This is a genomic window from Stenotrophomonas sp. PS02298, from assembly GCF_029959445.1.
GTDB lineage: Bacteria > Pseudomonadota > Gammaproteobacteria > Xanthomonadales > Xanthomonadaceae > Stenotrophomonas.
Genome location: NZ_JASCOR010000018.1, coordinates 1 through 44,437, shown reverse-complemented (window position 1 = coordinate 44,437; position 44,437 = coordinate 1). Strand labels below are relative to the sequence as shown.

The window sequence follows — 44,437 nt, the reverse complement described above, 5'->3', positions numbered from 1 at the left end:
GCTCCGAAGAGCGGGCGCAACATGGCCGATTACTCGGCTGCTGCTTCTTCTGCAGCGGCGGTCTTGGCGATGACAACGGCGTCGTCATGGCCCTTGCCCAGCTTCAGAGCCGGAATTTCCACGCCAGCCGGCAGCTTCAGGCCCGACAGGTAGATGATGTCGCCAGCCTTCAGCTCGCCCAGGTCGACTTCGATCGACTCCGGCAGGTCCTTCGGCAAGCAAGCGATCGACACTTCCTTCAGTTCGTGGGTGACCAGCACGTCGGCAGCCTTGCCAGCCGGCGAGGTGTCTTCGTTGATGAAGGTCAGCGGCACCGAAGCGTGCAGCACTTCATTTTCGTTCACGCGCTGGAAATCCAGGTGCATGACCAGCTGCTTGTACGGGTGACGCTGCATGTCACGCAGCAGCACCTTGTGGATGGTGCCGTCGAGGTTCAGGTCGATGATCGACGAGTAGAACCAATCGTTGAACTGGGCCAGCCAGATTTCGTTGTGGTTGAACTGGACCTTCACCGGCTCCTTGTCACCACCGTAAACGATACCCGGGACCACGCCTTCGTGACGCAGGCGGCGGCTCGCACCCTGACCTTGCACGTCACGACGGGCGACTTTGATTTCGTGGGAATTTGCCATTGTTGACTACTCTAGGTTGTTGCATCGCCTCGCGGCGTTGCGTAAAGACTCTTCCGCGACCAGAAGAGCCCGTGATGATCCCCGGCAAGCCGGGGACCGGATGCATCAATCCACGTACATCGAGCTGACCGACTCACCGAAGGCGATGCGGCGCATCGTCTCGGCCAGCATTTCGGCCACGCTGATCTGGCGGATCTTGGGACAGACGCGGGCCACTTCGGAAAGCGGGATCGTGTCGGTCACCACCAGCTCATCGAGCTGGGAGTTGTTCAGGTTGTCCACCGCCGGGCCCGAGAGCACGGCGTGGGTGCAGTACGCGGCAACCTTGAGTGCACCGCGCGCCTTGAGGGCGGCAGCGGCAGCACACAGGGTGCCGGCGGTGTCGACGATGTCGTCGACCATCACGCAGGTCTTGCCCTCGACGTCACCAATGATGTTCATCACGGTGGCGACGTTGGCACGCGGACGGCGCTTGTCGATGATGGCCAGGTCGGCATCATCCAGGCGCTTTGCCACGGCGCGGGCGCGTACCACGCCGCCTACGTCCGGGCTGACCACGATCAGGTTGTCGGTGCCGTAGACACGCCAGATGTCGGCCAGCAGCAGCGGCGACGCATAGACGTTATCGACCGGCATGTCGAAGAAACCCTGGATCTGATCGGCGTGCAGGTCGACCGTGAGGATCTGGTCGGTATGCACGGCCGAGAACATCTTTGCAGCAACCTTCGCGGTGATCGGCACGCGCGAGGAGCGCATGCGGCGATCCTGGCGGGCGTAGCCGAAGTACGGCACCACCGCGGTGACGGATGCAGCGCTCGCGCGCTTGAGCGCGTCGATGATCACCAGCAGTTCCATCAGGTTCTCGGCGCTGGGAGCACCGGTCGGCTGAACGACGAAAACGTCCTGCTTACGCACGTTTTCCTGGATCTCGACCTGTACTTCACCGTCGGAGAACTTGGAAACCAGCGCCTTGCCCGGCCTTACCCCGAGTTCCTTGCAGATGCTCTGTGCAAGAGGTTTATTGGCATTGCCGGAAAAGACCAGCAGGTTCGGGGAATCTTGCATGACAGCTCTCTCGGGCGGGGGCGAGTAGCAAATGGAAACGTGAGTACTGCAGTGATGGCGCAGGTGTGACTGGCGCACATCCATTGCGCTTACAGCGTTGGGAGTGTGTGGCAGGGGCGGTAGGATTCGAACCTACGAATGCCAGGATCAAAACCTGGTGCCTTGGGCCTCTTGGCGACGCCCCTGCATCAAACAATTCCCGTCGTATCCAGCGCATCCAGCAGTGGCGAGCGATCAACACCCGCAGCTACCCATGCTCGCAGTTGCGGCGGCAACTCCGCCAAGGCCTGCTCTGCAGCAGCGCGCGTGGCGAACTCGACGAAACAACCGCTTCCCGACCCCGTGAGTCGTGCCCGACCAATACCTGACAAGGCCTGGAACGTCGCCTCGATGGCAGGTTCCTGGCGCCGTAGTACCGGCTCGAACGCATTTCCGAGGACGGTCCCGGAAGCGAAGTCCGCTATTTTCACGGGCTTGGCATCCCGCGTCAAATGCTGTGAACGGAAAAGTTCAGCCGTGGGCACATGAACGCCCGGATCCACCAGCAAATACCATGCTTCCGGCAATTCCATCGGCGTCAGCAATTCGCCCACACCTTCGGCCCAGGCGCTACGCCCGCGCACGAATACCGGTACATCGGCGCCTAGGCCGACACCAAGTGCGGCCAGCGCGTCCTCGTCCAGACCAGTGCCCCATAGCGCATTCAGCGCCACCAGCACGGTTGCCGCATCGGATGAGCCACCGCCAAAGCCGCCACCGGCAGGGATCCGCTTTTCGACCCGGATATCGACACCTTTGCCGCAATTGGTGGCATTTTTCAGCGCGATGGCCGCACGAACCACCAGATCATCAGCCTCGGCTACACCAGCCACCGATGGCCCGTCCCGATGCACCTGACCATCTTCACGCAGGCGCAGCCCGATGCGATCACCCCAATCCAGTAGCCGGAATACGGTCTGCAGCACGTGGTAGCCATCCGCGCGACGGCCGGTGATATGCAAAAACAGGTTCAACTTGGCCGGGGCCGGCCAGTACGACCAGCCCGCTTCGTCAACAACGGCAGTCATGGCGCGTCCGAACCCCATTCATCCACGATCAGGCGGACCTTGGCATCGCCATTGACCGCCTCGATCCGGCGCGGCAACGACGGACGCCCGGCCTCGGCCGGGTACCAGTCCAGGTAATCCACCTGCCAACCCTGCTGGCGCAGTACCCGTGGTCGCCCTTCGGCGTCGAAGCCCAGGTGTTCGGGACTGGCACCGGCGCTGGGAAGGCCGCGCACCCACTCCGCCAGCTGGGCGACCGGGATTTCCCAGCCAGTGGCCTGCAACAGCAGCTGGCCGGCGTCATCGGCCGTGCGCGGCCCGCCATCAAGTCCCTCCAGACGCACCGCCTGGCCGGGCTCACCACCACTGAGTTGCCAGCTCTGGCGAGTCACTGGTGCAGCCAGGCTGACCTGATAGGCAGGCCCCTGCTGCAGCCAGTCGATCCGGCCGTTGCCACCGTTGCGCCCCTTGCTGATCGCCACCCGGCCCTGGAACGACCAGTCCGGCTGCGCCCGCAAGGCGGTTTGCCGCTGCTGCTCCGCCGCCTGTGCCTGCGCCGACACCTGCGCTACTTCAGCCGCTACCGGCGCCGCCTGGCGCTTGGGCACCGAACCACAGGCTGCGAGCGTGCCTACCACCAGCAGCGCCAACGGCGCCCGCCACATCATTACGTTCATACACCCAACTTTTCGATCGCACGCTGCAGCGCGCGGTTATCCGGATCCAACTTGCGGGCCTCGTCGAAGTAGCGCCGGGCTTCGTCTTTCTGCCCCAGCACCCACAGCACCTCGCCCACATGCGCGGCGATTTCCGGGTCCTTGTTCAAGCTCCAGGCGCGGCGCAGATGCACCAGCGCCTCGTCGTTGCGACCCAGCCGATACAGCACCCAGCCATAGCTGTCGACGATGGCCGCATTGTCCGGCTCGGCGACGCGCGCACGGTCGATCAGCTCCAATGCCTCCTGGTAGCGCTGGGTGCGGTCGGCCAAGGTGTAGCCCAGCGCGTTCAGCGCCGCCACGTTCTCCGGCTCGGCCACCAGCACCTTGCGCAGGTCAGCCTCGGCGCGCGGCACATTGTCGTTGCGCTCCCAGGCCAGCGCGCGGGCGTACAGCAAGGCACTGTCATCCGGGAATGCAGCCAGGCCACGAGCCAGCACATCGAACTCGGCCTTGGTTTCGCCATCACGCAGCTGCAGCTCGGATTCGAGCAGATAGGCGTCACGGCGTACATCGTCGTCCAGCGAGGCATCGGCCTGGATCGACTGCACTTCCTTGGCAGCGCGCGCCTTGTCGCCCAACAGGTGCAGCGCATTGACCGCACGCAGCTGCGCCTCACCGCGATGCTCGCCACCGGGCACGCCGTGATACCAATCCACGGCTTCCTGGTAGCGCTTCAGGTATTCGGCGATCTTGCCCAGCAGCAGGCGCTGGTCGGGATCGGGCTTGCTGGCCTTGGCCGCGATGTCCTGATACAGCGCCAGCAGCGCCACATCGTCCTTCTGCTTGGCCAGCAGCGAGGCACGCATGCCCCAGCTCTGCAGATTCTGCTCACCGACCGACAGCACATGCTCGGCGGCCGCGGTTTCACCCAACGTGTCATAGGCGATGGCCAGCGCACCGCGCAGCTCTTCGTCCTTCTCGGCCTTGGGCTCGATGCCCTTGAGCAGGGCCAGCGCCTCGTCCTTCTTGCCGGCCTGGTTGAGCTGGGACGCATGCAACAGCGCCACCCGCGGCTCGTCCGGGAAGCGCCGGACCACCTCGCCGACCATGCGCCGCGACAACTCCGGTCGCTCCATGCGCAGGGCCAGCCGGCCGAACTCCTGCCAGGCCTCCAGATCATTGGGGATCGCATTGGCGTCCACCAGCATGCCCAGCACCTGTGCCGGCACCGCCGGGTCGCGGCCACCGGTAGCCAGCGCCAGCAGCGCATAGCGCCAGGCGCGCGGCTCAGGAGAGCGCAGTACCGCCAGCAACTCCTTGCGGGCCAGCCGGGCATCACCATTGCGCATGGCCAGCGCACCACGGGTGCCGCGCACCGCGACCGAACCAGGGTCACGCTGCGCCCACAGCGCCAGCGCCTGTTCGGCGCGGTCGGCATCATCGGCCAGCATGGCGATGCGGGTGGCGCGTTCAGCCAGGCCCACGTCGCCCTTGGCTTCCTGGGCGGCCTGCAGGTACCAGCGGGCGGCATCGGGCAACTTGCCAGCCTGCAGCGAGAATTCGCCGGCCAGCACCGGGGTCAGCGGCAGGCCTTCGGCCGCCAATGGCGCCTGGACCGGCGCAAGGGGGGCCGCCAGCACCGGAAAAACCGGCAGGGAAAGCAACAGAACGGTGCATATGCGATTGAATACGGGCATCTGACGCAACCGGGCCGTAAAATGGCGGCCTTCAACAGCCAGCAGCTTATCGCAAGCAACTGAACAGATGACCCTGTGGGTGCTCGGACTGAATCACCAGACTGCGCCGGTAGAACTGCGCGAACGCGCTGCCTTTGGCGGAGACGCCCTGCCGCGCGCGATGGATTCATTGCGGCAGACCCCGCAACTGGCCGAGGCGGTGCTGCTGTCCACCTGCAACCGCACCGAGCTGTATGCCGTTGCCGAGGACAGCAAGGCCTTGAGCCACTGGCTGGAGCACCACGCCGGCAGCCTGCAGGGCTACCTCTACCAGCACAGCGACGCTGAGGCCGTGCGCCACCTGTTCCGGGTCGCCACCGGCCTGGACTCGATGGTGCTCGGCGAGCCGCAGATCCTGGGCCAGGTGAAAGATGCCTGGGCGCTGGCCCACGACAGCGGCGCAATCGGGCAACAATTGGACCGGTTGTTCCAGCAGACCTTCACCGTGGCCAAGCGTGCCCGCACCGACACCCGCGTCGGCGCCAATCCAATCTCGGTGGCTTCCACCGCGGTGCGGCTGGCGCAGGACTCGTTTGCACGCATGGATGAATCCACCGTGCTGCTGGTCGGTGCCGGCGAGACCATGGAGCTGGTCGCCAAGCATCTGAGCGATGCCAAGGTGAAGCGGCTGCTCATCGCCAATCGCACCCTGGCCAATGCCCAGGACCTGGCCAGCCGGCACGGCGGCGTGGCGCTGCCCTTGACCGAGCTGGAGCGCCATCTGGGCGAAGCCGATGTGGTGTTCTCGGCCACCGCCGCGCGCGAGCCGGTGATCCTGCACCGCCAGGTCGCCAACGCGTTGCGCCTGCGCCGGCACAAGCCGATGCTGCTGTTCGACCTGGCCGTACCGCGCGACATCGAAGCCGAGGTTGGCACGCTGGCCGATGCCTACCTGTACACCGTGGATGACCTGGAACGGGCCGTGGAAGAAAACCGCCGCGGCCGCCGCGAGGCCGCCGCCGAGGCCGAATCCATCATCGACCTGCAGGTCACCCGCTACCTGGAGAACCTGCGCGCCACTCGCCTGCAGGCGCCGATCCGGCAACTGCGCGCATTCGGCGAGGCCACCCGCGCCGAATTGCTGGCCAAGGCCCGGCAACAGCTGGCGCATGGCAAACTCCCCGACGAAGTACTGGAGCAGCTGGCGCACGGCCTGACCAACCGCCTGCTGCATCCACCCACCGCCGCCCTGCGCCAAGCCGCGCAGGATGGCGATACCGATCTCACCCGCGCCGCCGAGCGCCTGTTCCCGGCCACCCCCGGGTATCACCACCCCGCTGCGAGGAATGATGACGCCGACCCTGCGCCGTAAGCTGCTGGCACTGGCCGAGCGCCGAGAAGAACTGGAACGCCTGCTTTCCGACCCCGATGTGGTCGCCGACAACGAGCGCTTCCGCAATTTTTCCCGTGAGTTCTCGCAACTGGAACCCATCGCCACTGCATTGGCGAACGAAACCCGTGCGCTGGAAGACCTGGCCTCGGCCGAAGCCATGCGCAATGACCCGGAACTGCGCGAGCTGGCCGAGGAAGAAATCAGCGCCGCGCAGGCCCGCCTGCAGGCATTGGACGAGGAACTGGCGCTGCTGTTGGTGCCACGTGACCCGCGCGACGAAGGCAACCTGTTCCTGGAAGTGCGCGCAGGCACCGGTGGCGACGAGGCGGCGATTTTTGCCGGCGACCTGTTCCGCATGTACGCCCGCTATGCCGAGCGCCAGGGCTGGAAGGTGGAAGTCGAGTCCGACAACCCCGGCGAACACGGCGGCTACAAGGAAATCGTGGCACGCGTGGTTGGCCGCGGCGCCTATTCCAGGCTGAAGTTCGAATCCGGAACGCACCGCGTGCAGCGCGTGCCAGCCACCGAATCGCAGGGCCGCATCCACACCTCTGCAGCGACGGTAGCGATCATCCCCGAAGCCGACGATGTCGAAGACGTGGTGATCAACCCGGCGGATCTGAAGGTGGACACGTTCCGTTCCTCCGGCGCCGGCGGCCAGCACGTCAACAAGACCGAGTCAGCCATCCGCATCACCCACGTCCCCACCGGCGTGGTGGTGGAATGCCAGACCGAGCGCAGCCAGCACGCCAATCGCGACAAGGCGATGAAGCGACTGAAGGCGCAGCTGCTGGATGCCGAGCGCAGCAAGCAGGCCGCAGCCCAGGCCGAGTCGCGCCGCCTGCAGGTAGGCAGTGGCGATCGCAGCCAGCGCATCCGCACCTACAGCTTCCCGCAGGGTCGCATCACCGACCACCGCGTCGAAGGCCTTACCTTGTATGACTTGCCCAACATCATCGAAGGCGGCCTCGACGACCTGATCGCACGCCTGCAGCACGAACACCAGGTGGATGAGCTGGCGCGCCTGGCTGAAGGGACGTAACCCCCTCCAGCACGCAGCACCTGCTTTGCTCCCTCCCTTATGCGAAGCATAGGGGAGGGCTGGGGAGGGGTAGCTTTGGCTTTGGCTTTGGCTTTGGCAGCTGCCTCTGGATTTGGCCTTAGTCGCCAGCCCAGAGCAAAATCAACAGCTACCCCTCCCCAACCCTCCCCTGCGCTACGCGCAAGGGAGGGAGCAAAGCAAGCACAATGACCAACGCCCTCAACGAACGCGACCAGCTCCGCCATGCCGTCACCCGCCAGCCCGGTGACTTCATCGCCTGGGTGATGCTGGCCGATGCAGAACTTGGCATCGGCGATGTGCGTGCAGGTGAAGCCGCAGCATCCAGAGCCCTGCAGCTGCGTCCACAACACCCCGAAGCCCTCGCCCGGCTCGGGCGCGCCCGTTGGATGCAAGGCAGGCATGACGAAGCCGCCGCACTGCTGCAGCAGGCCTGCCAGCTCGCTCCGCAGCACCCCGGCATGGCCTTGTGGCTGGGTCATGTATTGGAAGATGCCAACCAGCCCGAAGCCGCCGCCGATGCCTATCGACGCGCGCATGCCCTGGCACCGGACGAGGCCTATATGGCCGCACAGCGTCTGAACTGGCAGCGCCGGCTCTGCGACTGGCGCGATATCGATGCGCTCTCGCAACAAGTGCGGCGCGCGGTAGCGCAAGGCAATCCCGCCGTGGAGCCGTTCGCCTTTCTCAGCGAGGATGCCAGCGCCGCCGAACAACTGGCCTGTGCGCGGCAACGTGCCGGCGTGCTTGCCCAAGCCATTCCGCGCCTGCCTGCAACGCAGGTGCGTGCACACGGCGCGCTGCGCGTCGGCTTCCTGTCCAACGGCTTCGGTGCGCACCCGACCGGGCTGCTGACGGTCGCCCTGTTCGAGCAGCTGCGCGCGCAGCCGCAATTGCAGGTCCACCTGTTCGCACTCAACCGCGACGATGGCAGCAGCATCCGCCAACGCCTGCACGCCGCTGCGGAACAACTGCACGACGTCAGCGGCCAAGCGCATGCGGCGATAGCCCAGCGCATCCGCAACGCAGGCATCGATCTACTGTTCGACCTGCGCGGCTGGGGTGGCGGCGGCACACCCGAAGTACTGGCCATGCGCCCTGCTCCGCTGCAGTTGAACTGGCTGGCCTACCCCGGCACGTCCGGCGCGCCGTGGATCGACTACGTCGTCGCCGATGGGTTCGTGCTGCCATCGGCGCTGGAATCAGGCTTCAGCGAAAGGGTTCTGCGCCTGCCGCGCGCCTTCCAGCCCTCGGACAACACCCGCATCATTCAGTCGCCACCGTCGCGCGGCGACTGTGGCCTGCCGGAAGCCGGCGTGGTGTTCTGTTGCTTCAACAACAGCTACAAGCTCAACCCGCGCAGCGTCGAACGCCTGCTGCAGGTGCTGCTGGGCGTGCCCGGCAGCGTGCTGTGGCTGCTATCCGGCCCAGGCAAGGCGGATCAGCGCCTGCAGGACGTCGCCCGCCAGCGCGGCGTGGATCCAGCCCGCCTGGTGTTCATGCGCAAACTGCCGCATCCGCAGTATCTGGCCCGCTACCAGCATGCCGATCTGTTCCTGGACACACACCCCTACAACGCCCACACCACCGCCTCCGACGCGCTATGGGCTGGCTGCCCGGTGTTGACGGCACCCGGCAGCACGTTTGCCGCGCGGGTGGCGGGCAGCCTCAACCATCACCTCGGCATGGATGACATGAATGTCGCCGATGACCAGACCTTCATCGCCAAGGCAATTGCACTGGGCAACGATACTGCCGCCCTGCAGGCCACGCGCCAGCGGCTGGCCGAAGCCCGCGAGCGTAGCAGCGTGTTCGACATGGCCGGCGTCGCCAGTGACCTGGCCCAGCTGCTGCAGCAACTGGCCAGCGCCAACGGCTGGCGTGGTGCAGACATTGGCTGACATGCGATTGGGTTAGGCTCGGCACTCCACAAGGAGTGTCCATGGGCAAGCTCAAGCGCAAACAGTACGAAGCGTTGCTGGAACCGATGCAGCTGGAACTGGCCAACATGGCCCGCTGGGCCCAGCACTGCGGGCAACGCGTGTTGGTGTTGTTCGAAGGACGCGACACCGCCGGCAAGGGTGGCGTGATCCAGGACATCGCCAAGCACGTCAATCCGCGCCAGTGCCGGGTAGTGGCCTTGCCCAAGCCCAGCGAACGCGAAGACAGCCAGTGGTATTTCCAGCGCCATATCGCGCACCTGCCCGCCGCCGGCGAGATCGTGCTGATGGACCGCAGCTGGTACAACCGTGCGGGCGTTGAAAAGGTGATGGGCTATTGCACCGATGCACAGTACAAAGACTTCCTCAAGCAGGCTCCGGCGTTCGAGAAACTGCTGGTCGACGATGGCATCCTGCTGTTCAAGTACTGGCTGTGCGTGGACCAGGAGCAGCAGGAAAAGCGCTTTGCCGAGCGCCGCGATGATCCACTCAAGGGCTGGAAGCTGTCACCGATCGACCTGAAATCGCGGCAGGAATACAACGCCTACACGCAGGCCCGCGAAGCCATGCTGGAGGCCACCCACACCGCGCAGGCGCCATGGACACTGGTGGATTTCAATGACCAGAAGCGTGGCCGCCTGACCCTGATCCGCGACCTGCTGGATCGCCTGCCGGATACCCACATCGATGAACCGGTGGTCGAACTGCCACCGCTGCCAGGCAGACCCAAGAAGGAGAGGTACGGCGTGGTAAAGCCGATTCCCCCGTTCGTTGTGGATGAAGAAGCCGCCAAGCCATAGCGCGCCACCAGCGCCTTGTAGTGCCGAGCCATGCTCGGCAGGAGCTTTCCCGGCAATACCCCAAAGGCTGCCCTCACCCCAGTCCCTCTCGCGTGAACGGGAGAGGGGCTTGTAGTGCCGAGCCATGCTCGGCAAGGGCATTCCCAGCCATGTCGCAGGAGCTGTAGAAACGGCGTAAGCCGCGAAGTTGGCATTGCGTGGAGAGCTGAAAAGCTACCCCTCCCCAACCCTCCCCTTCGCTACGCGAAAGGGAGGGGGCTGTTCTCGGCAATCTGCCCGATAATCGCGGCGCCGCTTTTGCTCCCTCCCTTTCGCGCAGCGAAGGGGAGGGTTGGGGAGGGGTGCTCTTGGCTTCAAAGCTTTTTGCTGTGGCCTAGAAGCTACCTCCCGCGAAAAACCACCATCCCTTTAAATCGCCTTACCCCCGGCAGCCACAATCGCCTGCTCGATCTCTTGTGCATTCACCGGACCCAGGAACTGCCTGGCCACCTTGCCGTCCGGCCCGATCAGGTAGGTCATCGGCAAGCCACGCGGCGTCGCGAAGTCCTTGGGCGGACTGAAGGTGTCGATGATGGCGATCGGATAGGCCACCGGATGCTCCTTCAGGAAGGCCTGCATCTCGTCCAGTTCGATGTCCTCATAGGCCAGGCCAACCACTTCCACGTTGCTGCGCATGGCGTGCAGCGCCGACAACTCGGGCATTTCCTGCAGGCAGGGCGCGCACCAGGTAGCCCAGAAATTCACCACCACCCATTGCCCACGGTGACTGGCCAGGTCATAGCTCTTGCCATCCACGGTTGGCACCTGCAGCTGCGGTACTTCCACCGTCTGCTGCACCACGCTGGGCTGGGTCGCCTCAGGCGCGGCCGGTGTCTCGGGTGCGGCAGCCGGCACGGCGAGAGGCGCCTGCTCGGGCTTGCACGCTGCCAGGGCCAGAGCCAGCAGCGCGACGGGAACAAACTTCTTGATCATCGACTCTCTCCGCGCTCTACATAGATGTCATCCACACGGCGCTTGAGCAGTTCGCGCAACGGCAGACGTAGTTGATCCAGGGCATCGCAGGCCGCTTGCCCGAGGCTATCCTCGCGCATCGGCAGGTATTCCTCGGCGGCGGGAATACGCAGCTGCGCGCTTTCGTACAGTTCATGCAGGCTGATGCCGTCCAGGTCGCGCGCCAGCAACCACTCCCCACGCTCGTCACGGCGCAGCACGCCAATAGCTTCCATCTGCTCCAGCAACTGCTGCAGCAAGGAGTCGGTGAGCATGGGTTCCAGCAGCAACAGCTGGTCTTCATCCAGCCCCTGCCCTCGTTGCCGCGCCTCGCGGAAGCGTCCCAGCAGACGCAGCAGGCCATAGAGCTCGCAGCCCTGTGGCAGCCGCATTGCCGCCGGTTGATAGCGGAAGGCGGCGATCGATGAGGCCAGTGACGCACCCAGCAGTACCGACACCCAGCTCAGGTAGATCCACAGCAACAGGATCGGCACGAAGGCCACCGTGCCATAGAGCTTCTGATAGGACTGGAAGCTGCCCAGGTACAGGCCCATGCCCCACTTCACCAGCTCCAGCATCAGCACCGCCAGCAGCGCACCGGGAATGGCGTGGCGCCACTTCACCGTGTGGTGCGGCACCACCCGGTAGATCAGCACCACGCAGACGAATTCGATCAGCACCGGTGTCAGTCGCAGGCCAAGATCGGCCAGCCAACGGCCCTCGGTGGTGCCGAACAAGGGCAGCGACAACACTTTGGCCGAGATCGCCAGCGAGGCAGCGGCCAGCAAGGCGCCCAGCGTCAACACCGTCCAATAGACCAGGAAGCGGGTCAGCTGCGGCCGCGCCGACGCCACCCGCCAGATCCGGTTGAAGGTCTGCTCGACGCTGTTGAGGGTGATCAGCAGCGACACCACCAGGGCCAGGAAGCCGGCCGCCGTCAGCTGCCCGGCGCTGGCCGAGAACTGTTTCAGATAGCCTTCGGCCGCACGTGCCGCCGAGGGCACGAAATTGGAGAACACATAGTCGCTCAGCGCCTCGCTCCAACGATCGAACATAGGGAACGCCGACAGCACCCCGAACACGACAATCGCCAACGGCACCAGTGCGAACACCGTGGTGTAGGCCAGCGAACCGGCGGCCTGGAACAGACGGTCGTCGAGGAAGCGCTTCCACAGGAAGCGACCGAAGCTGACGTTGCGCGCCCGGTCACGCAGGCGCTCCATCCATAGGTTGAGTGAATCCAAAGGTTCCATTCGGCAAGGGTACCCGATGCAAAGCGCGGCCCGCATCGTTGATACTGCCGGTTCCTGTAAGAGTGAGCGAATGCTGCGATGGCGGAAATCCTGGTGCTTTACTACAGCCGTGGCGGTTCGGTGGCCCGGCTGGCGCGGCAGATCGCCCGCGGTATCGGCGAGGTGCCGGGCATGAGCGCCCGCCTGCGCACGGTGCCACCGGTCGCCGCCGTCACCCAGACCAGTGCCCCGCCAGTACCAGAGGACGGCGCCCCCTATGTGGACATCGCCGATCTGGCCGAATGCGATGGCATCGTGCTCGGCAGCCCTACCCGCTTCGGCAACATGGCCGCGCCGGTCAAGCACTTCCTCGACGGCCTGGGCGCGGAATGGGTGAACGGCACCCTGGCCGGCAAGCCGGCGGCGGTATTCACCTCCACCGCCTCGATGCATGGCGGCCAGGAATCGACGCTGTTGTCGATGCACCTGCCGCTGCTGCACCACGGCTGCCTGATCGTCGGCATCCCCTTCACCGAGCCGGCACTGAGTCACACCAGCAGCGGCGGCACGCCATATGGCGCCAGCCATGTGGCCGGCAGCCAGGATGATCCGCAACCCACCGACGATGAGGCGGTGCTGGCGCGGGCGTTGGGCCGACGGGTGGCCGATATCGCCCGGCGCCTGGCGCAATGAGCGGCCGCAGCCGCGACCTGATCCTGGCCTTGGCATTGGCGCTGCTGGCCGGCCTGTATGCGTGGTGGTTCCGCGCCGACCGCCACCTGCTGGCGGTGGCCTTGGTGTTCGTGGCGCCGCCGGTACTGTTGCTGCTGGGCATACTGGCACAGCGCGCGGTCGCGCGCTTCTGGGCAGGGGTATTGGCGCTGTTCTGGTTCAGCCACGGCGTGATGGGTGCCTGGAGCCACCGCGAGACCGCACTCTACGCATGGGTCGAGATCCTGCTGGCGCTGCTGATCGTGGCCCTGGTCAGCGTACCCGGCATGCGCGCCCGTTTTGCGGCCAAGAAAGCCAGATAGCCCCAGCCCGGTTGGGGCGTTACCGACCTCCCCCTGTAGAACCGAGCCATGCTCGGCTGGGGCGTTACCGACAATCCACAGTTTGTGGGAGCGGCGTCAGCCGCGAAGCTGACATTCCTGAAACTGCAGGCAAGCTGCTGATCTGGCGGGCCGCCGGTTTCGCGGCTTACGCCGCTCCTACGAGTTGCCGATGAATCCCAGGGTACGCCCCAGCCGAGCATGGCTCGGCTCTACCTATGTGACCTGACGTGGCCCGGCGCAGCCTGCGGCATTATCATTCGCAGCATCGCGGCCCGTGCCGCTGGCAGTCACCGCAAGGATTTACCGCAATGATGGAAGAACTCCTGATCGTCACCACCGGTGGCACGATCGACAAGATCTACTTCGACGACAAGTCCGATTACCAGATCGGCGATCCGCAGATCGGCATGATCCTGCGCGAGCTGGGCGTGACCTTCCGTTTCAATGTGATCCCGATCCTGCGCAAGGACTCGCTGCACATCAGCGACGACGACCGCGAACTGATCCGCGCCACCATCGCCGCGCAGCCAACCCGTCACGTACTGGTCACCCACGGCACCGACTCGATGGTGGCCACCGGCAAGGTGCTGGCCACCATCCCCGGCAAGACCATCGTGATGACCGGCGCGCTCAGCCCGGCACGTTTCCGTGGTTCCGATGCCGAGTTCAACATCGGCTGCGCGATCGGCGCGGTGCAGTCGCTGCCGGAAGGCGTCTACATCGCCATGAACGGCCGCATCTGGAACCCGGAGAAGGTCCGCAAGAACGTCGACGCCAACCGCTTCGAATCGCTGTAAGTGGCAAAAAGCACCCGCGCTACGGCCGCATTGGACAAGGCAGGCATCGCCCATGGCGTGCATGCCTATGACTATTCGGCCGATGTCGACAGCAAAGGGCTGGCGGCAGCGCAGGCGCTGGGCATTGCCCCGCAGCGCATGTTCAAGACGCTGATGGCGTGGGTGGACAAGCAGCCACTGATCGCGGTGATTCCCTCCGATCAGCGCCTGTCCCTGAAGAAGCTTGCCGCCCACTGCGGCGGCAAGCACGCGCAGATGATGGAAATCCCCGAAGCCGAGAAGCGCAGCGGCTACAAGGTCGGCGGCATCAGTCCCTTTGCACAGCAGCGGCCGGCCAAGGTGGTGTTCGCCGCCAGCGCCGCGCAGCACGACACGCTGTACATCAACGCCGGCCAACGCGGCCTGCTGCTGGATATCGCCCCGGCCGACGCCTTCCAGGTTCTGCAGGCCAGTTGCGCCGATATCTGCGAGGACTGAGTGCCCTCACCGGCATGCGTCCGGCGACAGCACCGGGCCCATCCGCGCTGACGGGCGTTGCCTTGCACTAGAAGGTGATCGACCAGCCATTCAGACGCCCGGTATCACCACTGGCCTTGTCGTTGACGCGCAGCGTCCAAGTGCCATTCAAGGCCTCCTTGGAAAGATCGACCTCGAAGGTCTGCTTGATGTCATCGGCGCTGCCTCCTTCGTAGTTGCTCAGCAAATAGGCGCGGCCGCCAGGCGCGAGCAGCTCCACCTTCAGGTCGCCCCGCCAGCTATGGCTGATATCCACCGTTACCGGGGTGGCTGCCGGTGCGTTGGCGGTACGCCCGGATACGTTTATCGCACTCTCCACTGTGCCGTTGTCGAGGATGTCCATCCCCTCGCCGGCACGATAGGTCTGCGAGGGGACCAAGCCCCAACTTGCCTTCAGGCTCACCCCTGAATACGCCCTGTAACCCGTCAACATGACGTAATAAGTACCTGCAGCAGGCGCAGGAATGCTGCAGCTTTCGCCATTGCCTGCGCGGAACGGGCGGCAGTCGTAGGCCGAGCTGGTAGGTCGGTTTCCAGCACGTACATACAGATCCGCATCACCACTGCCGCCTGCGATACTGACAAGCAGGTTCGATGCTCCGGCAGGCAATTGCACGCTGTAATAGCGGTTGCTGCCCTTGCTGGCAGCCAGGTCGGTCAACGGCAACGCGTTGACCAGCTCAACCACCGGCTCGGGTTCGGGGTCTGGCGGCAATGTGCCACCCATCGCCACTGCAACTGCCGCCGCGGCGTTGACAATGCCTGCACCGATCTCCCGGTCCGGTGCTACCGGGAAAGGCGTTGCGGTTGCCTTGATCAGGGATTCGACCTGCGCCGGAGTCCATGCTGGATTGGATACCTGCTGTATCAGTGCCACCACCCCGGACACATGCGGTGCCGCCATCGAAGTGCCGCCACGGAAGGCGTAGTCCTCCTCCCTCGGCTGCGTGCTGCCACTGTTCAACGTTGAAATGATGAAGCTGCCCGGCCCCGCAAGATCCACCAATGGACCATGATTCGATTGCTGGCTGCGGCCCCACACCGAGCGCTTTCCATCACGATCGCTGGCCGCCACTGCGATGACGTTCGCGCAACTCGCGGGCGAAGCATTGGCTGCATTGGTGTTGCCGTTGCCGGCAGCAATGACCAATGTCGAGCCCTTTGCCACGGCCCTGTTGATCGCATTCTGCATGGTGGTACTGCAGCCCCCACCCGCGCTCAAACTGAGATTGATGACTTCAGCTGGATTCGCATTCTCCGGCACACCCTGCACCTCGTCACCCGCTGCCCAGACGATGGCATCGGCGATATCCGACATGTATCCGCCACACTGCCCCAGCACGCGCACCGGCAGGATCCTGGCGTCAGGCGCAACGCCAGCAACCCCCTTGCCGTTATTGGTCACCGCCGCGATGGTGCCTGCCACATGTGTACCATGCCAACTGGACTCCTCCGGCCCATGAAGGCCACCACATTGATTGGCAGCCACCCAGTCGCCCGGATCACTTGCATCGCCGTCACGACCATCCCCGTCGTTGGACACCGCCGTGTCGTCAATGAAGTCGAAGCCGGGTAAAACACTCGCGCTCAGGTCGCTGTGCTGGGCAATGCCTGTATCCAGCACAGCCACTACCACGCCGGAACCTGTCGCGTTGTCCCAAGCCTGCGTGGCATTGATGCCATAGCTGTCGAACAGCCCCCACTGCAAATTGAAATGCGTGTCGTCCGATACGGCAGCGATGGTATGGCGTCGATCAACTTCGACGTAGTCGACATTGCGATCGGCAGCCAAACGATGCATCAGTGCTTGTGCCTCGATGCGATCCAGCGGGGTGTCAACCTGCACCACATCCGCACCTACCGCCAGCCGCCGCAGGTGCCGCAGCGTGCCTGGCCTGCCTGCGCGCACAGGCAGCGCCCGTGCGGCAGAGGTCAAGGCGTTAGCCAGCGCGACCTTGCTCTCAATGCGAGTTGCGTCCTGGCGAAGCTTGACGATGAAGCGTTGATGCGCAGGTGCAGAGTCCAGGCCTGCCAGTTGTACTTCACCGGCCAAGGCCGGCTTGCAGAGCAGCAGGGGAAACAGCGAAGCAGTGCCAACTGCCACGAACCCACGGCGAAGCGTACGGCGCGAAATGGATGACATTGTTGAATCCTTCTGCATGGAGGTTGCCGCATGCGCGGCGCCGGTCCTGCCCGATGTGCCCAGCGTGCTCAGCACGCCCATACCCGGGTAGAACACTCCGGACCGGCCCCCTTCGCCAATCCGCCAGCAGACAGTAGGCAGGCGGATTGCGCGCTCCCATCGGCGCACTACTGAAACCACTGTCCCCATCGCCGTCATAACTCCCCGATCAATCAGTCAGGGAAGCGTGCACCGCGTGCTTCAACGCATCTTCGCCAATATCGATGCTGACAACCCTTACTCATCACATGCCTCAGCTCAAGCACCCGGCACACCCCCGAAGCGCTGCTTGCACGCCCATATTCCGTGTCGGTAATACATCGGCAAAAGCATCCTGGTCAGCACGCTGTCTCAAACGGAAACGCGGGAACGTCGTGCAGGCAGCGCGCGGCCTGTAGCCCGGGTAAGCGCAGCGCACCCGGGGCTGTTGACGGAGAGCCTGAAAGTTCGCCGGGGCATTGTTCCCGGGGGCGCTGCGCTCACCCGGGCTACAGGACTGCGGCGAAGGAGGCATCCAGCCAATCAGAACGCCATGGGAAACGTGTGCACTGGAGTCCATCAAGCAACAAACAAAAGGCCCCGGCGAAACCGCTGGGGCCGGATCACATCGCAGCTGAGCGACAGCATCAACAATCAGCGATCAACTGCCGCTTGAACTACAAACAACTCAGAACCTGATCGACCAACTGTTGATACGGCCGGTATCGCCACTGGCCTTGTCGTTGACGCGCAGCTTCCAGCTGCCATTGAGCGCTTCGCTGGACAGGTTCACGTTGAAGGTCTGCTTGATATCGTCCGCGCTGCCTCCGGCATAGTTGCTCAGCACGTAGACGCTGCCATCAGGCGCGACCAGATCCACCTTCAGATCGCCCTTCCAGGTGTGGCTGATATCAACCGTCACCAGCGTGGACGCAGGCGCGTTGCCAGTGCGTCCGGAGACGGCGATGGCGCTCTCCACCGTGGCGTTGTCAGCGATGGTGACAGCGGTTGCGTTGCTATAGGTCTGCACGCCACCACTGCCGCCACCGGTACTCCAACTGGCCTGCAGGCTGACCCCCGAGAACGCCGAGTACGCGGACAACATCACGTGGTAGGTGCCTGCCACTGGTGTTGCGAAGCTGCAGCTCTCCGCATTGCCAGTCTTGTACGGCCGGCAATCATAGGTGGACGTGGTCGGCTGGCTGCCAGCACGCACGTACATGTCGGCATCACCGCTGCCGCCGGAGCTGGCAATCACCAGATTGCTCGCGCCCGCCGGCACCTGCACGGTGAAGTACTGCGTGCTGCTGGCCGCACCGGAGAGCCCGGTGATCGGCACGCCGTTGTTCAGCACCGTGCCGCCTGGGTTCGGATTGCCACCGCCGTTGGCCGCATCCACCACTGCCTTGGCATTGAGGATGCCGGGGCCGATGCTCTGCGACGGCGTGGACGGGAACGGAGTGACGTTGGCCTTGATCAGGGCCTCGACCTGAGCCGGTGTTTTCGGCGTGGTTGAAACCGCCTGCAGCAATGCAACAACACCAGCCACGTGCGGGGTCGCCATCGAAGTACCGTTGTACGCGGCATAGCTTTCCGCACCCGGCGTGGTGGTGCCGCTGTTGAGCGTGGACAGGATGTTGGAGCCCGGTGCGGCGATGTCGATCAGCGCGCCGTAGTTGGAGAAACTCGAACGTGCGCCGGTGCTGGTCGTCGAGGCCACCGCGATCACGTTGTTGCAGTTGGCGGGCGAAGCGTTGGAGACATTGGTGTTGTCGTTGCCCGCAGCGATCACCAGCGTGGTGCCGCGACTGACCGCGCCATTGATCGCCGCCTGCGTGGTGCTGCCGCAGGCACCTGAGCCACCCAGGCTGAGATTGATCACCTCGGCCGGATTCGCATTGGCCGGCACACCGGATACCGTGCCACCGGAAGCCCAGATGATGGCATCGGCAATATCCGAGTCGTAGCCACCGCAGGTACCGAGCACACGCACCGGCACGATCTTGGCGCCATACGCCACGCCGGCAACGCCCTTGGCGTTGTTGGTGACCGCAGCAATCGTTCCGGCCACATGCGTGCCATGCCAGCTGGAACTCTGCGCGGCATGTGTGCCGCCACACTGGTTGGCGCTTACCCAATCACCCGGATCGCTGGGATCGTTGTCGCGGCCATTGCCATCGTTGGACACCGTGGTGTCGTTGATGAAGTCATAGCCCGGTAGCAGGTTGGCGGCCAGGTCGCTGTGGGCGGTGATGCCGGTATCCAGCACCGCCACCACCGAACCGGCGCCATTGGTGACATCCCAGGCCTGGTTGGCCTTGATGCCATAGGTACCGGAATAGCCCCACTGCTCGCCGTAGCGGGTGTCGTTCGGGGTCAGGCGGATGGTGTTGAGGCGATCGACCTCTACGTACTCGACGTTCGGATCGGCAGCCAGCTTGCGCATCAGGGTTTCGGCTTCGACACGGTCCAGCTTGGCATCGGCGCGGACCACATCCGCACCTACCGCCAGTCGCCGCATGTGCTGCACGCCGACGCTCTTGCCGGCGCGGGTCGGCAGCGCGCGGGCAGCGGACACCAGGGTTTTCTGCAGGGCCGCGTCGCCTGCGGCCTGGCGGCTGTCCTGACGGTATTTGACGATGAAGCGCTGATGCGTCGGCGCGGAATCCAGACCGGCCAGATGCACATCACCGGCCCAGGCCGGGGCACACAGAAGCAGGGACGACAACGAAGCAGTGCCAACAACCACCAACCCACGAACAAGCATACGGCGCGATTTGGATGACATTGATGAGCCCTTCTGCAGTGAGAGGAAGCCGCTTGCGCGGCATGCGTCCTACCCCGGGCCCTGCCAGATGCGAAGAGGTTGCTGCCCGGGTAGAACTACCCGAACCAGTCCCCTGTTACCGATCCGTTGGCGGACAGTAAATGGCGGCTGAATCGATGACAAGAGGGTTACAACAGAAACTGTTGCTCCGTCACGTTTACCCAAGTGAGTGATTCGTAAAGAAAATTTACGCACCCGTTGGTACTGCTGGCTTGCACGGCCGGGTGTCCGGACAAAGAAAAACCCGCTGCGGACAGGCCGCAGCGGGTTCTTTACTTACCCGGACCGGACGCTCAGGCGTCCAGGCGCACCAGCCAACCGTGACGGTCCGGCTGACGGCCGTACTGGATGTCGGTCAGTTCCTTGCGCAGCGACATGGTGACCTCGCCGGCCGGTGCGTTGATATCGCCAACCGAGAAGTCTTCGCCCTTGAGCTGGCCGATCGGGGTGATCACCGCAGCGGTACCACAGGCAAACACCTCGGTGATTTCGCCCGAGCTCACGCCCTGCTTCCACTCGTCGATGGTGACCTGGCGCTCTTCCACGTTCATGCCGCGGTCGCGGGCCAGCTGCAGCAGCGATTCGCGGGTGATGCCTTCCAGGATGCTGCCCGACAGTGCCGGGGTGACCAGTTTGTTTTCCTTGCCGTAGACCAGGAACACATTCATGCCGCCCAGTTCTTCCAGGTACTTGCCCTCGACCGGGTCGAGGAACAGCACCTGCGAGCAGCCCTGTGCCTGCGCCTGCTGCTGCGGCAGCAGCGAAGCGGCGTAGTTGCCGCCGCACTTGGCCGCACCGGTACCGCCCTTGGCAGCGCGCGCGTAGTCGGTGGACAGCCAGATCGCCACCGGCGCAACGCCCTTGGCGAAGTACGGGCCGGCCGGGCTGGCGATCACGTAATACGTCGCCTTGTGCGCGCCGCGCACGCCGAGGAAGGCTTCGTCGCCGATCATGAACGGGCGGAAGTACAGGCTGGCTTCGTCAGCATCGGACACCCAGTCCTTGTCCAGCGCGACCAGCTGCTTGAGCGACTCGACGAAGATATCCGCCGGCAGTTCCGGCAGCACCAGACGACGCGCCGAGCGCTGCAGGCGCGCGGCATTGGCCTGCGGACGGAAGGTCCAGACCGAGCCGTCGGCGTGACGGTAGGCCTTGATGCCTTCGAAGATTTCCTGGCCGTAATGCAGCACGGCTGCGGCCGGATCCAGCGAGATCGGACCGTACGGCGTTACCGCTGCATTGTGCCAGCCGGTGTCCTTGTCCCAGCGTACGGCCACCATGTGGTCGGTGAAGTGCAGACCAAAGCCCGGCTTTTCCAGGATTTTGGCGCGCTCCTCGGCGCTACGCGGATGGTCCGAACGGGTGACATCGAAGCTCAACGAAGACTGGGACACCGGATAATTCCTTCCAGATTGCGGGATGGGACAGCCCCGACGCCACAGCGGCAACGGGGGTGCAGCACAAACCGTCACCGGCAGCCGCCGGCACGGGCTTACAGCATGCCAGTTTCCAGGCGCGCCGCCTCGGACATCATGTGACGGCCCCACGGCGGGTCGAACACCAGGTCGACGTCGGCCTGGGCCACGGTCGGGATCATCTCCAGCTTGCTGCGCACGTCATCGACCAGGATCTCGCCCATGCCACAGCCCGGTGCGGTCAAGGTCATCTTGACGTCCACCTCGCGCTGGCCGTCATCCAGATGCTTGATATCCACTTCGTAGATAAGCCCAAGATCGACGATGTTGAACGGAATTTCCGGATCGAAGCAGGTGCGCAGCTGTTGCCACACCAGCTTCTCGACCTCCTCGTCGCCTGCGTCATCGGGCAGTTCCAGCCCCGGCGGGGGCTCCTTGCCGATGGCATCGCCGTCCTTGCCGGCGATACGGAAGAGATTGCCTTCGACAAACACCGTATAGCTGCCACCCAGTGCCTGGGTGATGTAGCCATAACTGCCGGCCGGCAAGGTCACGCTATCGCCCTGCGGCACCATCACGGCCGGGCAATCACGCTCAAAATGGACAGGTTCACTGCTACGGGAATACATGTAGATGGATATGGGGACGCGGTGGCTACCCGCAATGGCCCCATTTTATCCGACTGGGCGCCATCGCCGCTGAAACGCTATGCTGCGGAATCTGTTCGGGAATGCACATGTCGCCTGTTTCCACCTCGGCCAGCCGTAGCCGCCACTGGCTCTGGCCTGTTTTGTTGTTGCTCGGAAGCCTCACCCTGACGCTTGCCTGGATGTTTGCCGCCCTGGCCACCGGCACCCAGGCTGGCTGGATGGCCGTGCTGGCTGCGCTGGAAGCGGCGTGGATGCTGCGCCTGGGCGCATTCAGGCCGGGCCCGGCGCGGGCTGCTGTAACCATCCTTGCAACCCTCCTGATCGCTGTGATCGCCAACTGGCTGATTGCAGCAGCCTATGTCGGCGGCCCGATGGGTCTTAGCCCTTGGGAATCAGCCCTGCGTATGGGTCCGCATTTCGCCTGGACCCTGCTCTCGCTGGCCAACGGCCTGGGTGAGTTGATCTGGCTGGGTATCGCGCTGCTGGTTGCGTGGCGTGTTGGCCGTTGAACGCTGACCAAGCATCGTAGCTCACCCAAGTCGGTCGATATCGGTTCCGCAGCGAAGATGGATTTCCACGCAGTCGACTGCTCCAACCCTGCAGCAGGGTTCACCGCACTGCACCCGCAACAGCGCTGATCCATTGGCCAATCAAATGCCCCGTCCGGAGGCTGATTCCGGCTGAGCCCGCGTGCGCGGAGGTCCGGCCAGCGATCAGTCAACAACGGCGACACCGCTTCGCCAGGCCGATTGCGCCACTCCCACCGCATCCAATATGCGGACAGCGACCTCATTGGAATTCGCAGGAATATGCGGCGTCCGCCGCTTTCACATTCCCGATTCGGCAAACCCTGAGCACAGCCCAACGTTCTTCCTGATTGGTACAGGTGAGGGATTCGGCCATCGCCTGCGTCTGAAATGAGCAGAGCTCCACAAAAAGCTCAAACGGCGACCGGAGTGATTCCGGTTAACAACGCGACTTCGCGCCCGCCGTCCGTTCACGCAGAAACCATGGGGAAGCGCGATGGGCATCAAACATCATCTTGTTCAGGGTTCACAGCCGCTCGATCTATCCATTCAACGTCTGGACTGCGTCCACGCCATCATCGGCAGAGGCAAAGGTGGACGACTGATCATTCCTGCAGGCTGGATCAGCGTCACCCTGGTCCTGCGTGGTTCACTGGAACTGGGCAATGGCGATCTGCCCTGGCAGCTCCAGGCCCGGCAACTTCAACTATGGGTCGACGGCAGCCTGCGCCAAACCAGCCGTGAACAAGCCTGGTGGCTGTGCATCGCCGCCCCTGCAGCACTGTGGCAGAAGCAACCAAAATCCACTGCATCCATCTTCAACTGCCTGATTCCCCGCGAAACAACCTGCGACAACGGGCTCGCACGCGCAGTGTTGCACCTGTGCCGTCCCCGCTGGTTCAAGCACAATTCCGCAGTCAATGACGCTACCTACAAACTGGGCATGCTGCGTGACGCGTTGATCGAACGCCAACAGCCGATGCAAACCCAGCTGGAACGCTGCAGTGGTCGCACCATATTGCGTCGCCACCAGACGCTGCTGCGGCTGCTACGCGTGCAACACCTGATCCGCTGCACCATCGAGACCCGCCTGGACCTGATCAGCCTGGCGGCGGTAGCGAATTACTCGCCTACACACCTGATCCGCATCTACCGCGAGGTCTTTGGTGAAACACCCAGCGAGTACGCCGCAAGACTGCGCAACAAGCGTGCGCTGGACCTGGTGTGCAACACCGACCTGTCGGTCTGTGAGATCGCCGAGTCATTGGGATTTGAAAGTGAAAGCGCGTTTTGCCGCGCATTCAAGCACGCCTTCGGCTGCACCACCACCGCCGCCAGGCGTGGCCAGCAGGTAGAAGCGAGCGCACTGATCGCACCCAACCTGCAGCCTCCCCGCAATACCGTGGTTGCACCGCCCATGCAGCAATGGGCGGTGGCCTCCTGACCACCACCCAGCGGTATCAATGCCCGCCGTCCAGCGCCTTGAGTTCGCTGACCAGGGCGCTGGCCGCCTCGGCACCATCGCCGTACAACATGCGGGTGTTGTCCGCGTAGAACAGCGCGTTCTCGATCCCGGCAAAACCGGTACCTTTGCCGCGCTTGATGACGATGGTGTTCCTGGAATTGACCACATCCAGGATCGGCATGCCGTAGATCGGACTGGTCGGGTCGGTCTTGGCGACCGGGTTGACCACGTCGTTGGCACCGATCACCAGCGACACGTCGGTGTTGGCAAACTCCGGATTGATGTCGTCCATGTCGGCGATCAGGTCATACGGCACGCCGGCCTCGGCCAGCAGCACGTTCATATGACCGGGCATGCGCCCGGCCACCGGATGGATCGCGAACTTCACCTTGACCCCGCGTTCGATCAGGCGCTGCGCCAGCTCCCAGATCTTGTGCTGGGCCTGCGCCACCGCCATGCCGTAACCGGGCACGATCACCACGCGCTCGGCGAAGGCCATCATCGCCGCGACATCGGCTGCCTCGATGGGCTTCTGCGAGCCGCTGATTTCCGCGCCCTGGCCGCCGCCACCGAAGTTGGAGAACAACACACCGCTGATGGGACGGTTCATCGCCTTGGCCATCAAGCGGGTCAGCAGGATACCGGCCGCACCAACCATCATGCCGGCGATGATCAATGCCTCGTTGCCGAGCACGTAACCTTCAAACGCCACAGCAAGGCCGGTGAACGCGTTGTACAGCGAAATCACCACAGGCATGTCGGCACCGCCAATCGGCAGCGTCATCAGCACGCCCAGCGCCAAGGCGACCACGAAGAAGCTGATGATCGCCACCGGCTGCAGGCTGATTGCCGCCCATGCACCCAGCACCACCATCGCGACAGCGACCAGCAGATTGAAAACCTGCTGCCCCGGGAAGGTGACGCGCTTGTCCAAGCGACCATCAAGCTTTGCCCAGGCAATGATCGACCCGGACAGCGATACCGCGCCGATCGCCGAACCAATCACCGCCAGCGCCAGCACCGTATTCGACGGCAACCGCGCCGACAGATCGGCGATGGCCTGTGCACTCCAATGGCTGGTGTCGCGGTTGGCCAGCTCGGAAAAGCGCAGCAGCTCCACCGCACCAATCGCCGCCGCCGAACCACCACCCATGCCGTTGTAAAGCGCGACCATCTGCGGCATGTCGGTGATGGCCACTTTCTTCGCCGATACCCAGGCCAAGCCGGTACCCAGCACAAGGGCAACCGCGATCAGCGCGAGGTTATGCAGGCCAGGCAGGAAGAACGTCGCTGCAGTCGCGATCAACATGCCCGCGCCAGCCCATTGGATGCCACTGCGCGCGGTCTTGGGCGAGGCCATGCGCTGCAGGCCGAGCAGGAACAGCGTCGCGGCAACCAGGTAACTCGTATTGACCAGGATCGATATGCTCATGCATCGGCCTCCAGAGCCGTGTCGGAGTGGCAAGCAGCCTGCTTGTCGAGGCGATGGTGCTCGCGCATTTCAATGGCGGTCTTGAGCAGGCCGATCATGCCCAGCCCGAATGCCACCATGCCCAGCGCCAGTTGCGACAAGGCCGTGGTCGGCGCAAGCGCGGCGCCCAGCAATCCCAGCACGATCGGCAGCAGTGCCTGCGCGCTGAGCAGCCACAGCATCAGGCCACCCTTGCGCGGGTCCTGCCAGACTTTCTTCGACATGTTGTTCTGGGTCTTGGACGGGTCCTGCAGCGAGGACATGCCCACGCCCACACCCGCATACAGCAGTGCGCTGTTGTAGGCATCAAGCGCGCCCTCCATGCCATTGAACAGCGGCCGTGCCGCATAGGCGAAAGCCACCAGCAACGCCGGATACTGCAGGTAGCTGAGCCACTGGAAAACCTGCCGCGCGCCGATGGAGGAACCGCCCGCAATACCAGTGGAAGAACTCACTTGTCCTTCCCTTCCGGCTTCTTCGAGCTCTTGAACATATCCAGCATGCGCTCGGTCACCACATAACCGCCGGCCGCATTGCCTGCGCCCAGGGCCACGGCGATGAAGCCGATGACCTTCTCCAGCGTGGTATCGGCATGGCCGAGCACCACCATCGCACCGATCAACACGATGCCGTGGATGAAGTTGGAACCGGACATCAACGGTGTGTGCAGGATCACCGGCACCCGCGAGATGATCACGTGGCCGGCAATCGCTGCCAGCATGAAGATGTACAACGCTACGAACCCGTCGCTCATTGCTTGGTCTCTCCGAGGCTGGAAGCGCCTGTCCGGCATCATAACCATCTGGCCGAAGCCGGCGCGACCGTTGCGTTGTCAACCGATTCCGCACCCGTGCGTTATCACTCCCAGAGACCACGATCGGGACGCTACCCTGTGCTGGTGACCAGCCCACCCTTGATGCCGCCTGTTGCTGTACCCGCCTCGCTGGACGCGTTCCTGGCGGGCATCGGCCCGCGCGCGTTCCGTTTCGCCGAGGCCGGCCTGCGCCAGCGCGACGATGCGTTGGACGCGGTACAGGACGCCATGGAGCGCATGCTGGGCTATCGCGAGCGGCCCGCGGAGGAATGGACGGCCTTGTTCTGGAGCATCCTGCGCCGGCGCATCATCGACCTGCAGCGCCGCCGCAGCTTCCGCCTGAAGTTCTGGGTACCCCAGGAAGACCACGACCAGGACAGCACCATCGACTGGGCCGACGAAGCACTGGGCCCTGCGCAGACCCATGAACAACAGCGCGAGTACGCGCAGCTGGTGCAGGCCCTGCGGCAGCTGCCGGCCCGCCAGCGCGAAGCCTTCAGCCTGCGCGTGCTGCAGGAACTGGACGTGGCCACCACCGCCAAAGCCATGGGCTGCTCGGAAGGCTCGGTAAAAACCCACCTGTCGCGCGCACGCGACGCATTGCAGAAACAACTGGAGGCCACGCGGTGAACCGCCTGCCCACACATCCCGAAGCATTCGACCATCAGGCCCGGCAGCTGCAGCAGCGTGCCGATGCCGCGCTGTCTCCCGCCACCCTGGCGCGGCTGCGGCAGGCCCGGCAGCAGGCCGGCACGGCGAGCACACCATCGGTATGGCGCCGCCATCGCTGGTGGCTGGCGACCGCCTGCTCGGCGCTGCTGGCCGTGCCGGTAGCGATGCAGTTCAACCACAGCACGCAGCCACCTGCTGCGCCCCTGATCGCCAGCCAGAACGTTGACGCTGACGCTGACGACAGCTTGCTGTTCGACGAAAGCCCGGAGCTGTACCTGTGGCTGGGCTCCGACAATCTGGCGATGGAATGACGATGATGAAAACCTTGCTGTCCTACCTGCTGCCGTTGCTGTTGATCTGTGCCAGCGTCCCTGCTATCGCCCAGCAACAGTTGCCCGAATGGGACCAGCTGACCCCCGCCCAGCGCGAGACCCTGATCGCACCGGTGCGGGATCGCTGGAACAGCTCCTCCCCCGATCGCCGCCAACGCAGCTATGAGCATGCCCGCAGCTGGCAGCAGATGACCCCGGCGCAGCGCGAGCAGGCCCGTCGCGGCATGCACCGTTTCGAGAACATGTCGCCGGACCAGCGCCGCGACGCGCAGGCGCTGTTCGACAAGATGCGCGGCATGGACAAGGACCAGCGCCAGCAGCTGCGCGAGCAGTGGAACAGGATGAGCCCGGAACAGCGCCGGCAATGGGTGCAGGCCAACCCGCCAGCGGCTCGCTCCCCGCGCTGATCCCGTCGGCAGTGCCGAGCCATGCTCGGCAGGGGCTTTCCCAGCGAAAAGCCGCCCTCACCCCAACCCCTCTCCCGCATGCGGGAGAGGGGCTAAAGCCAGTGCCAATCCAGCCCTGTAGTGCCGAGCCATGCTCGGCGGGGGCTTTAGCAGCGAAAAGCCGCCCTCACCCAACCCCTCTCCCGCACGCGGGAGAGGGGCTAAAGCCGGGGCCGATCCAGCCCTGTAGTGCCGAGCCATGCTCGGCAGGGGCTTTCCCAGCGAAAAGCCGCCCTCACCCCACCCCCTCTCCCGCATGCGGGAGAGGGGCTAAAGCCGGGGCCCATCCAGCCCTGTAGTGCCGAGCCATGCTCGGCAGGGGCTTTAGCAGCGAAAAGCCGCCCTCACCCCAACCCCTCTCCCGTATGCGGGAGAGGGGCTAAAGCCGGGGCCGATCCAGCCCTGTAGTGCCGAGCCATGCTCGGCAGGGGCTTTCCAGGCAATACCAGCACCCTTGTGGGAGCGGCGTAAGCCGCGAAGCTGACTTCAATGAAATAAACGCAGGCGCCTGCATCCCGATGGATGATCGGCTTCGCGGCTTACGCCGCTCCTACAAGGTGGTTTCCAGGTAGAGCCCCTGCCGAGCATGGCCCGGCTCTACCCAGCCCGGTCGGATGGCTCAGACCGGCGGAATCTCGCCCCCAGCGGGGCGCGGCGGCCACACGGTCTTGGCCAGCAACTCGTCATTCCAGTCGAACGACACCTTGCCGTCCTTCAGGAACAAGGCCACGAAGTTGTAGACGTTGCGGGCGAACATCTCGCTTGCGTGCACCGCACCCATGCTGGCCAGGTTGAGCGGACCGGCGACGGTCACGCCACCAACCTCAATGGTCTGGCCCGGCTGGGTGGCTTCACAGTTGCCACCGGTTTCCGCAGCCAGATCGACAATCACGCTGCCCGGGCGCATGCCCGCCACCATCGCCGCGGTGACGATTTTCGGCGCCGGACGCCCCGGCACGGCCGCAGTGCAGACCACCACGTCCACGCCTTTCAGATGCTCGGCCAAGCGTCGCTGCTGTTCAGCGCGCTCGTCATCGGTCAGCTGCCGCGCGTAACCGCCTTCACCTGCCGCACTGACGCCCAGATCCAGGAATTTGCCGCCCAGCGACTCAATCTGCTCACGGGTTTCCGGGCGCACATCGAAGCCCTCGACCGCTGCACCCAGGCGCTTGGCCGTGGCAACCGCCTGCAGGCCTGCAACGCCAGCGCCAACGATCAATACCTTGGACGGGCGGATGGTGCCTGCGGCGGTGGTCAGCATCGGGAAGAAGCGCGGCGCCAGCTGCGCGGCGATCAGGGTCGCCTTGTAGCCGGCCATGCCGGCCTGCGAGCTGAGCACATCCATCGCCTGCGCACGGGTTGTACGCGGCAATCGTTCCAGCGGAAAGGTCTGCAGCTGTCGCGCCTGCAGTGCGGCCGCACGCGCGGGATCGGCTTCAGGCTGCACGCCGCCCACCAGCACCGCACCCGTCTTCAAGCGGGCAATGCTGGACAAGGATGGCGCCTGTACACACAACACCAGGTCCGCGCCTTCCAACGCGTCACCCAGCTGTGCACCTGCATCCACATAGGCCTGGTCGGGGAAGCCCGCGGCCGTACCGGCGCCGGCCTGCAGGTGTACCTGCGCGCCGGCTGAAACAAGCTTCTTCACCGTTTCCGGCGTGGCGGCAACGCGTCGCTCGCCCTCAGCGGTTTCCTTCAATACCAAGACATCTACGGCCATTCCAGTCCTCGATGCGCAGCGGATCAACCGCCGGATCGTAGCAAAGCCGATGCCCTGTGCGGCAGGCCCTGGCCTGCCGGTCTGCGGTCAGTGCGCCGCGCCCTGCGGCTCAAGGCGGTCGATCACGCCTTGCATGGCGCTGTCGAAGGCGCCGTCATCCACATGCGGACGCAGCCGTTCCAGGCGCACCATCACCGCCAGCTCTTCCGGCGAGGCCACGCAGAAGCGGATGCCGCGACGGTTGACGAACAGCAGTCGCGAGGAGATCGGGCTCACCCACGACAACTTGCCGGCCTGCATCTTGCCGTCCTTGTCGATGAAATCCAGCCAGGTACCAATCTCCATTCGCCGGAAACGCTCGGCATCGGTGTCGTCAAAATCTTCGGCCTTGGTCGCACTGCCAAACTCGATGGCCGGCGTTTCCGGCGCTGGTGGCGTGGGCAGGGCAACCGGTGGCAGCTCCGGCAACGCACGCTCGAGCTCCGGGCGCAGCTCGGCGACGGACTGCAAGGTGTCATGCAAGGCATCGATGGCCGTGGTGCCGCCGTCGCCATGCAGGCCGACACTGGCAAACACCTTGCGCAGACCCGGCTGGCAGGACTGCAACCACGGCTTGCCAACGATATGACGGCGCGCCTCGGCCACTTCCTCCAGCACGTCGTCTGCCAGCTTCAAGGCTTCGGTCACGCCCTCGCCTTCGTCACCTTCGCGCAGCAGGGTAAGGGTGAGATGGTGGTTCCAGGGCTGGCGAAGGAAGTCTTCGATGGCCTTGGGCAGGCTGGTATCGGCGACACGCTTGTCCAGCTCGGCGCTGGCACGATTACGTGCAACCTCGAGCTTTTCCTGGCCGCGCTGGGTTTCCGCGGCACGCCGTTCGGTGATTTCAACACGACGACGGTGCTGCGCGAGGAAGTCGCGGAATTCTTCTTCCAGGGTAAGGAAGATCGCCAGGTTCTCGTTGAACTCGGCGGTCAGCCGTTCAATGATTTCCTCAACCTTGCCCATCAGCGCGCGCTCGGCCTGGCTTTCACCGGCATTGCCCTCGCAGGCCTCGGCCAGCGAATTGAGCAACTTGCGTGCGGGATGGGTCTTCTGCACGAACATGCGCCGGTCGAGCATGGCGACCTTGACGAAAGGAACTACCAGCCGGCCGATCAACTCGCGCGAGCGGCCCTCAAGGTCCCGCTCGTCCAACATCACATCAAACAGCATGCCGACCAGGTCGATCGCATCCTCGTCCTGCGGGTCCAGATGCGTCTGCTGCGGATCAACGCCCAGCCGCGTCGCGCCGGACAGCACTTCACTCTTGAGCCGCTGCGCCAGCGATTCACCGTCCTCGCCCACCGCCGCGCGCAGGGTTGCGCTGGGCGTGGCCTGCAGCAGCGACAACACCGACATCATCTCGCGCTGGTTCAAGGAACGCTGATGGCTAGCGCCGGCTTGCCCCGCGTCCGCTGAAGATGCTGAGGCACCTTCACGGGTCTGCCGGCTCTGCGCCAGCAATTCGTGCAGTGCTTCCAGCACCATGTTCTGTGGATTGCCGAAGGCCTGTTCGGCCTCGAAGCCCGCCGCTGCCTGCGCGGCAGCCTGGCCGGCCATGCTGCCACGGCGCTGGCTCCAACGCTCGGAAAAGCGCCGCGCCCACATCGGCGCGTGACCCGGGTCAAACCCGTCCTCTTCTTCCTGTGCAGCCTGCTCCATCTGTTCAGCAGGCGTGCGCTGCGGTGCGGAGCGACGTGGTGCAGCGATCTCGGGGGCCGCACCGGCCTGAGCCAGTCGCTCGTCTACTGCCTGGTAGAGCTTGCCGATACCGGCCGCAAACTCACGCTCGCACAGCTTGAACAGCACCAACCGCACTTCTGCGGCCAGGTCGCAGGTATAGAACGCCTCGTGCACGGCAACACCAATGTGTTCCGGGCCGATCGGGTTGGTATCGGCATCCAGCGCCGCCACCCCGGCCACCCAGGCCAGGCGGTGATCGATGCGCTGCAATACCTGCTTCCAGTCACGCAGCAGCACGGTCGCAAAATTGCGCACGGCCAAGCGTGACTCAAGAATATGCTCGGGCACCAGGCTCAGACCGCCATCGCTCTGCCCGGCCAGTACGGTTTCCGCCGACTGCGGGGTGCCTGCTTCCAGCGCGGCCCAGGCCTGCTGAAGGTGCGAGTCGAAGCGGCGCGAGATCTCATCGCGACGGCGGCGCAGCTCGCGCATGCCGTCCAGGAATGCCAGCTGCGACGAGCCCGCCGTCTCCGCACGGTCGAACAAGGCATCGTCAAACCCCGCCAGCACCTTGGCGAAAGCCTGTGACAGCACAGGCAGGGCAGCCTCGCGGGCCACGCCAAGCAGGTTCTGGTTGCGACCGGGCTGACCGGCGGGATGCGGACTGGACATCATGCGCAAAGGCTCCACACCCATACAGGCGCTGATCTTCTTGTAAACGATTGAGGAAATGCAGACGCGGCCCCTGAATCCGCACGCGCATGGTAGGCGGAGAAGATGAACAGGGTCAGTGATGCAGTACGCACTTCCTACCTCATGAGCCCTTCCCCGCATTACCAGCAATGCTAAGCGTGTCGGCGATTATTAGCGACCCGTAGCTCGTTCAGGGCACACGACACAGCGCACAAAACCGACCCTGATCTACGCTAAACGGCCGGTACATGGGCGGCGTCTATAATCAGTGGCCACCTCAGCCCCTGTGAACCATGTCCGACAACTGCTTCCTGCAAGCGCTGGATCAGCGCCATTCGGTGCCCTCCCTGCAACTGGGCGAGCCAGCGCCGGACCACGCCACGCAGCTGCGCATGCTGCAATCGGCCGTCCGGGTACCGGATCACGGCAAGATGGTGCCGTTCCGCTTCCTGCGCCTGCAGGGCGACGCCCGCCACGCCCTGGGTGAGTTCCTGGCCCAGCGCAGCCGCCAACGCGACCCCAATGCATCTGACGCGGCGGTCGAGAAGGACCGCAAACGCTTCTCGCATGCGCCGCTGATCATCACCGTGATCGCCCGCCTGCAGGACAACCCCAAGGTGCCCATGCAGGAGCAGCTGCTCACCGCCGGCTGCGCCTGCTTCGCGCTGCTGCAGGCCGCGCAGGGCGTTGGCTTCGGCGCGCAGTGGCTGACCGCGTGGATGAGCAGCGACCCCGAAGTCGCCCGCCATCTGGGCCTGGCCAGCAACGAACAGATCGTCGGCTTCATCCATATCGGCACCCCGAAGATCGCCGTCCCCGACCGCGAGCGCCCCGATCCGGCCGCGCTGCTGCAGGACTGGCAGCCGTGACGGCTGCCAATACCCCGCTGCAGCCGCTTTACCTGATCGACGCCAGTTTGTATGTGTTCCGCGCCTGGCACTCGATCCCCGACGAGTTCCAGGATGCACAGGGATGGCCGGTGAACGCAGTTCACGGTTTTGCCCGCTTCCTGCTCGACCTGCTGGAGCGCGAGCGCCCGCAGCACATCGCGGTGGCTTTCGACGAAGCGCTGGACAGCTGTTTCCGCCACGCGCTGTATCCGGCCTACAAGGCCAACCGTGATCCGGCCCCGGAGGAACTGCGCCGCCAGTTCGCCCATTGCAAGGCGCTGTGCGCCGCCTTGGACCTGGAAGTACTGGCCGACCGCGAATACGAGGCTGACGACCTGATCGGCAGCGCCCTGCATGCCAGCCGCGGCCGCCTGCGCGGGGTCATCGTCTCGGCCGACAAGGACTTGTCGCAGCTGCTGCTGGAACACGACGAACAATGGGACTACGCCCGCAACCAGCGCTGGGGCGCGGACGGGGTGAAGGCACGGCAAGGCGTGCACGCCCACCAGGTCGCCGACTACCTTGCGTTGAGCGGCGATGCAGTGGACAACATCCCCGGCGTCTCCGGCATAGGCGCCAAATCGGCGGCGGTGCTGCTGGCCCACTTCGGCACGATGGATGCCCTGCTCGAACGCATCGACGAAGTGCCGTTCCTGCGCCTGCGCGGTGCCGCCACCATGGCGGTGCGGTTGCGTGAGCAACGCGAGCAGGCGCTCCTGTTTCGCCAGCTGACCACGGTTGCCTTGAACGCACCGCTGCACAACGCCGCTGGCGGCTTCGTGCGCGCCAATGGCGACGGCGACATGCTCGGCGGGCTGTGCGAGGCGCTTCGGTTCGGCCCGATGACCCGGCGCCGGCTGATGACTGCGGCCGGCCTGCAATCCCCTTCCACTCCAGCCAACGAGTTCGCATGAGCCAGAACACTGCTGAACCCCGCGTCGTCTACGAAGGCAAATACCAGCGCATGCTGGTGCGCGGCACCTGGGAGTACAGCGAGCGCACCCATGCCGGCGGGCTGGCTGCGATCATCATCGCGGTCACCCCCGATGATGAAGTGCTGTTCGTCGAGCAGTTCCGCGTGCCGCTGCAGGCGCGCACCATCGAGATGCCGGCCGGGCTGGTTGGCGATATCGATGCAGGTGAATCCATCGAGGTTTCAGCCGTGCGCGAGCTGGAAGAGGAAACCGGCTGGACCGCCGACCAGGCCGAAGTGCTGATGATCGGCCCAACGTCCTCCGGCGCCAGCAGCGAGAAGATCGCCTTCGTGCGTGCCACCGGCCTGCGCAAGGTCGGCGACGGCGGCGGCGATGCCAGCGAAGACATCACCGTGCACAGCATCCCTCGCCAACGCGCTGCAGCCTGGCTGGTCGAGAAGATGGGTGAAGGCTATGAGCTGGACGCGAAGTTGTGGGCCGGCCTGTGGATGATCGAACACCATCTGGATGGGCGTCCGCGTGGCTGACTCGGGCTTGCAAGGCGTCGCCCAACTGCTCGGTGCCGATGATCCAGCGGTTTACACCGTGCACAACCCGCACGGCGGTTCACCATTCCTGCTGCTGGCCGATCATGCCGGCCAGCGCGTGCCGCAGGCGCTGCAGGACCTGGGCTTGCCGCAGGCCGAACTGGACCGCCACATAGGCTGGGACATCGGCATCGCCGGCACCACCCGCGCCCTGGCCGAGCGCCTGGACGCCTGGGCCATCGAACAGACCTATTCGCGGCTGTTGATCGACTGCAACCGGCCGCTGGTGTCGCCGACGCTGATTCCTGAAGTCAGTGACGGCACGGCTGTTCCCGGCAATCGCGGTCTTGATCCGCAGCAACGCCAGCAGCGCATTGATGCGATCCACGCGCCCTACCATGCACGCATCGACGCCGAGCTGGACCGTCGCCGCGATGCGGCCATGCCAACGCTGCTGGTGATGATGCACAGTTTCACCCGGGCGATGGCCGGCGTGGAACGTCCATGGCATGCAGGCGTGCTGTATCACCAGGACACGCGCTTCGCGCATGCACTGCTGCAGGCCTTGCGCGAGGAAGGCGACCTGGTGGTCGGCGACAACCAGCCGTACTCAGTGAACAGCAGCAGCGACTATGCGGTGCCGGTGCATGGCGAAGGCCGCGGACTGGTGCATGTGGAACTGGAGATCCGCCAGGACCTGATCGCAGATGTGGCCGGGCAGCAGGCCTGGGCAGAGCGACTGGAGCGGATATTCCGCAACCTGCAGCCGATGTTGCTCACCCTGCAGGAACCGCGCGGCGCGTTGTAGGAGCGGCGTAAGCCGCGAAGCTGATGGCGTCTCGGACGTTGCGTTTGTAGAGCCCCTGCCGAGCACGGCTCGGCACTACAGGTGCTGACGCTTCTGTGGGAGCGGCGTAAGCCGCGAAGCTGATGACGCCTCGGACGTTGCGTTTGTAGAGCCCCTGCCGAGCATGGCTCGGCACTACAGGTGCTGACGCTTTTTTGGGAGCGGCGTAAGCCGCGAAGCCGATGCAGCTTCCGGCAACTGCAATGCCTCGCATCATGCATTGCCAGCTTCGCGGCTTACGCCGCTCCTACAACAACCGTCGGCGTCGGCGCTGCTGACCACGGGAAGGGTTTGTAGCCTCGCACCTGCAACGGCACGCCGAAGGCATCGAAGGCCGCGACAATTCCGGCGCAGCGCTTCCGGTCCAGCTGTTCACCCAGACACACCGGCAGATCGCGGCAAGCAGCCAAAGCCTCGCCAATCGATACCGCCAACAACACCGCCACCTGCCGCGCTGCATCCTTCACATGCTGCGCAGGACATTGCGCCAGCACCACATCGAAGCTGGCGTAGATACCGGGCCCGACATCCAGCGCCCGTGCGGCTTCCTGCTCGGCCTCCGCGGCCTCGCCCAAGGCCTCATCGATACCCGGCACCTGCAGGAACGCATCGTACTCGGCGTAATAATCCAGTGCCGCTGCGTAATCCTCCAGCGTCGACAGCGGACGCTGGCGCTTCTGCACATCGAGCACATCGGCGAAGGTCGCCGGTTCCAGGAAACTCGAAAGACCCAAGGCACGCGCCGCCGTCGGCAACTCATCATCGTCGAACGCTTCCGCTTCGCTGGCCGGAAGCCAGAACGAAGCACCGAGCGCACCCCCATCACTGGCGTGGACCCAGCCGTAGCGCGCCCACACCTCATCGTCGTCGTTGCAGCTGGCGAAGCTGTCCAGGGTCTGGCGGAGATCCAACAGTTCAATCATGCGTCGCTTGGCAAGCAGTCGGCGGAGCTGCAGTCTAGCGGCGCCGGCCGCAGGCGCAATGCAACCACCACGCCGAGTGCGGCGAACAGCGCAGCACCATATTGCGCATGGACCAATCCCTGCAGCGCCTGCGCGCTGTCAGCCGGTGCGGTTGCACGTGCCGCATTGGCCAGCATCACCAGCACAGCCAGGCCCAGGGCACCGCCGATCTGCTGCGCAGTGGCCGCCATGCCGGAAGCCACGCCTTGCTGCGCGGCAGGAACGCCCTGCCCGGCCACGATCCACATTGCCGTCCAGGTCATGCCCTGGCCCAGGCTGAGCAGCACGATGCCCGGCAGCAGCGGCCAGTAACCAGCACCGTGCGGCAATGCAAAGGCAACGCCAGCAATTCCCAATGCCCCCGCCGCCAAGCCCCACGCCAGCACCTGCCGTGGCGAACGTACCGCCAACATGCGCTCGGCGATGCGGATGCCGACGGTGCACACCAGCGTCGGCGGCAGGAACGCCATACCTGCCTGCAACGGGCTCCAGCCATAGCCATCCTGGTAGTACAGCGCCAGGAAGTAGTACTGCACGCCGAAGCTGCTCATGAACAACATGGTCAGCCACATCGCGGCGCGCAGCCCGGGTACCCGCAGCAAGGCGAAGTGCATCAACGGATCGGCACTGCGCCGTTCAATCAGCACGAAGGCTGCCAGCAACAACAACGACAGCAGCAGGCAAGCCAGCGTTATCGGTGCGGCCCAACCCCATTCCGGCCCCTGCACCAAGGTGGTGACCAGCAGACTGCCGCCGACAGTCACCGTGAAACAGCCGGCGAGATCGAACGACCGACCACGCGCGCGCGGGCCGTCCAACGGCAACCAATAGCCACCCAGCACTGCGCAGGCCCCGGCAATCGGCACGATCACCAGCAGCACCGATGCCCAGCCGAACTGCTGGGTGAGCACGCCTCCTAGCAGCGTCCCCAACGCAAGGCCACCGGCACTGGCCATGCTCCAGATCGCCAGCGCGCGGTTGCGCGGCGCGCCTTCGGCATACAGCGTATTGATCAGGGCCAGGGTGGCCGGGAACAGCAAGGCCGCACCGATGCCCTGCACCGCGCGCGCCGCCACCAGCAGCCACGCGCTGCTGCTGAAACCACCAACCAGCGAAGCCAACGCGAACACGGCCATGCCAATTCGATAGAAACGCCGCTTGCCGAGCAGATCGGCCGCGCGGCCACCCAGCAACAGGCAACCACCAAAGGCCACGGTGTAGGCGCTGACCACCCATTGCAGCTGCTGCGCATTGATCTGCAGTGCGCGCCCCATGTCATGCAGGGCGACGAAGATGATGGTGGCGTCCAGGGCGATGATCAGCTGTGCCGTAGCCAGCAGCGCAAGCGCCAGCCGCGGTGTGGCAGAGAGTGGTAACGATGAAACCTGCATTGCCTGAATCCAGAAACACGGGGGCGCACAGTCTTATTGATGACGCGACGCAGATAAATCATGATACATGCATATTTGTAATGCGGATTTGCATCAATGGATGCCATGGACCTCAACGCGGTACGCATGCTGGTGCAGGTCGCCGACGCACGCAGCTTCACCGTAGCCGCGGGGCAGCTTGGGCTCAGCCAATCCGGCCTGTCGCGGGCGATCAGCCGGCTGGAGCAGTCGTTGGGCGTACGTCTGCTCCACCGCAACACCCGCAACGTCAGCCTGACGCCGGACGGGCGCCTGTTCGTCGAGCACTGCCAGCCGCTACTGAGTGGACTGGAAGACGCACAGCGCCAGCTGGGCGATCGCCCGTGTATTCCCTCAGGCGTATTGAAGCTGACCGCGCCCTCGATGTTTGGCCGCAAGGTACTGGTGCCCTTGGCCGGAAAACTGATCGCCGCGCATCCACAGCTGCAGTTTGAACTGGTGCTCAATGACCGCCTGGTCGACCTCGCCGAAGAAGGTTTTGACGCAGCCCTGCGTACCGGCCCGATCAGCGATGTACGAATGGTGGCCAGACCCTTGCGGCCGCTGCGCTGGGTAACGGTTGCCGCACCGGACTACCTCGCCCGCCACGGCCAACCTGCAACCGTGGAAGCGCTGCAGGAACACACCTGTCTGGCGGTACGCAATCTGCGCAGTGGCCGCTTGGTGGATTGGCAGTTCCGGGCGCTGGATGGGCAGATGCACGACTTCACCCCGCCGACGCGGATGGTGTTCGACAGCGGTGACCCGTTGGTGGAAGCCGCCTTGGCCGGTATTGGCATCGTCCAGGTGATGGACTTCGCCGTCGCCGACGCCCTGGCCGATGGGCGCTTGCAGCGCGTGTTGCAGGCCAACGAAGGACGAACCCGCGCCCTGTCGCTGGTCTATCCGCCATCACGGCAGGTGTCGCCCAAGCTGAAAGTGCTGGCAGAAGCCTTGTTGGCCGGCGAATGGTGAAACGCAACAGCGCCGGTGCTGTCTCGCGTTGTCCACACAGGCTGTGTCCCGGCACATACACAAGCTGTGGATAAGAACCCGCAGACCTTGTGTACCAAGCCCTGGCAACCACTGGTGATTTTTTGGCCAGACCTCACATGTAGTGCCGAGCCATGCTCGGCAGGGGCCTTACCAGCAACCCGACAAATGCAGGAACAGCATCAGCCGCGAAGCGCTGAAAGCACCAGCCAAAGCACCCCTCCCCAGCCCTCCCCTTCGCTACGCGAAAGGGAGGGAGCAAAGCGGTAGTGCCGGGCCATGCTCGGCACTACAGGGGCTCGCTTATCAGCCGGCGAAGCTGTCGGTGGCGCGCACCAGTGCGTCGACGTTCTCGGCTTCAAATGCCGAGTGGCCAGACGCAGGGCTGATCTGCAGCTGCGCCTTCGGCCAGGCCTTGTGCAGTTCCCAGGCATTGGCCAGCGGGCAGACCACGTCGTAACGGCCGTGCACGATCACACCCGGGATGTGGGCGATCTTGTGCGCGTCGCGCAGCAACTGGTCTTCCACCTCGAAGAAGCCACCGTTGACGAAGTAGTGATTCTCGATGCGGGCGAAGGCCAGTGCGAACTGCGGGTCTTCGTGGCTGTTGACGAAATCGTCGTCCACATGCAGGAAGCTGGTGGCACCTTCCCACACGCTCCATGCCTTGGCGGCAGCCAGGCGCGTGGCCTCGTCGTCACTGGTCAGGCGGCGGTGGAAGGCCGAGATCAGGTCATGGCGCTCAACCAGTGGGATCGGCTTGAGGTAATGCTCCCAGGCATCCGGGAACAGGCGGTTGGCGCCTTCCTGGTAGAACCATTCCAGCTCCCAGCGCCGCAGCATGAAGATGCCGCGCAGCACCAGCTCGGTCACGCGTTGCGGATGGGTTTCGGCATAGGCCAATGCCAGCGTTGAACCCCAGCTGCCACCGAATACCTGCCAACTGTCGACGCCGAGCTTCTCGCGCAACTTCTCGATGTCGGCGACCAGATCCCAGGTGGTGTTGTCGACCAGATCGGCATGCGGGGTGGAACGGCCCGAGCCACGCTGATCGAACAGGATGATGCGGTACTTGGACGGGTCGTGGAACTGGCGCATCTTGTCGCTGCAGCCGCCACCGGGGCCGCCGTGCAACATCACCACCGGCTTGCCGTTGGGGTTGCCGCATTGTTCGAAGTACAGCGTATGGCGGTCGTCGACCTTGAGCGTGCCGGTATCGTAGGGCTCGATGGCGGGGTAGAGCGTGCGCATGACAGCCTCGCGGGGAACAGGACGGCTAGTCTAGCGCAGCGGTGTTTGCGTCTTGTTTGTAGGACACGGCGAGTTGAAGGGGTTGGCGTTGGCCTAAGTGCCGTCATTCCCGCCTACGCGGGAATGACGAGCTGAAACAACCGCAAAGGCCCACCGCAACAACAACCTCAACCAGGCCAACGGCCCAAGGTCACCCGATCGCGCTGTTCCAGATCCTGCACTGTCTGCGCTTCCACAAAGCCTGCCTGCTCAAGCAGCGCGCGGATCGCGTCACCCTGATCCCAGCCGTGCTCCATCAACAGCCAACCACCGGGCACCAGATGCTCGTGCGCGCCAGCAACAATCTCGCGGATCGCATCCAGACCATCCGGACCCGAGGCCAGGGCCGGCGGCGGCTCGAAACGCAGATCACCTTCAACCAGATGCGGATCACCCGCAGCGATATACGGCGGGTTGCTGACAATCATGTCGAAGCGATCCGCACCCAGCGCGGTATACCAATGCCCGCGCCGGAACCACACGTTCTCCAGCCCATGTGCCTGCGCGTTCTTCACCGCTACCGCCAAGGTCGGGCCGAGCACGTCGGTCGCCATTACCGTCGCCAATGGCCGCTCACTGGCGATCGACAAGGCGACCGCGCCACTGCCGGTGCCCATGTCGGCCACCCGCACCATGTCGTCGGCCGGCAGCCGTGCCAGCGCCTGCTCGACCAGCAGCTCGGTTTCCGGGCGCGGAATGAGGGTCGCCGTGTTGACCTGCAGGTCCAGGGTCCAGAAGCCGCGACGGCCTGTCAGATAGGCCAGCGGATGGCCTTCGGCACGACGCGCCAGCAGCACCTCGAAACGCTCCACCGCGTCGGTATCCACCTCGTCGGTGGCATGCGAGAACAACCAGGCCCGCTCCACGCCCAGCACGTGGATCAGCAACTGCTCGGCCTCATGGCGGGCATCTTCACCCGGCAGGCGTGCAGCAGCCTCCCGCAACAGCTCGGCAACCTTCAACGTGGACACTGCTTTACCTCTTCGCGGGTTCGTTCAGGAGGGCGAGGATAGTCAGCGCACCCGTCCCTGCCTACCGCCATGATCCTTGCCCTGGGATTAGTCCTGTCTATGCCTCGCCGTTCAGCTTGGCTCTGGATGGCTTGGAAAGCCCGCAAAGCACCCGATATCAGGCCTTGAGGCAGTTCCGGAGCATCAATTGATAGGCTTTATCTATTGATACGATGCATCCAATTCATTTGTTTTATTAGATCCTGCCTATTAGTCTTGCTCCAACGATTCACCCCGCCCTACACCCAAGAGGAAACTTCATGTCCCTTATCAACACCCAGGTCCAGCCGTTCAAGGTCAATGCGTTCCACAACGGCAAGTTCATTGAAGTCACCGACGAATCGCTGAAGGGCAAGTGGTCGGTCCTGATCTTCATGCCGGCAGCCTTCACCTTCAACTGCCCGACCGAGATCGAAGACGCCGCTGACAACTATGCCGAGTTCCAGAAGGCTGGTGCCGAGGTCTACATCGTGACCACCGATACCCACTTCTCGCACAAGGTGTGGCACGAAACCTCGCCGGCCGTGGGCAAGGCCAAGTTCCCGCTGGTTGGCGACCCGACCCACCAGCTGACCAACGCCTTCGGCGTGCACATTGCGGAAGAAGGCCTGGCCCTGCGTGGCACCTTCGTGATCAACCCGGAAGGCGTGATCAAGACCTCGGAGATCCACTCCAACGAGATCGCCCGTGACGTGTCCGAAACCCTGCGCAAGCTGAAGGCTGCCCAGTTCACCGCCGCACACCCGAACGAAGTGTGCCCGGCCAAGTGGAAGGAAGGCGAAAAGACCCTGACCCCGTCGCTGGACCTGGTCGGCAAGATCTAAGTCCCAGTCAGCCGGTGGTGATGAACCAGATACAAGGTTCATCGTCATGGCACTCCCACCCCGCCCTCGCGGCGGGCGTGGGGGTGAACCGCAGCGTGTTGATGCCAGCCAGCACCACGCCCGCACGCCACGCAGCCCGCTGCGGTTCACCCCTACTTCTACTGGCGCCCCGCTTCATGCAGGGGCGTCACTCCCCCGCTTTGCCTCAACGAAGGAGTTGACCGTGCTCGACGACAGCCTCAAGACCCAGCTGCAGCAGTACATGGGCCTGCTGCGCCAGCCACTGCGCCTGATCGCCTCGCTCGACGACAGCAGCGCCAGCCAGGACATGCGCGGCCTGCTTGACGATATCGTCGCGGCCGGCGGCGGCAAGATCTCGCTGGACAGCTCCGGCGATGATGCGCGCAAGCCTTCCTTCGTGATCGCCCGCGAAGGCCAGAACCATGGCGTGCGTTTCGCCGGCCTGCCGCTGGGCCACGAATTCGAATCGCTGGTGCTGGCCCTGCTGTGGACCGGCGGCCATCCGCCGAAGGTTGCGCAGGACGTCATCGACAGCATCACCGCGATCGACGGCGAGTACAGCTTTGACGTCTATATGTCACTGACCTGCCACAACTGCCCGGACGTGGTGCAGGCGCTGGCGCTGATGGCGATCCTGAACCCGAAGATCAGCACCACGGTAATCGAGGGCGGCACGTTCCAGCAGGAAGTTGAACAGCGCCAGGTGATGGCGGTGCCGATGGTGTTCCAGGGCGGCGAGATGTTCGATTCCGGCCGCATGAGCCTGGAGCAGATTGTCGCCAAGCTCGACACCGGCGCCGTTGCCCGCGAGGCCGAGAAGATCAAGGCCAAGGATGCATTCGACGTGCTGGTTGTGGGCGGTGGCCCGGCCGGTGCGGCGGCGGCGATCTATGCCGCACGCAAGGGCATCCGCACCGGCGTTGCCGCCGAGCGTTTCGGTGGCCAGGTGCTGGACACCATGGCGATCGAGAACTTCATCTCGGTGCAGCACACCGAAGGCCCGAAGCTGGCCGCTGCGCTGGAAGCACACGTACGTGAGTACGAGGTGGACATCATGAACCTGCAGCGCGCGGCCAAGCTGTTGCCGGCCGGTGCCGATGGCCTGGTCGAAGTGCAGTTGGAGAACGGTGCTTCGCTGAAGTCCAAGACGGTGATCCTGTCCACCGGCGCCCGCTGGCGGCAGATGAACGTGCCGGGGGAAGACGAGTACCGCAACAAGGGCGTGGCCTACTGCCCGCACTGTGACGGTCCGTTGTTCAAGGGCAAGCGCGTGGCGGTGATCGGCGGCGGCAACTCCGGCGTGGAAGCAGCCATCGATCTGGCCGGCATCGTCAGCCACGTCACCGTATTCGAGTTCGACAGCAAGCTGCGTGCCGACCAGGTGCTGCAGGCCAAGCTCAACAGCCTGCCCAACGTGAAGGTGGTGCTCAACGCACAGACCACCGAAGTGCTGGGCGACGGCCAGAAGGTCAACGGCCTGGTCTATACCGACCGCGTCGGTGGCGATTCGCACCGGGTCGAGCTGGAAGGCATCTTCGTGCAGATCGGCCTGCTGCCGAACACCGAGTGGCTGCGCGGCACGGTGGAGCTTAGCGGTCGCGGCGAGATCATCATCGATGATCGCGGCCAGACCAATGTGCCGGGCGTGTTTGCGGCCGGCGACTGCACCACGGTGCCGTACAAACAGATCATCATCGCGATGGGCGCCGGTTCGACTGCCGCGCTCAGTGCCTTCGATCATCTGATCCGTACACCGGTGCTGCAGCCTGCAGCGGTAGAGGCAGCAACCGCCTGAAGCTAGAAGCCCCTCTCCTGCGGGAGAGGGGTTGGGGTGAGGGTAAGACCTTCTGCAATCTTGGAAAACCTGGGCTTGGCCCAACCCTCATCCGCCCCTTCGGGGCACCTTCTCCCGCAGGAGAAGGAAACACCCGGGAGCCCGACATGAACCTTCGTGACCTGAAATACCTGGTGGCGCTGGCCGAGCACAAACACTTCGGCCGTGCCGCTGCAGCCAGCTTCGTCAGCCAGCCCACCCTGTCCACCCAGATCAAGAAGCTGGAAGAAGAGCTGGGCGTGCCGCTGGTGGAGCGCGCGCCGCGCAAGGTGATGCTGACCCCGGCCGGCCGCGAGGCCGCCGCGCGGGCGCGCAGCATCGTGGCCGAAGTAGAGCAGATGAAGGAAGCCGCCCGCCGCGCACGTGATCCGGAAGCTGGCACCGTGCGGCTTGGCATTTTCCCGACCCTCGGCCCCTACCTGTTGCCGCATGTGGTGCCAGCGATTCGCCAGCGCTTCCCGCAGCTGGAGATGTTGTTGGTCGAAGAGAAAAGCGATGTGCTGCTGGCACAGCTGCGCAATGGCCAGCTCGATGCTGCGCTGCTGGCCCTGCCAGTCGCCGACGAGCAGCTGCACACCGAGTTCCTGTTCGAGGAACCCTTCGTGCTGGCCGCGCCGGAAGGTCATCCGCTGACCAGCCACCCATCACTGACACTGGATGACCTGTCCGACCAACGCCTGCTGCTGCTGCAGGACGGCCATTGCCTGCGCGATCAGGCACTGGATGTCTGCCATATGGCCGGCGCGCTGGAGAAATCCGAGTTCCAGGCCACCAGCCTGGAAACCCTGCGGCAGATGGTCGCAGCCAATGTCGGTGTCACCCTGTTGCCGATGCTGGCGGTGAAGCCGCCGGTGGCGCGTTCGGAGAACGTGCGGTTGATCCCGTTTGCCGGCAATCCGCAACCGAACCGCAGGATCGGCATGGTCTGGCGCCGCAGTTCGGCGATGGGCGCGTTCCTGGAACAGTTCTCGCAGCTGTTCAAGCAACTGCCGGAGGGGTTGTTGGAGGTGCCGGCGGAGGCTGCTCGGGTTCAGCCTTAAGAGCTTACCCCTCCCCGGCCCTCCCCTCCGCCTGCGGCGTAAGGGAGGGAGCCAAGCCTTGCCCCCTCCCTTACGC

39 protein-coding genes, 1 tRNA gene and 4 pseudogenes are annotated in these 44,437 nt (G+C 64.6%); 21 read left to right on the top strand and 23 right to left on the bottom strand.

Going from position 1 to position 44,437, the window contains the following annotated elements; genetic code table 11:
- Positions 1–29 precede the first annotated feature (29 nt).
- From QMX78_RS04960 to QMX78_RS04935, 6 genes are all read right to left on the bottom strand, one after another.
- The gene (locus tag QMX78_RS04960; RefSeq protein ID WP_282267139.1) at positions 30–632 is read right to left on the bottom strand and encodes a 50S ribosomal protein L25/general stress protein Ctc; all 603 of its coding nucleotides are present in this window, start codon (positions 630–632) and stop codon (positions 30–32) included.
- 105 nt (positions 633–737) lie between these two features.
- Positions 738–1,697: a ribose-phosphate diphosphokinase gene (locus tag QMX78_RS04955; RefSeq protein ID WP_282267136.1), complete on the bottom strand. Its 960-nt coding sequence runs from the start codon at positions 1,695–1,697 to the stop codon at positions 738–740.
- 108 nt (positions 1,698–1,805) lie between these two features.
- Positions 1,806–1,882 (bottom strand) — tRNA-Gln (locus QMX78_RS04950).
- Positions 1,883–1,885: 3 nt separating this feature from the next.
- Positions 1,886–2,764 (bottom strand): 4-(cytidine 5'-diphospho)-2-C-methyl-D-erythritol kinase, encoded by an 879-nt coding sequence (gene ispE / locus QMX78_RS04945; protein ID WP_282267133.1) that lies wholly within the window; start codon positions 2,762–2,764, stop codon positions 1,886–1,888.
- Complete coding sequence (gene lolB, locus QMX78_RS04940) at positions 2,761–3,420, bottom strand: lipoprotein insertase outer membrane protein LolB (protein WP_282267131.1); 660 nt, start codon at positions 3,418–3,420, stop codon at positions 2,761–2,763. Before lolB ends, ispE begins: the two co-directional genes overlap by 4 nt.
- Positions 3,417–5,099 carry a tetratricopeptide repeat protein gene (locus QMX78_RS04935; protein WP_282267129.1) on the bottom strand — a complete coding sequence of 561 codons (1,683 nt, stop codon included), beginning with the start codon at positions 5,097–5,099 and terminating at the stop codon, positions 3,417–3,419. Before QMX78_RS04935 ends, lolB begins: the two co-directional genes overlap by 4 nt.
- A gap of 67 nt (positions 5,100–5,166) precedes the next feature.
- Here QMX78_RS04935 and hemA point away from each other — a divergent pair, with 67 nt between their 5' ends.
- From hemA to ppk2, 4 genes are all read left to right on the top strand, one after another.
- Positions 5,167–6,450: a glutamyl-tRNA reductase gene (gene hemA, locus QMX78_RS04930; RefSeq protein WP_282267127.1), complete on the top strand. Its 1,284-nt coding sequence runs from the start codon at positions 5,167–5,169 to the stop codon at positions 6,448–6,450.
- A complete protein-coding gene (gene prfA, locus QMX78_RS04925) occupies positions 6,428–7,513 on the top strand; it encodes a peptide chain release factor 1 (RefSeq protein ID WP_282267126.1) in 1,086 nt (361 codons plus the stop codon). Before hemA ends, prfA begins: the two co-directional genes overlap by 23 nt.
- Positions 7,514–7,719: 206 nt before the next feature.
- On the top strand, positions 7,720–9,432 hold the full coding sequence (locus QMX78_RS04920) for a tetratricopeptide repeat protein (protein ID WP_282267124.1): 1,713 nt from the start codon (positions 7,720–7,722) through the stop codon (positions 9,430–9,432).
- A 41-nt stretch (positions 9,433–9,473) separates the two neighbouring features.
- Entirely contained in the window at positions 9,474–10,271 is a 798-nt protein-coding gene (ppk2, locus tag QMX78_RS04915) for a polyphosphate kinase 2 (protein WP_282267122.1), read from the top strand.
- Positions 10,272–10,679: 408 nt separating this feature from the next.
- On the opposite strand, the gene QMX78_RS04910 is transcribed toward ppk2, so the two are convergent.
- A complete protein-coding gene (locus tag QMX78_RS04910) occupies positions 10,680–11,243 on the bottom strand; it encodes a TlpA disulfide reductase family protein (RefSeq protein ID WP_282267120.1) in 564 nt (187 codons plus the stop codon).
- Positions 11,240–12,514 carry a YihY family inner membrane protein gene (locus tag QMX78_RS04905; protein WP_282267118.1) on the bottom strand — a complete coding sequence of 425 codons (1,275 nt, stop codon included), beginning with the start codon at positions 12,512–12,514 and terminating at the stop codon, positions 11,240–11,242. Before QMX78_RS04905 ends, QMX78_RS04910 begins: the two co-directional genes overlap by 4 nt.
- Before the next feature lie 78 nt (positions 12,515–12,592).
- On the opposite strand from QMX78_RS04905, the gene wrbA reads away from it, so the two are divergent.
- The 4 genes from wrbA to ybaK all read left to right on the top strand — a co-directional run bounded on the left by wrbA (position 12,593) and on the right by ybaK (position 14,822).
- Complete coding sequence (wrbA, locus tag QMX78_RS04900) at positions 12,593–13,186, top strand: NAD(P)H:quinone oxidoreductase (RefSeq protein ID WP_282267116.1); 594 nt, start codon at positions 12,593–12,595, stop codon at positions 13,184–13,186.
- Positions 13,183–13,527 carry a DUF2069 domain-containing protein gene (locus QMX78_RS04895; protein WP_282267114.1) on the top strand — a complete coding sequence of 115 codons (345 nt, stop codon included), beginning with the start codon at positions 13,183–13,185 and terminating at the stop codon, positions 13,525–13,527. The genes wrbA and QMX78_RS04895 overlap by 4 nt, the downstream gene beginning before the upstream one ends.
- A 332-nt stretch (positions 13,528–13,859) precedes the next feature.
- Positions 13,860–14,345, top strand: coding sequence for an asparaginase domain-containing protein (locus QMX78_RS04890; RefSeq protein ID WP_282267147.1), 486 nt, complete (start codon positions 13,860–13,862; stop codon positions 14,343–14,345).
- Positions 14,346–14,822 (top strand): Cys-tRNA(Pro) deacylase, encoded by a 477-nt coding sequence (gene ybaK, locus QMX78_RS04885; protein WP_282267112.1) that lies wholly within the window; start codon positions 14,346–14,348, stop codon positions 14,820–14,822.
- A 67-nt stretch (positions 14,823–14,889) separates the two neighbouring features.
- On the opposite strand, the pseudogene QMX78_RS04880 reads toward ybaK, so the two are convergent.
- The 6 genes and pseudogenes from QMX78_RS04880 to sufT all read right to left on the bottom strand — a co-directional run.
- A pseudogene (locus QMX78_RS04880) lies at positions 14,890–15,111 on the bottom strand (proprotein convertase P-domain-containing protein); the annotation flags it as partial.
- 132 nt (positions 15,112–15,243) lie between these two features.
- A pseudogene (locus QMX78_RS04875) lies at positions 15,244–17,004 on the bottom strand (S8 family peptidase); the annotation flags it as partial.
- Between the two features lie 706 nt (positions 17,005–17,710).
- Positions 17,711–17,935, bottom strand: a pseudogene (locus QMX78_RS04870) (proprotein convertase P-domain-containing protein); the annotation flags it as partial.
- Positions 17,936–18,076: 141 nt separating this feature from the next.
- Positions 18,077–19,810, bottom strand: a pseudogene (locus QMX78_RS04865) (S8 family peptidase); the annotation flags it as partial.
- Positions 19,811–20,142: 332 nt separating this feature from the next.
- Positions 20,143–21,243 (bottom strand): branched-chain amino acid aminotransferase, encoded by a 1,101-nt coding sequence (locus QMX78_RS04860; protein ID WP_282267110.1) that lies wholly within the window; start codon positions 21,241–21,243, stop codon positions 20,143–20,145.
- Between the two features lie 98 nt (positions 21,244–21,341).
- On the bottom strand, positions 21,342–21,893 hold the full coding sequence (sufT, locus tag QMX78_RS04855; protein ID WP_282267108.1) for a putative Fe-S cluster assembly protein SufT: 552 nt from the start codon (positions 21,891–21,893) through the stop codon (positions 21,342–21,344).
- A 107-nt stretch (positions 21,894–22,000) separates the two neighbouring features.
- On the opposite strand from sufT, the gene QMX78_RS04850 reads away from it, so the two are divergent.
- On the top strand, positions 22,001–22,423 hold the full coding sequence (locus QMX78_RS04850; protein ID WP_282267106.1) for a hypothetical protein: 423 nt from the start codon (positions 22,001–22,003) through the stop codon (positions 22,421–22,423).
- Between the two features lie 514 nt (positions 22,424–22,937).
- Complete coding sequence (locus QMX78_RS04845; RefSeq protein ID WP_282267104.1) at positions 22,938–23,885, top strand: AraC family transcriptional regulator; 948 nt, start codon at positions 22,938–22,940, stop codon at positions 23,883–23,885.
- A 16-nt stretch (positions 23,886–23,901) separates the two neighbouring features.
- Here QMX78_RS04845 and QMX78_RS04840 read toward each other — a convergent pair whose 3' ends face one another.
- The 3 genes from QMX78_RS04840 to QMX78_RS04830 are packed head-to-tail and all read right to left on the bottom strand — an operon-like array spanning position 23,902 to position 26,131.
- On the bottom strand, positions 23,902–25,338 hold the full coding sequence (locus tag QMX78_RS04840; RefSeq protein WP_282267101.1) for an NAD(P)(+) transhydrogenase (Re/Si-specific) subunit beta: 1,437 nt from the start codon (positions 25,336–25,338) through the stop codon (positions 23,902–23,904).
- Positions 25,335–25,832 (bottom strand): hypothetical protein, encoded by a 498-nt coding sequence (locus QMX78_RS04835; protein ID WP_282267099.1) that lies wholly within the window; start codon positions 25,830–25,832, stop codon positions 25,335–25,337. The genes QMX78_RS04840 and QMX78_RS04835 overlap by 4 nt, the downstream gene beginning before the upstream one ends.
- A complete protein-coding gene (locus QMX78_RS04830) occupies positions 25,829–26,131 on the bottom strand; it encodes an NAD(P) transhydrogenase subunit alpha (protein WP_282267096.1) in 303 nt (100 codons plus the stop codon). Before QMX78_RS04830 ends, QMX78_RS04835 begins: the two co-directional genes overlap by 4 nt.
- Before the next feature lie 162 nt (positions 26,132–26,293).
- Here QMX78_RS04830 and QMX78_RS04825 point away from each other — a divergent pair, with 162 nt between their 5' ends.
- The 3 genes from QMX78_RS04825 to QMX78_RS04815 are packed head-to-tail and all read left to right on the top strand — an operon-like array spanning position 26,294 to position 27,602.
- Positions 26,294–26,821, top strand: a complete 528-nt coding sequence (locus QMX78_RS04825) for an RNA polymerase sigma factor (protein ID WP_282267093.1) — start codon at positions 26,294–26,296, stop codon at positions 26,819–26,821.
- The gene (locus QMX78_RS04820) at positions 26,818–27,174 is read left to right on the top strand and encodes a hypothetical protein (protein WP_282267092.1); all 357 of its coding nucleotides are present in this window, start codon (positions 26,818–26,820) and stop codon (positions 27,172–27,174) included. Before QMX78_RS04825 ends, QMX78_RS04820 begins: the two co-directional genes overlap by 4 nt.
- Positions 27,171–27,602: a DUF3106 domain-containing protein gene (locus QMX78_RS04815; protein WP_282267090.1), complete on the top strand. Its 432-nt coding sequence runs from the start codon at positions 27,171–27,173 to the stop codon at positions 27,600–27,602. Before QMX78_RS04820 ends, QMX78_RS04815 begins: the two co-directional genes overlap by 4 nt.
- A gap of 658 nt (positions 27,603–28,260) precedes the next feature.
- Here the strand turns inward: QMX78_RS04815 and QMX78_RS04810 are convergent.
- Both QMX78_RS04810 and QMX78_RS04805 read right to left on the bottom strand, forming a co-directional pair.
- Positions 28,261–29,364: an NAD(P) transhydrogenase subunit alpha gene (locus QMX78_RS04810; protein WP_282267087.1), complete on the bottom strand. Its 1,104-nt coding sequence runs from the start codon at positions 29,362–29,364 to the stop codon at positions 28,261–28,263.
- A gap of 87 nt (positions 29,365–29,451) precedes the next feature.
- A complete protein-coding gene (locus QMX78_RS04805) occupies positions 29,452–31,761 on the bottom strand; it encodes a DUF1631 domain-containing protein (RefSeq protein WP_282267085.1) in 2,310 nt (769 codons plus the stop codon).
- Positions 31,762–32,072: 311 nt separating this feature from the next.
- Between QMX78_RS04805 and QMX78_RS04800 the strand changes: the two genes are divergently transcribed.
- The 4 genes from QMX78_RS04800 to QMX78_RS04785 are packed head-to-tail and all read left to right on the top strand — an operon-like array spanning position 32,073 to position 34,939.
- Entirely contained in the window at positions 32,073–32,648 is a 576-nt protein-coding gene (locus QMX78_RS04800; RefSeq protein ID WP_282267084.1) for a nitroreductase, read from the top strand.
- A complete protein-coding gene (locus QMX78_RS04795; protein ID WP_282267143.1) occupies positions 32,636–33,583 on the top strand; it encodes a 5'-3' exonuclease H3TH domain-containing protein in 948 nt (315 codons plus the stop codon). The genes QMX78_RS04800 and QMX78_RS04795 overlap by 13 nt, the downstream gene beginning before the upstream one ends.
- Positions 33,580–34,131, top strand: coding sequence for an NUDIX hydrolase (locus QMX78_RS04790; protein ID WP_282267082.1), 552 nt, complete (start codon positions 33,580–33,582; stop codon positions 34,129–34,131). Before QMX78_RS04795 ends, QMX78_RS04790 begins: the two co-directional genes overlap by 4 nt.
- Positions 34,124–34,939 carry an N-formylglutamate amidohydrolase gene (locus QMX78_RS04785; protein ID WP_282267080.1) on the top strand — a complete coding sequence of 272 codons (816 nt, stop codon included), beginning with the start codon at positions 34,124–34,126 and terminating at the stop codon, positions 34,937–34,939. The genes QMX78_RS04790 and QMX78_RS04785 overlap by 8 nt, the downstream gene beginning before the upstream one ends.
- 275 nt (positions 34,940–35,214) lie before the next feature.
- Here QMX78_RS04785 and QMX78_RS04780 read toward each other — a convergent pair whose 3' ends face one another.
- Together QMX78_RS04780 and QMX78_RS04775 are read right to left on the bottom strand one after the other, a co-directional pair.
- Positions 35,215–35,901: a hypothetical protein gene (locus tag QMX78_RS04780; RefSeq protein ID WP_282267078.1), complete on the bottom strand. Its 687-nt coding sequence runs from the start codon at positions 35,899–35,901 to the stop codon at positions 35,215–35,217.
- Entirely contained in the window at positions 35,898–37,331 is a 1,434-nt protein-coding gene (locus QMX78_RS04775) for an MFS transporter (RefSeq protein WP_282267076.1), read from the bottom strand. The genes QMX78_RS04780 and QMX78_RS04775 overlap by 4 nt, the downstream gene beginning before the upstream one ends.
- 105 nt (positions 37,332–37,436) lie before the next feature.
- On the opposite strand from QMX78_RS04775, the gene QMX78_RS04770 reads away from it, so the two are divergent.
- On the top strand, positions 37,437–38,324 hold the full coding sequence (locus tag QMX78_RS04770) for a LysR family transcriptional regulator (RefSeq protein WP_282267141.1): 888 nt from the start codon (positions 37,437–37,439) through the stop codon (positions 38,322–38,324).
- A gap of 324 nt (positions 38,325–38,648) precedes the next feature.
- Here QMX78_RS04770 and pip read toward each other — a convergent pair whose 3' ends face one another.
- A complete protein-coding gene (pip, locus tag QMX78_RS04765) occupies positions 38,649–39,593 on the bottom strand; it encodes a prolyl aminopeptidase (RefSeq protein ID WP_282267074.1) in 945 nt (314 codons plus the stop codon).
- Positions 39,594–39,760: 167 nt separating this feature from the next.
- Positions 39,761–40,603 (bottom strand): peptide chain release factor N(5)-glutamine methyltransferase, encoded by an 843-nt coding sequence (gene prmC, locus QMX78_RS04760; protein ID WP_282267072.1) that lies wholly within the window; start codon positions 40,601–40,603, stop codon positions 39,761–39,763.
- Positions 40,604–40,902: 299 nt separating this feature from the next.
- Between prmC and ahpC the strand changes: the two genes are divergently transcribed.
- From ahpC to QMX78_RS04745, 3 genes are all read left to right on the top strand, one after another.
- On the top strand, positions 40,903–41,466 hold the full coding sequence (ahpC, locus tag QMX78_RS04755; RefSeq protein WP_282267071.1) for an alkyl hydroperoxide reductase subunit C: 564 nt from the start codon (positions 40,903–40,905) through the stop codon (positions 41,464–41,466).
- Between the two features lie 223 nt (positions 41,467–41,689).
- A complete protein-coding gene (ahpF, locus tag QMX78_RS04750) occupies positions 41,690–43,282 on the top strand; it encodes an alkyl hydroperoxide reductase subunit F (RefSeq protein WP_282267068.1) in 1,593 nt (530 codons plus the stop codon).
- Positions 43,283–43,428: 146 nt separating this feature from the next.
- Positions 43,429–44,361 carry a LysR substrate-binding domain-containing protein gene (locus tag QMX78_RS04745; RefSeq protein ID WP_282267066.1) on the top strand — a complete coding sequence of 311 codons (933 nt, stop codon included), beginning with the start codon at positions 43,429–43,431 and terminating at the stop codon, positions 44,359–44,361.
- Positions 44,362–44,437 lie beyond the last annotated feature (76 nt).

Coding starts and splice junctions, on each gene's coding strand:
- QMX78_RS04935 (WP_282267129.1), bottom strand. CDS start 5,099: ATGCCCGTATTCAATCGCATATGCACCGTTCTGTTGCTTTCCCTGCCG.
- QMX78_RS04920 (WP_282267124.1), top strand. CDS start 7,720: ATGACCAACGCCCTCAACGAACGCGACCAGCTCCGCCATGCCGTCACC.
- QMX78_RS04895 (WP_282267114.1), top strand. CDS start 13,183: ATGAGCGGCCGCAGCCGCGACCTGATCCTGGCCTTGGCATTGGCGCTG.
- wrbA (WP_282267116.1), top strand. CDS start 12,593: ATGGCGGAAATCCTGGTGCTTTACTACAGCCGTGGCGGTTCGGTGGCC.
- prfA (WP_282267126.1), top strand. CDS start 6,428: ATGACGCCGACCCTGCGCCGTAAGCTGCTGGCACTGGCCGAGCGCCGA.
- lolB (WP_282267131.1), bottom strand. CDS start 3,420: ATGAACGTAATGATGTGGCGGGCGCCGTTGGCGCTGCTGGTGGTAGGC.
- QMX78_RS04960 (WP_282267139.1), bottom strand. CDS start 632: ATGGCAAATTCCCACGAAATCAAAGTCGCCCGTCGTGACGTGCAAGGT.
- ahpC (WP_282267071.1), top strand. CDS start 40,903: ATGTCCCTTATCAACACCCAGGTCCAGCCGTTCAAGGTCAATGCGTTC.
- pip (WP_282267074.1), bottom strand. CDS start 39,593: ATGCGCACGCTCTACCCCGCCATCGAGCCCTACGATACCGGCACGCTC.
- QMX78_RS04905 (WP_282267118.1), bottom strand. CDS start 12,514: ATGGAACCTTTGGATTCACTCAACCTATGGATGGAGCGCCTGCGTGAC.
- ppk2 (WP_282267122.1), top strand. CDS start 9,474: ATGGGCAAGCTCAAGCGCAAACAGTACGAAGCGTTGCTGGAACCGATG.
- QMX78_RS04840 (WP_282267101.1), bottom strand. CDS start 25,338: ATGAGCATATCGATCCTGGTCAATACGAGTTACCTGGTTGCCGCGACG.
- QMX78_RS04775 (WP_282267076.1), bottom strand. CDS start 37,331: ATGCAGGTTTCATCGTTACCACTCTCTGCCACACCGCGGCTGGCGCTT.
- QMX78_RS04745 (WP_282267066.1), top strand. CDS start 43,429: ATGAACCTTCGTGACCTGAAATACCTGGTGGCGCTGGCCGAGCACAAA.
- QMX78_RS04845 (WP_282267104.1), top strand. CDS start 22,938: ATGGGCATCAAACATCATCTTGTTCAGGGTTCACAGCCGCTCGATCTA.
- QMX78_RS04800 (WP_282267084.1), top strand. CDS start 32,073: ATGTCCGACAACTGCTTCCTGCAAGCGCTGGATCAGCGCCATTCGGTG.
- QMX78_RS04815 (WP_282267090.1), top strand. CDS start 27,171: ATGACGATGATGAAAACCTTGCTGTCCTACCTGCTGCCGTTGCTGTTG.
- QMX78_RS04910 (WP_282267120.1), bottom strand. CDS start 11,243: ATGATCAAGAAGTTTGTTCCCGTCGCGCTGCTGGCTCTGGCCCTGGCA.
- QMX78_RS04770 (WP_282267141.1), top strand. CDS start 37,437: ATGGACCTCAACGCGGTACGCATGCTGGTGCAGGTCGCCGACGCACGC.
- QMX78_RS04890 (WP_282267147.1), top strand. CDS start 13,860: ATGGAAGAACTCCTGATCGTCACCACCGGTGGCACGATCGACAAGATC.
- QMX78_RS04790 (WP_282267082.1), top strand. CDS start 33,580: ATGAGCCAGAACACTGCTGAACCCCGCGTCGTCTACGAAGGCAAATAC.
- QMX78_RS04955 (WP_282267136.1), bottom strand. CDS start 1,697: ATGCAAGATTCCCCGAACCTGCTGGTCTTTTCCGGCAATGCCAATAAA.
- hemA (WP_282267127.1), top strand. CDS start 5,167: ATGACCCTGTGGGTGCTCGGACTGAATCACCAGACTGCGCCGGTAGAA.
- sufT (WP_282267108.1), bottom strand. CDS start 21,893: ATGTATTCCCGTAGCAGTGAACCTGTCCATTTTGAGCGTGATTGCCCG.
- QMX78_RS04825 (WP_282267093.1), top strand. CDS start 26,294: ATGCCGCCTGTTGCTGTACCCGCCTCGCTGGACGCGTTCCTGGCGGGC.
- ispE (WP_282267133.1), bottom strand. CDS start 2,764: ATGACTGCCGTTGTTGACGAAGCGGGCTGGTCGTACTGGCCGGCCCCG.
- QMX78_RS04780 (WP_282267078.1), bottom strand. CDS start 35,901: ATGATTGAACTGTTGGATCTCCGCCAGACCCTGGACAGCTTCGCCAGC.
- QMX78_RS04850 (WP_282267106.1), top strand. CDS start 22,001: ATGTCGCCTGTTTCCACCTCGGCCAGCCGTAGCCGCCACTGGCTCTGG.
- QMX78_RS04805 (WP_282267085.1), bottom strand. CDS start 31,761: ATGATGTCCAGTCCGCATCCCGCCGGTCAGCCCGGTCGCAACCAGAAC.
- QMX78_RS04810 (WP_282267087.1), bottom strand. CDS start 29,364: ATGGCCGTAGATGTCTTGGTATTGAAGGAAACCGCTGAGGGCGAGCGA.
- QMX78_RS04830 (WP_282267096.1), bottom strand. CDS start 26,131: ATGAGCGACGGGTTCGTAGCGTTGTACATCTTCATGCTGGCAGCGATT.